Below are 57,671 nucleotides of genomic sequence, written 5' to 3'. Positions count from 1 at the left end.
ATCCAGCATATAAGAAGCGTCGATTTTAATGCTTTGCTGGGGCTGACCGGTAAGATTTATTCTCACCTCTTCTTTTCCGTGACCCTTCTCGGAAGCTGATGATTCGATCGTCAGCAAATCCTCATCAAAATCCAGTTCTATTACATTGGAGTCGAGCCGGGCAATGGTAGAGACTCGTTTTACCGCCTGGCGGAGTCCTCTCTTGGAAACGTTAACTTCTGCTGAATAATCATCAGGCATAACCTGCTTATAATTGGGAAATTTGCCTTCTATCAATCTGGAAGTGATGATTACATCTCCGCAGGTAAATCTACAGTGATTGGAGCCCATCTCCACGTAAATCTCATCATCTTCATCATCGATCAATCTGCTGGCTTCCGAAAGAGTATTTTGGGGTATTATAGCTCTACTTTTTTCCTCTACATCTGGCAGCTCCATCTCCCTTTTGTAATACGCCATTCTAAAGGTATTTGTCGCAACCATGGTGATACTATCAGTGTCAACTGTCAGTAAAGCCCCGGTTAAACCCGGTTGAGAAGCCTTTTTTGAACAGGAAAATTTAACTTTGTCCACCATATCCTTGAATTTGTCGGCTTCCAGAGAAAAACTGGTCGTGATATCAACCTCCGGCAGTTCGGGAAATTCCTCCGGTTTAAAGCCCCGCAGCATAAACTCGGAACTTTCCGTAATAATTTCAGCAGAGTACTCCGACTGGTCGACTGAAAACTCAAGGGTTCCTTCCGGCAGTTCTCTTATGATACTGCTTAGCTCGTCACCAGGTATGACAATTTTTCCCATCTTTTCAACATCCGCTCCCAATTTCAATACTATACCAATTTCCAGGTCAGTAGCAGTTAAAACCAGGTTGCCTTCTTCATCGGCTTCTAAAAGCACTCCGGAAAGTATCGGCATTGTGTTGCTGGTAGATATAGCTCTTTTGGACTTTATCAGTGCATTGTGGAAAACTTTTTGTTGAATTTTAAATTTCATTTTGCCACCTCCACAAATAATATATCTTATCATATTCAATAGTAGTAACAGTAAGGGGTTGTGGAAATGTGGAAAAGCATGATTAAACTTGATATGATAGAGATATTAGCCTGTGGATAATATGTTAGCCGCCCGAAAAAGTTATCCACATCTAAACAGGCATATATCACCATAAAGTTGTCCACATTTGCTTCCACAGATGCTTAACAACAAATTAACAGCTTATCAACAGACCAGATATTTATTTTCTTTCCAGTTTTTGTTCCAGAGTCTGCAGGGTTTTTTTGAACTGATCATCTTCTTCCAGGCGATCGGAAATCTTATTGTGAGCATACATAACCGTGGTATGATCTCTGTCTCCGAATTCCTCTCCAATTTTAGGAAGAGATGAATCTGTCAGCTCCCGGGAAAGATACATCGCCACCTGTCGGGGGAGCACTATTTCCTGAGTTCTGCGTTTGGAATCAATCTCTTCTGTAGTTACATTGTAGTGTTCAGCTACTACCTGTTTTATGCCGGTTATATCAAGTTCGATAGCACCGGATTCTTCTTCTCTGACCAGGTCTTTGAGAGCCTCCTGGGCAAGCTCTAAATCTACATCTCTATCAACCAGATCCGAATAAGCTATAACTTTGATAAGGGCGCCTTCCAGTTCTCTTATATTTGATTGAATTTTGTTGGCTATGTATATGATAACCTCGTTGGGTATTTCCAGTTCTTCCAGATCAGCTTTTTTGCGCAAAATGGCGATTCTAGTCTCGAGATCAGGTTTTTGAATATCGGTAATCAAACCCCATTCAAATCTTGAGCGCAGCCTTTCTTCGAGAGTGGGTATCTCCTTGGGCGGTCTATCGCTGGATATTATCAGCTGTCTATTTGCCTCGTGAAGAGCATTAAAGGTATGAAAAAATTCCTCCTGGGTTCTCTCTTTTCCTGCTAAAAACTGAATATCGTCGACCAGCAGTATATCTATATTGCGATATTTATCGCGGAAATCAACAGTCCTATCGTCTTTGATGGCGTTTATCAGTTCATTCGTAAATGTTTCCGAAGAAACATATACAACTTTCTGCCTGGGATTATGATCAAGAATGAAGTGAGCGATAGCCTGCATTAGATGAGTTTTGCCCAGACCGACTTCGCCATATATGAAAAGTGGATTATAAGCTTTGGCAGGAGCTTCAGCTACAGCCAGAGAAGCAGCATGAGCAAATCTGTTGCTGTTACCAACTACAAAAGTATCGAAAGTGTATTTTTCATTCAAACCATCCTTGAGCTGATTATTATCCACCTCTTTTATGGTCTCTTCCTCATCCTGACTTTCTTTTGATGCAGGTGAGGGTTGTGAATCTGATTTTTCGAGTTCCTCGGGAGTGAGAAATTCTATATCAAGATTGCGTCCGCTTATATCGGAAATAGTTTCAGCTATAAGAGGTCGATAATGTGATGATATCCAATCTTTGACAAAATCATCCGGAACTTTGAGCTGAATGACATCATCCTGAGTTATGCCAGCTATCTCAGTATCGGAAAACCATGTTTTAAAGCTGGGATTGCTCACCTGTTCACGGATAACTTCTAAAGTTTCTTTCCAGACTTCTTCCAGTTGCTCCTGATTGTCGGTCATAAGATAAACCTCCTGTTTCTTGGCAAGTTATCCACAACTTGTGGAATAATCATCTTAAAAAAGGCAAGTTATCCACAGTAAAATATCTGCCCTTTAATTGCTTTTAGGGCAGGGAATAAGTTAAATTTGCTGAAAAAATTTTAACAGGCCCTGTTTAAAACTCGGGTTGTAATTAACAAGTTATCCACAAAAAATTGGACTTATCCCGTATTTTAGACGGGTTATCAACAAATTGTGGATAAAAACTCATGTTCTTGTGGATAACCTGCGGGCTTAAGAACGAAATATCGCCGATAACTTCTTATGTGAAAAACAAATTTTCAACAGGCATATACCTGTGTTAAAGTCCAACATTGTCAGTTTTCCACAAGAAGTATTAACATAATAACAGAATGTCAACATTTTATCAACAAGTTTTCAACAACCGGAATTTTTGTGGATAACCTATTAAAAAGAAGAGCTTTTTTCCACAACCAGCTCTCAGGATAGATCATCTCTCTTGACTAGCCAGATCAAATGACATATAATTTATATTGTATAGATTTATTGCAGGAGGTCTGGGGGGAGTCAGAAATTATAGAAAGCCTGAAAAAAGACAGTGAATTTAGAAGGGTATATGAGGAAGGAAGGTCTACTGCCAGTTCTTATCTGGTGCTCTTCTGGCTGAAAAAAGGATCTGATAATAATCGATTTGGATTTACAGTCAGCAAGAAGGTAGGTACGGCAGTAACAAGAAATAAGATAAAGAGAAGATTAAAAGAGATTGTCAGACGCTGGCTTTCTCATCTTTTAAAACCAGGCTATGATATGGTAATAATAGCGAGGCCCTGGGTAAAATCACTTAATTTCTACGAGATTAAACAGGATCTCAAAAAACTTTTTCAGGAAGCTGACTTATTTACCGATCGGTCGTAAACCGATTGTTTACAGGTGGTGAATTATATGATCAAAAGACTTTTTAGGAGAATATTTTTGCTCCTCATCGGTATCTATCAGCGTTTTATATCACCGATGCTGCCCGGGTCCTGTCGTTTTTATCCCACCTGTTCCAGCTATACCCGGCAGGCCATTGAGAAATACGGACCTTTTAAAGGTGTCTGGATGGGGATAAAAAGAATAAGCAGATGTCATCCCTTCAATCCAGGCGGAATTGATCCGGTAGAATAGGAGGAATTATTTAATGTTTGCACTGTTTGGACGCCTGATCGATTTTATGACCGAGACCATCGTTTTTTTGTATGGATTTGTTCCCAGCTACGGGCTGGCCATTATCCTTTTCACGGTATTGATAAGGCTGCTTTTACTGCCTTTGATGATCAAACAGACCAAATCTATGAAAGCCATGCAGGAACTGCAGCCCCAGATGCAGGAAATTAAAGACAAGTACGACGACAATAAAGAAAAACAGCAGGAAGAGATGATGAAACTTTATCAGGAAAATAACGTTAATCCGCTTTCAGGCTGTCTGCCTCTCGTTATTCAGATGGCAATTATTATCCCCCTTTACAGGGCGATAATGCAGATGAGTGAAACCGTTCCGGAATTTGAGGAATCAGTTTTTCTCTGGATAGGCAGGATTACCGGTGGTTCACTTGCTGAGAGAGACATAGTTCTGGTCATTTTGACAGGTCTGGTTATGCTCGGTCATTCCAAAATGACCCAGAGCCTTTCCGGGGGCGGCGGTAAAGCCGGGATGATGATGTATTTTATGCCGCTTTTTATAGTTTTTATAGGTTTTCAGCTGCCCGCAGCTGTTATGCTCTATCTCTTTACTTCAACTCTCTTTCAATTTTTCCAGCAGTATTACGTTAAAAGGGAGCCAGATGAACCGGAAACTGCCGTTGAGGAGGCCTGACGATATATGGATTGGACCGAAAGCACTGTCAGTAAAGCTGAAACGGTTGATGAAGCTGTCGAAAAGGCACTCGCTGAACTGGGAATAGGACGAACTGAAGCAGAAATAGAAATTCTGGATGAGGGTAGTTCCGGGCTTCTGGGAATTATAGGTAAAAGGGATGCCGAGGTTAAGGTCACTCATCTCAAAAAACCTGAAGACATAGGCAGAGAATTTCTCGAAAAGATTCTTGAGGCCGGGAATTTAGAAGTCGAAGTGGAGCATGTAAAGGAAAAAAGCGACGATGAACAGCTTTATTACAACTTCCATTCAGATAACGAACTCGGTCTGGTTATAGGTCACAGAGGCGAAACACTGGACGCTTTCCAGTATCTGACCTCTCTGGCCGTAAATCGTGAAACTGAAAGTTATCACCGGGTGATGCTTGATGCAGAGGGTTATAGAGAGAGACGCCGCGAAACACTGGAAAGATTGGCTGAAAAAATGAAAAGAAGGGCTATTGAAACCGGCCGCAAAGTTATGCTCGATCCCATGCCCCCGCATGAGAGAAGGGTTATTCACCTGGCTGTTAAAGATGATCCCCGGGTTAAAACTTACAGCGAAGGAGAAGAACCTTTCCGCAAGGTCTTGATTGAAACCACCATGAACGAGCAGTCTCAATCGAAATCTCATAGTACCGGGGCGGGAAATTAGTTTTAAAATATATAAGTGGCGGTAGATCACCCAGTAGGGCTGCCCTGCTGGGTTTTTTTATCGGATAATCACAGGATTTAAGGAGGAGTGTTTTAAAGATATGTCGGAGCGAAAAGATGGGGATAACCAGAGCAAAAATACACCTGAACAGGAGGAGACTATTGCCGCAATAGCCACTCCAGCAGGCAGCGGCGGGCTGGGCAAGGTGAGAATAAGCGGCTCCCGGGCTCTGAAAATTGCCGACAGCGTATTTACTTCGCCTTCCGGTAAGAGTTTATCAGAGGTCGCCAGCCATACGATACATTATGGTTTTATAAGGGATAAAGAAGAAAACAAAATAGATGAAGTGCTTGCTCTGGTATTAAAATCACCGCGTTCATTTACCTCTGAAGACACGGTAGAATTTGATTGTCACGGAGGGATGATGCCCTTAAATGGAGTTTTAGAGGCTGTGCTGCAGGCGGGGGCCAGGATGGCTGAACCGGGGGAGTTTTCCCGGCGGGCATTTCTGAACGGCCGCATAGATCTGTCTCAGGCTGAGGCTATAATAGATCTGATAAATTCCCAGACGGAAAAGAGCAGAGAGTTAGCTATGCAGCAGCTTCAGGGGAATCTTTCTTCCCGTATCAAGGATTTAAGAGATGACATGCTGGAATTGTTGAGTCAGCTGGAGGCTACCTGTGATTTCCCCGAGGATGAAATTCCCGGATTTGCCGGTGATGAGCTGGATGAAAGAATAGAAAATATGTTATCGCCTCTAAAGAAGCTTATAGCCAGCAGCAGAGAGGGCAGAATTTATCGCGAAGGACTCAAAACCGTGATTGCGGGAAAACCAAACGTGGGCAAGTCCAGTCTACTCAACACATTACTAAATGAAGAGAGGGCTATAGTTACCGAGGTTCCTGGAACCACCAGAGATGTAATTTCTGAGATAGTAAATCTCGAAGGAATTCCCCTCAGAATAACTGATACCGCTGGAATTAGAACAACCGATGACCAGGTGGAAAAAATCGGTGTGGCCCGCAGTGAAAGCTCTCTGCGCAGCGCTGATCTGGTGCTGTTTATGCTCGATGTCAGTCAGGGGCTGACAGAAGAAGATAGGGAAATATTCGCCAAAATTCAAGAAAAACCTTTAATCATACTGGTAAACAAAACGGACTTGCCTGCGGATTTAGATAGAGAAAAGATCGAGAAAAATTTCCCGGGGGCTCCTGTTTTGTTTATTTCGGTAGAAGAGCGTCGGGGTTTAAAAGAATTGAAAGAGACCATCGTTGAGCTGATTTTCAGCGACAGGGTCGTAGGAGATCATGATTATACCGTAACCCGGCTCAGACACAGACGGGCTCTGGAAAAAGCCCGCGAAAGTCTTGAGCATATGCAGCAGGCCTGCAAGCGCGGTATGCCAGAAGATATGCTCAGCATCGATCTGCGGGATGCTCTGCATGAGCTGGGCAAAATAACGGGGGAAACTGTCACCGAAGATATGGTGGAAAAAATATTTTCGGATTTTTGCGTGGGCAAATAGTCTTTAAATCGGGCTTAAATACTCAATATTTATCGAGATGTTTCACGTGAAACATTTTTAAACGATTTACAGGAGGTATATATTATGAGTGAGCGGGATGCCGGTTCCGGAAATTATACCAGCGAATCTCCCAAAAAATACGATGTCATAGTGGTGGGTGCAGGTCATGCCGGCTGTGAAGCAGCTCTGGCTCCAGCACGCATGGGCTATCGGGTGCTGGTACTCACCGTAAATCTGGATCACGTAGCTTTTATGCCCTGCAACCCTTCGCTGGGAGGGCCGGGTAAAGCTCATATCGCCAGGGAGATAGATGCTCTGGGAGGGGAGATGGCGGTAAACATGGATAAAACCATGACTCAGATTAGAATGGTTAACACCAGCAAGGGGCCGGCAGTTCAGGCACTGCGGGGTCAGGCTGATAAAGCTCGATATCACGAAAGAATGAAACAGGTTTTAGAAAATCAGCAGAATCTCGACCTCAAGCAGGATGTGGTTGTTGATCTTGTCGTAGAAGAGAAGAAGATTTCCGGAGTGGTGACCAAAACAGGCATATTATATCGAGCTGATAAAGTCATTCTGACAACCGGCACTTTCCTTCGTGCCTGTAATATCATCGGTGAGGCAAGATACAGCGCCGGTCCTAACCAGCAATATCCCGCCAACAGTCTTTCAGAATCTCTGGAGGAATTGAACTTTGATCTGTTGAGATTTATGACCACCACCCCTCCCCGGGTAAAAGGCAGCACCGTTGACTTTTCTAAAATGCGAGAGCAACCTGGAGATAAGGGTAATCTCAGTTTTTCTTTTACATCCGATTCACCTCTACAGGGAAAAAAGCAGGATTCATGCTGGTTGACACACACCACCGAAAAAACGCATGAATTGATAAGATCTCAGGTCGATAGAGCACCTTTGATCTCGGGTGAGATGGAAGGAACCGGGCCCCGTTATTGTCCTTCTATAGAAGATAAAGTTGTGGAATTTCCCGATAAAGACAGTCATCAGCTCTTCCTGGAGCCGGAAGGTAGGAGTACTGATGAATTTTATATCTCCGGTCTTTTTACCGGACTGCCGCTCGATGTCCAGCAGAGAGTTCTCGAAACTATACCCGGGCTGGAGCGGGCGGAAATTATGAGGCCGGGCTATGCTATTGAATATGACTGTGTCGCCAGCGGTCAGTTTGATCTGACCCTCGAGACAGATTCCATCGAGGGTTTGTATACCGCCGGACAGATCAACGGCACCTCCGGCTATGAAGAGGCGGGTGGACAGGGCTTGATAGCGGGAATCAATGCAGCGCTGGCTCTGGAAGGCAGAGACCCCCTTATTCTCCAGAGGTCTGAGGCGTATATTGGTGTTTTGATCGATGAACTGGTCACCAAAAACCCCCGCGAACCCTATCGGATGCTAACTTCGCGTGCTGAATACAGACTGCTTTTGCGGCAGGACAATGCCGATCAAAGGCTCACCCCTCTCGGTCGTGAAACTGGGCTGGTGAGTGATAGGAGATGGGAAATTTACAAGAACAAAAAAGAGCAGATAGAGGAGCTGGAAGATTACCTGAACAATACAAAAGTTACTCCCACCAGAGATGTAATACAGGCGCTTCAGGAACTGGACAGCGGTGGGCTTAAACAGGATGCAAATCTGGAAAAAATCCTGCGCCGGCCCGAAATTTCTTATCCGGATCTGAAAAAGATCGTGGATGATCTGCCGGAATATCCTCGAGAAGTTTTCAGGCAGGTGGAGATCTCCAATAAATATCAGGGCTATATCGACAGACAGCGCCAGCAGATTAAGGAGTTTGAAAGGATGGAAAATCGCCTTCTGCCCGAAGATATCAACTACGATGAACTTTCCAATCTTCGCCAGGAAGCTCGGGAAAAATTATCGCGCATCAGACCTCGATCTTTAGGCCAGGCCTCCAGAATTTCGGGTGTTTCGCCGGCAGATATTTCTGCCCTGATGATTTATCTGGAAAAAGAGGAAAAAGCCGATAAAGAAAAAGAGGAGTGATGATAATAGCCTTGCAGGAAGAATTTCGTTTGCTCAAAGAGGGAGCAGATCTGATCGGCATCTCGCTATCCAGACAGAATTTGGAGAATATGATATCTTTTTTAGAACTTTTACAGCGGCGGAACAGAAGAAAAAATTTAATTGGGACGAAAGGTTCACAGAAAATTATTATACGCCATTTCCTCGATTGTCTGGCCCCTCTTTCTCTGGAATCCATACCTTCTGGGGGGCCGGTGCTTGATATCGGCAGCGGGGCCGGTCTGCCAGGATTTTTGTGGAGCCTGGCCCGTCCGGATATAGATTTTTATCTGCTCGATTCTCGACAGAGCCGGATTGATTTTATCAGATCATCAGTCAACAAGCTCGATATTCATAACTGTTTTCCCATTGCAGAAAGAGCGGAAATTTTGGGGGATGATCCCGATTTTCGAGAGAAGTTTAACTTTGTCACAGCCCGAGCAGTGGCCCGGGCGGGTGTCGTGCTGGAATATGCTCTGCCGCTGGTCAGAGTTTCTGGCCAGGTGGGTTTATATAAAGGGCCAAATTACAGGGAAGAGTTAAAAACAGCTGCAGGAGTTGCTGAAAAAATGGGTGGGTCTGAAATTATTGTCCGGAAAATTGACGTTCCTTATCTGGAAGAAGAAAGGTATTTTCTCATTTCCAAAAAAGTAGAAAAAACTCCGGAAAGATTTCCCCGCAGCGTCGGAGTTCCCGAGAAGCGACCTCTTTAGGCAGGAGATAAGGCGGTTTGATAGAATTATATTTACAGGATTAGTTTAAATTTACAGGAGATCAGGGCCAGGGGCCCGGGGGAGGACAATCATGACTGATAGAAATGAAGAGAATAACAAAGCATATATAACCGCTGTGGTCAATCAAAAAGGTGGGGTAGGAAAAAGCACCACCGCCGTAAATCTGGGAGCGGCGCTGGCCAGAAAGGGAAAAAAAGTTCTCATTATTGACATTGATCCCCAGGGCAATGCCACCAGCGGACTGGGCGTGGATAAATCAGAACTCGAACACAGCATTTATGAACTTCTATTGGGCAGTCAGCAGTTCGATACACTGGTTCAGGATCTGGACGAGGATAATCTCAAACTGCTGCCTTCCAGCATCGATCTGGCCGGGGCTCAAATCGAACTGGTATCACAAATATCCAGAGAGAAGAAGCTGGCCCAGGAAATAGAAGGGAAGCTGATAGATTACGATTATGCTTTGATCGACTGTCCTCCTTCTCTGGGACTTTTGACGCTCAATGCTTTATCCGCTGCTGATGATATTATTATACCAATACAGTGTGAATATTATGCTTTAGAAGGTTTAGGACAGCTTCTGGATACAGTTGAGCTTGTCCAGAACAATTTAAATCCCTCTCTAAAAATCAGAGGTGTGCTTTTAACCATGTACGATGCCCGCACCAATCTCTCCTCTCAGGTGAGCGAGGAGGTTGAGAAGTTTTTTTCCGACAGACTTTATGAGACGGTAATACCCAGAAATGTCAGATTAAGCGAAGCTCCCAGCTTCGGTCAATCAATATTTGCCTATGATCCTTCTTCCCGGGGCGCAAAAGCTTACAGTCAGCTGGCAGAGGAGGTGCTCGAGAATGAATGAAGAAAAAAAGAGTCGACTGGGCCGGGGACTCGATGCTCTGCTGGGAAGCAAAGGGGAGCATGATCAGGAGTTGAAGGATATAAATCTCGAGAGAATTGAGCCCAATCCCTATCAGCCCAGAGATAATGCGGCTGCTGAAGAAGAGCTGGAAGAACTCGCTGAATCAGTCCGGGAAAACGGGATTCTGCAGCCTGTTATTCTCACCACCTCCGGGGAAGGATATTATCTTGTGGCCGGGGAAAGACGCTGGAGGGCTGCCAGAAAAGCCGGCCTGGAAAGGATTCCGGCTCTGGTTAGAGATCTGGATCAAGATAAAATGATGGAACTTGCTCTGATAGAGAATATTCATCGGAAAGATCTCAATCCGCTGGAAGAGGCTCGCGCTTATAAACAGCTTCTTGAAGAGCTTGATCTCACCCAGGCTGAATTATCCTCGCGCCTGGGCAGAAGTCGTTCAAGTATCAGCAATTCACTCAGATTGCTCAAACTCCCTCTCGAGGTACAGGAATATGTTTCACGTGAAACATTATCAGCCGGACAGGCCAGAACTCTGGCCGGTATTGACAGCAAAGATCAGCAGATAAAAGCAGCTGAAAAGATCATGGAAGAGAAGATGAGTGTGAGAGAAACCGAGAAGTATGTTTCCAGGCTCAAAAAAAGCGCCGAAGAGTCAGGGGAGCGGAAAGATAAAGAGTTATTGAATATTGACAGGCTGTCCCAAAAAGTCAAAACTGAAACCTCTGAACCAGGAGAACAGCTGGATGAAGATGAGATCGATGTAAGGCATTCAGATGGAGGGGTAGAAGACAAAAGCAGGCAGGTCCGCCGCAGCAGCCTGGAAAAACAGCTGTCCAGAATGCTGCCTCTGGAGATAAAAATAAAAGAGGATGAGGAGAGCTGGCAGCTGCATATAAAAGCTGATAGCCTGGATCAGCTGGAAAATCTGCTCCAAAAGTTTGAAGAATAAGATTTCAGATCCGATCCTGATTTTTTGATCGTCCTGACAGCAGGCTTAAGTTAAACCATCTGATTCTTCTATAGAACAGTTGGTGAAATAGCCATATATACTCGGTTATCAGGAAAAATTTCACTGTGAACAGAGCCTTGTAACTTCCAAAAATAAGGAATATGAATATGCCCAAAACTATATTCTATCCTTATATGGAGAAGATCCAACCATCTTAATTGATAGGGGTGTTATAATTCATGAATATAATAATTGTCGGGGGCGGCAAAATGGGCAGATATTTAATCAATGATCTGAATAGAGACGAGCATGACATCATTCTGGTTGAGATGGATGAAAATAAATGTCAGCGGCTCCAGGACCGCTTTGATATCGAAACTGTTCAGGGAGATGGAGCTGATGCCGATGTGCTGGAAAAAGCGGGCGCAGAAAAAGCTGATGTGGTTTTAGCGGTTACCAAAGATGATCAGGATAATCTTGTTATATGTCAAATCGCCGAAAGAACATTTGGGGTCGATCGAACCTTCACCACCGTCAATACCCCCGGCAATGAAAAGCTTTTCGACTGGCTGGGAGTAAATGTCGCCGTAAGCAGCGCCTCTATACTTTCTGCGCTGGTAGATCAGGAAGTCAAAGTTAAGGATATGAAAGAGCTCCTTTACCATGATCTTGACGGTCTCAATCTTTTCAGGCTCACGGTGGCTGAGAACTCACCTGTCGAAGGTAAGAAATTAAAAGAAATCGATATGCCGCAGGAAGTGGTTTTTGCCTCTGTTCTGCGGGGCGATTCCCCGCTGGTTCCCCGGGGGAATACCAGGTTATTCAAAGATGATTTGATAATTTGTCTGGCCCGCAATGAGGTAAAGGAGGATGTAGAAAACCTTTTCAATCCCGAATAACAGCAAAATTGTCGGAGATAATTATTAATTCATTTATTTATAATATATAAAAAATCTGAATTTATAGGAAGGAATTCTGCTGTTTAAAAAGAATATATATAATGAGTCAGAGAAAGTATTCTGGGAGCAAGCGATTTTTACGGAAGTAAATCAATATACCATTTTTGAAAATATCATATACAGACCTATACCTGCTGACATATCAACACAATATGTCGATTCCGGTTGAAGTTCAGGAGAGAGTCCCTATTTGGGCGCCGAAGGTGCAAGGTTCCTGCGGGAACCGAAACTCTCAGGCTTAAGAATCCTGGATGGACGGATCTCTGGACAGGTTAACTGGACAGGGGAGGCTATATTAATTTATAGCCTCCCCTATTTTGATTCTCTGGAGGAAAATATTTGATGGAGGTGGTTAAAAATTAAAAGAACCCCGCTTTATCATCGGCATGAAGAGCTGGAAGCCAGCATGACGGATTTTGGCGGCTGGGAGATGCCCGTTGAGTACGAAGGAATTATCAAAGAACACCGCAATGTTAGAAAGAACTGCGGTCTCTTTGACGTATCTCATATGGGTGAGATTTTTCTGACCGGCGAGAGAGCAGCAGAGTGCGCTGATTACCTGCTGACAAACAGTATAGCTGATATGTCAGCTGGATCTGTGGTTTATTCACCCATGTGCTATGAGCATGGGGGAGTCGTCGATGATCTGATGATATATCGGATGGCCGAAGATGAATTACTCCTGGTTGTCAATGCAGCCAATCGAGAAAAAGATTTTGAATGGATAAAAGAAAAAAGTTTTACTGATGTCGAGGTCGATGATAGAACCGAAGAATATGCTCTGCTCGCCCTGCAGGGGCCTGCTGCAGAAGAAGTATTAAACTCTCAGGCGGATTGTGAGCTCGGTGAAATCGACCCATTTCAGTTCAGCCAGGGGAAAATAGCCGGAGTGGATACCATAATTTCTCGAACCGGATATACGGGCGAAGACGGTTTTGAACTTTATTTTGCCGCCAAAGAGGCTGATAATGTCTGGCAGCGGATAATGGAATCCGGGAAAAGCCATGATATTCAGCCGACAGGACTGGGGGCACGTGACACTCTCAGGCTGGAAAAAACGCTCTGTCTTTATGGCCACGAGCTTTCAGAGGAAATTCACCCGCTGATGGCCAATTTGAGCTGGACGGTTGATTTTGACGGAGGCGATTTTATTGGCCGGGAAGCCCTGGTGGAGATCAGAGAAGAAGGATATGATAAAGAGCTGGCCGGTTTTATAGTTCGGGAAAGAGGCATAGCCCGCAATGGTTATGCAGTTCTCAGCGGTGATAAAGAGATTGGAGAGGTTACCAGCGGTTCTTATTCTCCCAGTCTGGAGGAGAATATTGGCCTTGCTTATATAGATAAGGAATATTCTGAAGTGGGCAGAGAGATTGAGATTGAAGTAAGAGGGCGTTCTCTGGCTGCCGAAATTGTGAAGACACCTTTTATATAACCTGCAAAATGGTTTAATAAATATGGCTCTTCTCCGAAACAGCTGGTTAAAATTTCAAAGTTCGTGTCAGCTTCCAGTAATAAGCAGTATGAATATGACTAAGATATATTAAACCAGCTGATATGGAGAAGATTCATATATATATGAAATTTTAGCATCAGATGATTTATAAAAGGATCTTCTTGTTATCAGTTGATAGATATCGTATAAGACCGCTATCATGACAATAGTGGCTGGAAGATATAAAGCAAAGTGATACTCGAAATTTTTCGAAACTCAGGTTGAGTCCACGGCCAAAAAATAGTGTCCCCGGCTCAGGATGTGCCGGGCTGAGCGGGAGCTCAAGGACGAGCTTTCGCGAAGGGAGCGCAATTTTTTGGCCGACAACTAAACTTAAACCGGGGAAAAATTTCATTGTGAACGAAGCTTTATATCTTACAGCACAATTAAAATGAGGTTTTACACACCTATTATCCAACTGAATACAAGAAGATCCTTATAAAAAATCACAACAGGAGGCGGATAATATGGAAGTACCGGAAGATTACTGCTATACGGAAGATCATGAATGGATAGCCGTGGAGGATGGCTCTGGCAAAGTTGGTTTAACGGATCATGCTCAGGAAGAGCTGGGAGATATTGTTTTTGTTGAGATGCCTCAGGAAGGCGACGAATTCGACAAACATGAAAACTTTGGTGTTATCGAGTCTGTCAAGGCTGTTTCCGATGTTTACACACCGGTCAGCGGTACGGTCGTGGAGGTCAATGAAGATCTGCTCGACAGCCCTGAGCTTATCAATGATGAACCCTATGAAGGAGGGTGGATTGTTAAAATTGAGCTCAGCGATGAATCCGAACTTGATGAGCTCATGGATGCTGAAGAATATCAGGATTATCTGGAGGAGGAAGCCTAAATGAGTAATATTTCTTATATCTCCAACACCGACCGGGAACGGGAGGAAATGCTTTCTGCCATAGGCGCGGAAGATGTAGAAGAATTATTTTCTGCCATACCTGAGGAGGTCATGCTGGATCGTCCCTTTGAAATTCCCGAAGGAATGTCGGAAATGGAGCTGGTCGAGCTGGCTCAGGAAAAGGCCGAGCGCAACTTGAGCCTGGGGGAAATAGATAGTTATCTGGGAGCCGGTTCCTATGATCATTATCTGCCGGCTATTATCGATCATCTGGTACTGCGCCAGGAATTTTACACCTCTTATACCCCTTATCAGGCCGAACTCAGCCAGGGAACTCTGCAGACAATTTATGAATATCAGAGCATGATATGTGAACTGACCGGGATGGGGATCTCTAATGCTTCGCTGCTCGATGGAGGTTCTGCTGTCGGAGAAGCGGTGTTAATGGCAGCGCGATTTACCCGCAGCGATAAAGTTGTTCTTTCGAGCACTGTTCATCCGGCCTATCGTCGAGTGGCCCGCACCTACGGATATCCTCAGGATATAGATTTTAATGAGATAGAGATGCACGAGGAGGAACCTGTAGTTAAAGTCGATGAAATTATCGATGCTGTTGATGCGGAAACTGCTGCAGTCGTAGTTCAATATCCTAACTTTTTTGGAGCAATAGAAGATATCGAGAAGTTAAACGATGCTCTGGAGGACAGCGACACTCAGCTTATCGTTGTTGCCAATCCCATAGCTTTAGGTATGCTGACTCCGCCGGGAGAGCTCGGTGCTGATATCGCAGTGGGAGAAGCTCAACCTCTGGGCAATGTGGTTAATTACGGCGGCCCCTACCTGGGATACCTGGCCATAAGAGATGATAGAAGGCTGCTGCGAAAAATGCCGGGACGTCTTTCTGGCCGCACCACTGATGATGAAGGCAACGAGGGCTTTGTAATGACCATGCAGACCCGGGAGCAGCATATCCGTAGAGAGAGGGCAACATCAAATATTTGCACCAACGAAAATCTGAACGTCGTCATGGCCGCAATTTATATGGGAGCGATGGGCAAACAGGGACTTCAGGATGTGGCCGATCACTGCTATCAGAAGACTCGCTATCTCAAGGATCAGCTGGCTGAATTGGAAGGTGTTGAGATAGTCAACGGCGACAATCACTTCCATGAGTTCTGGATGAAGACCGATAAATCTGCAGCCGAAATTGAAAAGGGAATGATAGAAAGAGGGATCCTGCCCGGGGTCGATCTTTCGCAGTTCGGAGAGGTCGAAGGACTATTGGTTAATGTGACGGAGAAAAAATATAAAGAGGATCTGGATAATTACGTTTCCACCCTGGAGGTGGTGCTGCAATGAAGGAACCTTTATTGAAGGATTACAGCACACCGGGCAGAACGGGTTATTCGCTGCCAGAGATAGAAGTGCCCGAAGTCGATCCCGGCGAAAACCTGCCCGGATGGGCTCTTCGTGATGAGGCGCCCGGGCTGCCGGAGGTCAGCGAGGTTGATGTTGTCAGACATTTCACGAGTCTCTCAGAACTCAACTATGGTGTCGATTCCGGCATATACCCGCTGGGTTCCTGCACCATGAAGTACAACCCCAAGGTTAATGAGGATATTGCCAGAATACCCGGGCTTACCATGCTTCATCCCTATCAACCGGAAAGACATGTTCAGGGCTCACTTTCGCTTCTCTACGAACTAAAACAATATCTGGCCGAAATCAGCGGTATGGATGAGGTCAGTCTCCAGCCAGCCTCCGGAGCACACGGGGAATACGTTGGCCTGCAGATTATATTGAATTATCTCGAAGATAACGGAGAAGGCGATCGAAATAAGGTAATAGTACCTGATTCAGCTCATGGAACCAATCCGGCTACTGCCACCATGTGCGGTATGGAAGTGGTTGAGATTGAATCAAACGACAGAGGAATGATCGATCTCGATGAGCTGGAAGAAGCAGCTGATGAAGATGTGGCCGCGCTCATGCTCACCAACCCCAACACGCTGGGAATCTTTGAAAAGGATATCAGGGAAATAGCCGAGATTGTTCATGAAGCCGGGGGTCTTCTCTATTATGATGGAGCTAACATGAATGCTGTAATGGGCTATGCGCGCCCCGGAGATATGAATTTTGATGTGATTCATTACAATCTGCATAAGACCTTTTCCACCCCTCATGGAGGCGGCGGTCCCGGATCCGGCCCGGTAGCTGTAAAGGAGGAATTAAAACCCTATATTCCTGCTCCTGTGCTTTCTAAAGAAGATGATGAGTATTACTGGGACAGCGACAGGCCCAAATCGCTGGGCAAAGTCCATGCTTTTAACGGCAACTATGCAGTCATGTTGAAGGCATATGCCTACATTCGCGGCCAGGGAGCCGGAGGTCTTAAAAGGGTATCGGAAAACGCTGTACTCAATGCTAATTACCTCAAGCAGCAGCTCATCGATGAATTTGATCTGCCCTTTGCAGCTGACAGCTTTCACGAGTTCGTTATATCGGGACGCAAGCAAAAGAAAGAACACGGAGTTACAACCCAGAATATCGCCAAACGTCTGCTGGATTACAATCAGTACGCTCCCACCATATACTTCCCGCTGGTCGTCGAAGAAGCTATGATGACGGAGCCGACGGAGACTGAGAACAAAGAATCGCTGGATAACTTTGCTGATATCATGAAAACTATAGCCAGAGAAGCAGAAGAAGACCCTGAGATGGTTAAAAATGCTCCTCATGAGGCCCCGGTCGGGCATCTTGATGAGGCTGAAGCGGCCAGAAACCCCGATCTCTGCTGGGGATAATGAGACTGAAGTTGATAATTGAATGATCACATCACAAAACAGGGCGCTCCTGCCCCGGTTTTGCCCGGGCATGGAGCGCCTTTTTATCCTGCGGCGGCTGTGATATAATGCTATAAATGCAGACGGCGGCTGCTGGAGGTGCTTTTTGGCATGCGCAAAGAAGAACATATCGATAAAACCTCCGAAGAGATAGCGAAGGATTACAGGCGGGCGGAGGAGATGATTAAAAGGGGAAAGACTTCAAAAGCCGAGCAAATTCTCGATAAAATTCTGGCAGAAGATGAAAAATTTGTTCCGGCTTTAAACAAGCTGGCAGTGATACAGATCAGAGCCGGCAGAACAGATGAAGGAGAAAATCTGCTGGAGCGCGCTTTGAATCAGGACCCGGATTATCCTCCTGCACTCAGCAATCTGGGCAATCTTGCCAAAGAGGCAGGGGAGCTGGACAGAGCTGAAAAGCTTTACCGGCAGGCTTTAGAGATCAATCCCGAGTACGGACCCGCCTACAATAATCTAGGTGTTATTAAGCGTGAGGGCGGAGAATATAAAGATTCAATCAAATTTTTAAAGAAGGCTCAAAAGCGGGGAACTTTCTCACTCAAAACCGACAGCAGGCCTTTTTACCGCGATCCTGGCTGTCTTCTGCCGATGATTTTGGCCGGTCTTATCGGCATAGTGGTCATAATATGGATTGTTTGATTTTGTTATTTTTTAAAATCAGATACAAAGACCAGGTCGTAAAAGGGGTGAAACATCATGAACTCTGCTGATGTTAAACCAGAAGATATAGTTAAAATGAAAAAACCTCATCCTTGTGGTGCCAATCGCTGGCGGGTCATTCGGGTGGGCATGGATTTTAAACTGCGCTGCTGTGAGTGTGATCGGTTTGTTAGAATGAAGCGAAAAAAATTTGAAAAATCATTTGCAGAAATTCTGGAAAAGGCTGAAGAATAGATCAGTTTTGGAGGTAAAAAATGGAACTCGGTATAGTAGGACTTCCCAATGCAGGCAAATCAACCCTGTTCAATTCTCTTACTGAAGCAGGTGTGCCGGCAGATAGCTATCCTTTCTGTACGGTCGATCCCAATGTGGGAGTGGTAGAAATTGAAGATCGGCGGCTGGACAAATTAAAAGAACACTATCAACCCGAAACCTGCCGGGGTGCACCCCTGAAGTTTGTGGATATAGCCGGTCTGGTGGCAGGTGCGAGCCGAGGTGAGGGATTGGGCAACGAATTTCTCTCTCATATCAGAGAAGTAGATGCTATTGTGCATGTGGTCAGGCTTTTTGCCGGAGGCGAAGTTGCCCATGTTGAGGGTGCTATTGATCCTCTGCGCGATGTAGAAATACTGGAATCGGAATTGATCATAAAAGATTTGGAAACCATATCGCGCCGGCGTGAGAAAACGGAAAGGATGCTGAAGACGGGGGAAAATAAATACAGAGAAGAGGTCTCCTATCTCGATCATCTTCAAGAGGAGCTGGAATCGGGCAGACCGGTGCGGCTTATGGATCTGAACGAAGCTGAAGAAGAGCTGGTTGCAGAGTTATTTCTGCTCACGGCCAAACCCACCCTTTTTGTTGCCAATCTGAGCGAAAACAAACTCGAAAATCGCGAAAATAATGAAAGCATTCTCGAGATGCGCCAGCTTGCTGAGGAGCGAGGCGAGGAACTTGTGGAGTTATCTGCTACCTTCGAGGAGGAGCTGGTGGAACTTGATCCCGAAGAGCAGGAGCTTTTTCTCGAGGAGATGGGGCTGGAAAGCCGGGGGCTGGAAAGATTAAAAAGGGCCGGGTATGATCTTTTGAATTTGATCACTTTTTATACGGTTGTCGGAGATGAAGTAAGGGCCACTCCGGTGCCGGCCGGTTCCACCGCGCCGGAAGCAGCTGGCAAAATTCATTCCGACATGCTGGAAAATTTTATCAGGGCTGAGGTAATAAACTTTTCCACCTGGGCTGAAGTAGAAAATATGGAGGCCGCGCGATCTGAGGGCCTGGTTAGAACTGAGGGTCAGGATTATGTAATTCAGGACGGTGATATATGCTATTTTAAGTTTTAATAAAACGATTTAAGCTGCTTGCAAGTAAAGCGGCTGGGTGCTATAATAAATAAGGTATCTTTAATGAAGGATATCTTCCATGCTTCTGCCAGAAGCGTAGAAGCCATAAGTCCAAATGGAGGAGGTGTATTAATTGCCAGAAACAATGCGCAAATACGAAACTACCTTTGTCTTAAACCCCGATCAATCCGAGGAAGCGCGCGAGCGCACTCTCGAGCGGGTCAAAGAGGTCATTGAATCCTCTGACGCTGAAATCGAAGAGATCGATGAGTGGGGGGAAAAGCGGCTCGCTTACGAAATCGATAACCAGCGTACAGGATATTATGTAGTTATTGAGTTTGAAGGCTCCCCTGAAGTTACCGATGCCCTGAAAAGGGAATTCGGACTGATAGGCGATGTCATGCGTCATCTGGTCGTACGCAGAGATAAGTAATATTAAATCGGTGGTGTTGTAAAATGTTGAATAAAGTAGTGTTAATAGGCAGGCTTACCCAGGATCCTGAATTGAGATATACGAGCAGCGGGACTCCCGTGAGCAATTTTACTCTAGCTGTGGAGAGAAATTACAAGAACAGAGACGGGGAAAGAGATGTAGATTTTATTCCGATTGTAACCTGGCGGGGCCTGGCTGAAACCTGCGCTCAGCATCTGGGCAAAGGAAGAATGGTGGCTGTGTCGGGCAGGCTTCAGATCCGCAAACGTCAGGGAGAGGATAGAACTTTTGTCAACCCTGAAATAGTGGCCAACGATGTTACTTTCCTGGACTGGCCCGGTGATGGAGAACAGCGTTCGGAATCTCCCTCCCAAAATCAGAGCAGCAGTCAGGAAGATCAGTCAGCCGCCGATCAGGAACCTTCACCAGCTGCTGATATGCTCGATGATGATGAATTCGACGTACCTTTTTAAAAGAATAAATTTGAGTTTCTGTCACAAAGGAGGTAAAACTTATGGCCAGAGGCACCAATCAATCCTGTTATTTCTGCGCCAATGATCAGGAAGTTGATTATAAAGATTCCGGTACTCTGAACAGGTTTATCAACGATAGAGGGAAGATAATTCCCCGGCGGATAACCGGTAACTGTGCGGTACATCAGCGCAAACTGACCACAGCCATAAAAAGATCGCGTCAGCTGGCAATTTTGCCATACGTCAAAGATTAAGATAAAGTTGAGACTGCCGGGCAGGGGATTAACTCTCCCCTGCCTTTTTATGAATTATCGGGCGATTAAATGTTTTGAGCAGGCTCTATAATATAGGAGGGGCTGTATTCTTGGCTGAGCAGGAAGAAAAATCCGACAGAAGGTTACAATTTATCATTTCACTTCTGGCTGTGGTGTTTTTAACATTTTTGAATTTCACCTTCCCGATATTTACCATAGCTGTAGTGATCATCTGGCCTCTTCCCGTGGTTTATCTGTCCCTGAAGCAGGGACAGAGGCGAGCTGGAATGATGATAATAGGGTCTGCTATCATCAACGGCCTGCTGTTCTCACCTTTGATGAGCATGGTGACGGTGGTGGGCTTTGGTTTTATCGGTTTTGTCATGGCCGGAGCTTTGAGGGAAGATCTCTCAGCCAGAAAGGTTCTGATCTTGACTGTTGTGGCAGCCTCGCTTTCAAATCTGATTTTGGCTGCATTTTTGCTGTTTAGTCTGGATATGGGTATACAGCAGGGACTTACGGAGATGGTTCAGGAACTGGCCGATCCGGTGATGGGAGAAGAGGAGCTGAGTCCGATGCTGGAGATGCAGCTCAGGCTTCTGACCAGGCTTTTACCCGCTTTCCTGATAATATCTGGCTCCCTGACCGGTATTCTCAATTACTACTTCGTTCACTGGTTTCTGCAGGTTAAAAACTTCTCGGTCGAGACCTACAGTTCAATAGCTAGCTGGCGGTTTCCCTCGGTGCCGGTTTCTCTGGCCGTGGTTTTTGGACTGCTGTTTCGCGAGCAGGCGATAATGTTCAATATTGCCGCCCTGGCCTTTTTTGTGGTTTTTTTGCAGGGGTTTGGAGTGGGATTATACTCCGTTGGCAGCTGGACAAAAGCTTCGCTTTTTCGCTGGCTGTACATTCTGGCTGTGCTGATAATTCCGGTGTTGCCGATGGTAATGCTGGGCATCGGACTTATAGATTTGTGGATTGATCTGCGGCAGCTGATAAGCTGACCGAAAAAATTTAGATCCGATAAATTCATGTTTAATTTACTCAGAGAGGAGGATTCATCTTGAAAATTATACTGAAAGAAGAGGTAGAAAATCTGGGAGAAGCCGGAGAAATAGTTGAAGTGGCCGATGGTTACGGACGCAATTATCTAATACCTCAGGGTCTGGCCGAGATGGCTACAGAAGGAAAGATTCAGCAGATAAGGGAAAAGCAGCGGGCCCGCGAGCGCCGCAAAGAAGAGCGACGTCAAAAAGCTCAGAAAACAGCCGACGAGCTTTCTGATGAAACTTTCGAGATAGCTGTAAAAGCTGGAGAACAGGATAGATTGTTCGGATCGGTAACCACTCAGGATATAGAAGAAGTTGTGGCTGAAGCCGGCTACAATATTGATCGGCGTGATATAGAGATGGAAGAAAACATCAAAGAACTGGGTGAACATACATTGATCGTCAAATTATTTGAAGATGTCACAGCCGAAATCAATCTCGAAGTGGTACCCCGTGAAAAAGATGAGGAGCAGGAGTAATATACCTTTTTTCGAAGACCGGTCAACATCTTCAACTTGTGGAGAGCAGGTAAAACCAAAAGAAGCCTTCCCGTCCTCCCCGGGCCAATCGGGATCGGGAAGGTTCTAATTATATCAATGGCAGTTATTCCCGGCATATGTAAAGAAAGGGGACAAAAAGTGAGTATATATATTCTGGCAGGCGGAAACAGCACCAGAATGGAGAACGGGGATAAGCCCCATGTACTTTTGACGGAAGATAAAACGATGCTGGAATTCATACTGTCTCGTTTTCGGCGAGAATTTAAAAGTCATGAGATAAAAATAGTGGCTAAAGATAGCAAAAATTTTGAAAACTATAATGCCGATGTGATTGAGGATATCGATGAAGCCGGACCGCTGGGAGGTATTATGACCGCCCTCGAGGATACGCGATCAGAGAAAAATTTTTTTCTCGCCTGTGATATGCCTTTTTTTAGCCCGGAAGCAGCCCATTTGATGCTGGATATGTGCAGCAGTGAGGGGCTGGTTCCCGAAAATGAGGACGGCTATCTCGAACCGCTGGCTGCGGTTTACAGAAGAAGCTGCCTGCCTTCGGTGGAAAAGATGGTTGAGGCCGGGGAAAAAAAGATAATAACCTTTTATTCCCGGGTTGAGATTGAAAAATTCGATAAAGAATTTATTTACAATAAACTCGATTTTAAATACCTTTTTTATAACATCAACACCCGGGAAGAGCTTAAAAAAGCCCGTGAGAATATCCTGCCCCGATATTTTGAGGTTTTCGGCCGTTGAAATGAACTCCAATATGAACTGAGTTTTGATATGCCGGATTTTAATACATTTACAGGAGGCAAAAATTATGACAGCAGCCAGGAAAGTTCCGATAGTTTCGGTAGTGGGTAAGAGTGGGAGCGGCAAGACTTTGTTTCTGGAAAAACTAATACCGCGCCTGGAGGAGATGGGCTGCAAAGTGGGCACAATCAAACACGATGTGCACGGTTTTGATATAGATCGGCCTGGCAAGGATACCTGGCGACACAAGCAGGCCGGTGCTGAACTGGTGTTGATATCCTCCCCCTGGAAACTGGCTCTGATAAAAGATGTCGAGGAGGAAAGAGAACTGGACGAGCTGCGGGATAAATATCTGGAGGGAATAGATATAGCTCTGACGGAGGGATACAAATCCGGCGATAAACCCAAGGTCGAAATATACAGACCGGCCGAACATGATGGCCCGCTCTGCAGCGAAGAGGAGGATGATCTGCTTACAACAGTTATAAATGAAGAGTGTGATGACTGCGATGAAAACGAGATTTTCTCCGAAGAAGAGGTGACCAGGGTGGCCGAGCTGCTGGTAAAAGAGTTTTTGCCGGCTTAGATCATTTTTGCTTTCAGATCAGCTGTCGGCGCCGCTGGCTTCAGCTCTTTTCCTGTCCTGTCGGCTTTGAAGAATGTAATATATGGAGCCCGAAATTAGCACGAGCACTGTCAAAAGCAGCCAGCTGTAGCGGTAATGGTCGAAATAATCTCCCAGCAGACCGAAGATAGCAGGCCCGATGACAACGCCCAGGCGCAGAAATACCAGCGCCATGCCGGAGGCCATGCCTGTCTGTTCGGCTGTGGCTCTTTCGCTGACCACGGTAAAAAATAGTCCGCTCCACCCCAGGGCGGAAACTCCCAGCATAAATGATAAGAGCATCATCAAAAGCAGACTCGAGCCCAGCAGGCTGCCTGCAAAAGCGCTGGTGAGATTTAATATAACGATTGTTATCATGATGACGAGGAAGGTATTTTTGCGGTCGCCTTTAAAGGGAATATCGCTCAACCATCCCCAGAAAATGCGACCCACGACTCCTCCGATCTGCACAACTCCGAGTGCGAGTCCGGCGGCGGCCTCGGAAAAGTTTAAATCCATGGTTAAATACAGTGTATAATGAGCCGGAATTGCACCGACTGCCAGGCCGAAAACTACTCCCAGCCCCGAGGCCAGCATTAACTGGCGGTTGCTGAGAACGCGATAGAGCTGGCGGGAAAAACTTTTTCCGGAAGAATTTTCCTCATCTTTTTCTTCGAGACTGGAGACCTGTAAATAACGCTGAACTATCAGACCGATAAGTAAACTGATGATGCCCGCCAGAATAATCGATAGACGCCACCCTATGAAGCCAGCCAGGGCGGGCAGAATAGCTGCACCCACAAAGCCTCCGACTCCGCTGCCCGAATGCATAATACCCATAGAGACAGCTCTATGGGATGGTTCTACTTCGATCATCACCGCCTTATTTACAGCCGGTGTAATAATGCTGAATCCCAGACCGGTCAATAATCCCAGCACCAGCAGCAGACCGTAAACGGGAGCGGCCCCCTGAAATATAAACAGCCCGCCCATGCTGTAAAGCCCGATAAGAAGACCGGTCCGGGAGCCGATTTTATCGACGATGTTTCCGCTGAAAAGTGCGACAGCGGTGGCCGATATAAAAAATACGGTCGAGTAGAGGCCGGCCTGGGTGCGAGAGATGGCAAATTCTCTGCGGATAAATGGCATGAGAGCCTGAATGCCCTGCACACTGACAAAGGAAGCTATGTAACCGCCGGCCAGAAGTCCCAGAAATTTCAGCTTGAGAGGCTGGAGTTTTTCCTTGAGGCCGTTGATAAAAAAGTTGAACATGTTTTGGCATCTCCTTTCCGGACTGCTAAAAAACTCATCCTGCAGCAATTCTATTTACCAGTATATTCGGATGATGTTTGCAGAATTCTCTTGTTATGATAGAATACCATCAGAACACATTATAACTGATTAATATTGTTTTGTCAGCCCCTTATTTCTAACAGAGGGTAAACTGTGTTATAATCTAAACCACGAAGATAAGAATGCGAATATAAATTCAGAGAAGGGGGGGAGTTCCTCCGGGAGCAAAGACCATGATGAGAGAGGAAAGATCGCTGGTTTATATGGTTAGAGATGGCCGCATTGAACTGGAAAAGGTACTGGAACAGCTGGATATGGAACAGGATGATCTTTATTTTCAGCTGGAAGAGATAGTCAATCTTCTCAACGATATCGAACGCGAGCTGGAGGAGAGAGAAGAAGGAGCTGACCTTGATGATAACGAAGAGGAGGTCGCGGGGGCCAGAGAGGAAAGTTTTAGAGAGGGAGAAATTCAGGACTTTGTAGAGGATGACTATTTTGATCACACCTAAAAAGTAAAAAATTCCCGCCCGGGGAGGGCGGGACAGCAGTAGGGGAGTTTATCCGGTTATAACCGGCTGCAGTTTTGAATTATGCCTGAAAACAGGAAAATTTACAGTAATCCATTTTACAATTTTCCTGTAATTTTACCTGGCGGGATGTATCCGCTGGGTTAAAAGAGGAGTTTATACCTGAGTCTTTAAACAAATATTAGAGAGGCAAACATGATTATATAGATGACCAGGCGAATTTTATATCTCAGGTGCCATCAGCTAAGGCTGAGGGAGAATAGGGAATCAGGTGAAAAACCTGAACGGGCCCGCCGCTGTAACCGTTGGGTCGGGTTTTATGTCTGCCACCCGGTTGGTGTATTCAGGGGAAGGTTTGACCCGGCTGTAAAACGGAAGTCAGAAGACCTGCCTGAGAAAAAGATGTAACCAACCTACTGACCTTCGCCGGCAGGAGATGTAGGCTGTTTTTTTCTGCATTTAGCCCCGCGTCCATCCTGTGGAGAAGGGGGCGCTTTTTTATTTGTGCGCGGAACTGCCGCGGAGGGATGAAGCTGAATTTCATTTCGACAATTTGAGAGGAGGCTATTGTAAAAATGAGTGAGACCGGAATAATTGTGCTGGGACACGGAAGCAGAGCTGATAAGTCAAATAAAATGTTTTATAATCTGATCGATAAGCTCGACAGGCGGCTGGAAGATCAGCGCGTAGAAGGAGCTGCTATGGAGTTAACCAACCCCACTTTAGAAGAAAGGGTGGCAGAATTAGCCGGAGATGGAATCGAAAAGATAGTAATTTTACCTCTCTTCTTATTTCCGGGGATTCACGTCCAGGAGGATATACCCGCTCAGGTCGATGAGCTGGCCGAAAAATATCCCGGAATAGAGTTCAGTATCGGGGATATAATAGGGGATGACAGCAGGCTGGTCGATATTATAGTTGATAGATGGAAAGGGGTAAATGAGTGGAACTGATAACTGATCCCGAAAAAATTCAAAATAAAAGCTTTGAGATCATAGAAGAAGTTCTTCAGGGCCGAGAGCTGCCAGAAAAGGAGCGCGAAATAGTCTATCGAATAGTTCATGCCACAGCTGATTTTGACATCAGCGAGGTCACAGTCTTCTCGGAAAATGCTGTGGAGGAAGGCAGAAAGGCCCTGGAGAAAGGAGCCCGCATCATCACAGATGTCAATATGCTCAGGTCAGGAGTCAGCACCCGACTCAGCGATGATCTGGGTTATAGTGTGGAATGTTTTATAGCCGACGAAGATGTACGCAATAAAGCTGAAGATGCCGGCATCACCCGCTCCATGATGGCCATGAGAAAGGCGGCCGAAAAGACCGGAGAGAGCATATACGTTATCGGTAACGCGCCCACAGCTTTGATTGAATTGATAAATTTGGTGAGGGCAGGCAAGGCTGATCCTGCTCTGATAATCGGCACTCCGGTGGGATTGGTCGGAGCTGCTGAAGCCAAAAATGAACTGGAGAAGCTTGCTGCACCGCATATCACCATCAGAGGCAAGAAGGGAGGCACAGCTGCTGCCGCAGCTGCTATTAACGCTCTCATTTACCTGTAAAATGGCAGGCTGAAGTCTGAAAATCTGGGGTGAGTGTGCATGGATCGGGAGAGAAAAACCAATTTGGCCGAAGAAAATAGAGATCGGGATCTTAAAAAAGGTTTCACTACCGGCAGTGCCGCCGCAGCCGCTGCTCGGGCTGCAGCTTTAATGATCAGAGATCAGCAGAGATATGATAGGGTTGAGATAGATACTCCCGCCGGGATCAGGCTGGAATTGGAGCTGGCCGACGCCGATTTTTCGGCCGAAACAGCCCGGGCTTCGATAATCAAAGATGCAGGCGATGATCCCGATATCACCGACGGGCTTGAGATAGCTGTTCGGTTAGAGCTATGTTCCGACAATGAGATAACAGCGATCGAAGCAGGTTCAGGTGTGGGGACGGTGACCGAGCCGGGACTTCCTGTTGATCCGGGAGAGCCGGCCATAAACCCGGTGCCCAGGCAGATGATTACAGAACAGGTTGAGAATATTCTGGGCCAAACCGGCTGCCGGGTTATAGTTTCTGCTCCGGGAGGAGAGGAGTTGACCCGTCAGACTTTCAATCCCCGGCTGGGTATTGAAGGGGGTATTTCGATTCTGGGAACTTCCGGCCTGGTCGAACCGATGTCAGATAAAGCCTATCGAGAATCGCTGGCTCTTGAGTTGAGCCAGGCCGCCGCCCGGGGCAGGAAAAAAGTGGTGCTGGTTTTCGGCAATTACAGCCGGGATAAAGCTCTGGATCTGGGATTTGCCGAAGATATCATTATCAGAATGAGTAATTTTGTGGGTTTTATGCTGGAAAAGAGCTGTGAGGAGGATTTAGAGGAAATTTTGCTCATAGGCCAGCTGGGCAAGCTGGTAAAAGTTGCAGCGGGGGTTTTCAACACCCACAGCAGCACCGCCGATGCCCGCCTGGAGACTCTGGCCGCTTACAGCGCTTCGCTGGGATTGGGCTCACAAAATGTGCGCGAAATTCTCAGCTGCGGCACCAGCGAGGAGGCAGCCGAAATTATCGAACGCGAAGATCTGCAGGAGGTTTATCCGCTGCTGGCCGAAAAGATAGTGGAAAGAGCCGGACAGCGCTGCGGATGCGATCTGAAGATCGGAGCTGTTATTTTTTCTATGCGAACCGGTCTGCTGGGCAGCGCTGGCGGTATTTCGCTGCTCGACAATTTAGAGGGGGCGAGGGAGCTAGCCGATGAATAACGAGAGAAGTATAGTCATAGCCGGTGTGGGACCGGGAAGCAGGGAATATCTGCTGCCTGTAACCAGAAGAAAGGCCAGGGAGGCCGATATTCTGGTCGGAAGTTCCCGGGCTCTAAAACTCTTTGCCGGTCTGGAAGCAGAAAAACACGAACTGAGCTCTAACCTGGAAGCCACCAAAAATTTGATCGACCGCAGCCGCAGGCAGAAAAAGGTGATGGTCCTTGTTACCGGAGATCCGGGTCTTTACAGTCTGGCCGGTTATCTCAAAAAGCATTTTTCCGGAGAGAACCTGGAAATAATACCCGGCATCAGCGCCATGCAGCTGGGGCTGGCCCGGGCCGGCCTTGGCTGGCAGGATGTTCGTTTTGTCAGCCTGCATGGCCGCGATAATCTGGAAGAGCTGCTGGAGCTGGTAAAAAGCCGGGCTAAGATCGGAATTTTTACTGACGAGGAGTATTCGCCTGCCCGGATAGGCAGCTATCTCATCGAAAAGGGAGTTGACCCGGAACTTCAGATTTTTGTGGCAGAAAATCTCTCCTATCCGGAGGAGAGGACTGCCTGGTATAAACTCTCTCAACTCGAAGACAATGATTTTTCTCATTTAAATGTGATGGTGATAGCTGATGAATAAATCCTCGGAGGGATGGCCCTACCGGACGCCGGGAATACCGGATGATAAATTTATTCGGGGAGAAATTCCCATGACCAAACGCGAAATCAGAGCCGTGACCCTTTCTTCGCTCAGACTGGCTGCCGGCCATATCGTCTGGGATGTAGGAGCTGGCAGCGGATCGCTGACCGTCGAAGCTGCCCTGATGGTTGAGGAGGATGGAAAAGTTATCGCGATAGAACGCCAGGACGAAGGCCTTGAACTGATAAGGAAAAACTCCGAAAAGTTCGGGGCGAAAAATATCGAGATCGTTTCTGGTGAGGCTCCGGAAGTTTTAGAAGGTCTGGCCGCGCCAGACAGGGTATTTATCGGCGGCAGCGGAGGCAATCTGGCGGGGATAATAGAGGCTGCTGATGAGAGGCTCAAACCCGGAGGTTGTCTGGTGATAAATGCTGTTACAATAGATACTCTCTGTAATGCCCGCAGGGAACTAAAATCAAGGGGATACAGGCTGGAAATAAGCCAGGTTCAGTGCGCCCGGGCCAACCCCCTGGGCAGTTATCATATGTTCGAGGGGCTCAATCCCGTCCATGTTATCTGCGGCCTGCGCGGAGAAAAATCTGAAGCTGAAGGAGAATCGCATAAATTATGAAGGGAAAACTTTACGGAGTTGGAGTGGGGCCGGGAGATCCCGATCAGCTGACTCTTGCGGCCTGTAAAATTTTGAGAAGCGCCGGGATCATCTGCCCCGCCACTTCCTCATCAGAAAAGGAAAGCCTGGCACTGCAGATAGCCCGGCAGGCTGTGGATATAAGCGGTAAGATCGAGCCGCTGGAATTTCCCATGACCGATGATGAAGAAAAACTAAAATCTGCCTGGCATAAAGCAGGCCTTCAGGTCCGCCGGCATCTGAAATCCGGTCTGGATGTGGCCTTTATCACCCTGGGAGATCCTCTGCTTTACAGCACCTATATCTATCTCCTGGAGGAACTTCAGAGCTGCGAAGAAAATTTCGAAGTGGAGACTGTTCCCGGAGTGACAGCAGTTACAGGCTGCAGCAGCTGTCTTAACCTGCCTCTGGTGCGGGGAGATGAAAAGCTGGCTGTTGTTCCGAGCGGCAGAGATGGACCTGCCGGCTCTGATGAGCTGGAAAAGATAGTCAAAAACTTCGAAACTATCGTGCTGCTGAAAGTTTCCCAAAGTTTTGCTGATATCAAGAAAAAGCTTGCAAAAATGGAGCTGCAGGATAGAGCGGTTTTCGTCAGCCGTTATGGCCAGAAAGGAGAGAGGATTGTAACCGATCTGGAAAAGGTAAAAGCGGATGAAGTGGACTATCTCTCCTCGATAATAATCAATAAAAACAACTCACATCTGCTGGAGAAAGGAGCAGGATAATCCGATGGAAACGGTTTATTTTGTGGGGGCCGGCCCGGGGGATCCCGAGCTTTTGACTGTGCGGGGCAAAAATCTGCTGGCCGAAGCCGATCTCATTCTTTATGCCGGCTCGCTTGTCAATGATGAGCTGCTTATTTATGCTGATGAGTCCGCTCAGACTGAGAGCAGCGCCGGTATGGATTTAGAAGAGATACTATCAATGATCGAAAAGACTGTCGAAGAAGGTGGCATGGTTGTGCGTCTGCATACCGGCGATCCTGGACTTTATGGGGCTTTACAGGAGCAGATTGATGCCCTTGAAGAACGGGGAATAAAATGGGAGATAGTTCCTGGAGTCAGTTCATTTCAGGCCGCTGGAGCAGCTGTGGGCAGGGAGTTTACTCAGCCGGAAGTTTCTCAGACGCTGATACTCACCCGCATGGAGGGCAGGACTTCCGTGCCTGACCGGGAAAGGCTGGAACTTCTGGCAGCCCATAAGACCTCCATGGTAATATTTTTAAGCGTGCACATGATAAATGAAGTGGTTGAAGAGCTTAAAAAAGAATATCCTGCTGATACTCCAGCCGCTGTAGTCAAAAAAGCCTCCTGGCCGGGAGAGGAGGAGAGCATCAAAGGAACGCTGGATAATATAGCCGCCCGGACTGAAGAGGCTGGAATCGAAAAAACTGCACTTATAATGGTCGGTGATTTTCTGGCGGGAGATTATGAGCCCTCCAAACTCTACGATAAAAGTTTCAGCCATGGTTTTCGCGAGGGGGATTCCGGTTGAAGCTGGCTGCGGTGGTAGTGACCCGAAAAGGGTTCGAGCTGGCCCGGCAGCTGGCGGATGATTTCCCCGGTCTCGATATTCTGGCCGCCGGCAGTTTTACTGAAGATTTTCCGGAATCAGTTCAGCCTCTGCCGGGGTCTTTGAGCGAAATGGCTGGAGAGATGATGGATGAGTACGACGGCCTCATATTTATTATGGCTCTGGGTATCGTTGTCAGGGTTATAGCTCCCTGGCTTGAAGATAAAAGGGAGGATCCGGCGGTCGTGACCGTCGATGAGGCCGGCAGCTGGGTCATAAGCACGCTTTCCGGCCATCTGGGCGGGGCCAACGAGCTGGCTGAAAAAACAGCTGATATTCTGCAGACAGAAGCTATTATCACTACTGCAACCGATGTGCGCAGCAGGCCAGCCCTGGACCTGCTGGCTGAGGAGATTGGAGGAGAGCTGGTCCCCTTTGAAAATTTAAAACGTGCCGGTTCTCACATGCTGGCCGGTGGAAAGCTGGAGATAATTTGTGCTGAAAGTTATTATAAAAACATCATAGAGGAGAGTTCTGCTTTAAATTCTACCGACCGGGAATTCTGTAAAAATAAAATAGAGTTTTCCTGTTTCGGGAGCTCAGGCAGCAGTCCTGCAGAGGCTGTCGCTGCTGCCGATGGTTTTCCGCTTTTAGTATCTGCCCGCGATCATGATCACAACCGTTTTGAATTGCTTTTGGGTAACGAGTATATTCAGCTTATTCCCCGGGAAATTGTAATTGGAGTCGGGGCTAGAAAGGGTATAGAAAGCCAGGCTGTTATCGGGGCGGTAATGGATGATCTTAAGGAACTCGGCTTTCATTCGAAAAGCCTCAAAGCCCTGGCTACGGCGGATATCAAGCAGGAAGAACCGGGGATTAAAAAAGCGGCAGCCCGGCTCGATGTGCCTCTTGAAATCGTCTCCCGGGAAGAGATAGCCGCTGAAATGAAAGCCCCCTCTTTGTCTGACCAGAATTACAGTTTTTCGAAATTTGTAAAAGATAAAATAGGAGTTGGTGGTGTATGCGAACCGGCAGCAGTTTTACAGGCGAAACCGGGAAAATTGATCAGAAGCAAAAAGAATCACGGAGATCTTACGACGGCAGTGGCCCGGACAAACTTTATGTGATCGGCATAGGTCCGGGAGATATCGAATATTTAAGTCTTAAAGCTTATAAACTTCTGCAGCAGGTTGAGGTGGTGGTCGGCTATACCACTTACATCGAATTGATCGACGAGCTTCTGTCTCCGGACCAGCAGATCATATCCACAGGTATGGGCGGCGAAAAGGAAAGGGCGGAGAAAGCTATTGCCAGAGCTGCCGGCGGTCAATCCGTGGCGGTGATCAGCAGCGGTGATCCGGGCATCTACGGGATGGCAGGGCTGATTCTTGAGATTTTGAAGCGCAGAAAAGAAAAAAAGTCAGCCGCTGACTCGATCGAAGTGGAGATCGTCCCGGGAATCACAGCCAGCACTGCCTCGGCAGCAGCTCTGGGAGCACCTCTCATGCACGATCACGCCGTCATAAGTCTGAGCGATCTGCTGACCCCCTGGGACAAGATAAAAAAACGCATTAAAGCAGCTGCTTCATCAGACATGATAACAGCGCTTTACAATCCCCGCAGCAGTCAGCGCACAGAACAGATAAAAATAGCCCGGGATATTTTTCTCGACCATTGTTCTCCTGAGACTCCGGCAGGAATAGTTCGTTCGGCCCGGCGCGGAGAAGACGAAGAGGTCGTAATAACCTGCCTGAAAAACATGCTGGATCACCGGATTGATATGCTTTCAACGGTAATTATCGGAAATTCCAGCACCTATGTCGATGAGGGCATGATGCTGGCTGAAGATGGAGCTATGATTACCCCCCGGGGATATGAACTGTGATTTTGCTGCTGGGCGGGACCGGAGAAGCCAGAAAAATAGCTGACCGGCTTGAAAAAAGGCATGTGAATGTGATAATTTCAGTTACAACCGGGTATGGTGCCGATCTTCTTGTCGACCTGGATGTGGAAGTCCGGCAGCAGAAGCTGGAGCGCGGGTCGCTGAAGGCCCTGATAGGCGAAAGGGATATCAAAACTGTTATCGATGCGACCCATCCGTTTGCCCGCAGAATAACCGATCTGGCGCTTGCAGTTTGTCGGGAGATGGGGGTGGATTATTACCGCCTGGAAAGGCCAGAAGCAGAAAGGCCTCAGGCTGGCGAGCTTATTTCGGTTTCTGATTTTCGTGAAGCGGCGGAAAAGGCTGAGGGATACAGCAGAATATTTTTGACCACCGGCAGCGGGAATCTGGAAAAGTTTGTGGAAGCTGTTGGCGATCCTGGTGCTCTTTATCCCCGACTTTTGCCGCTGAAAAAATTTGTCGGCAGAGCAGATAAAGCCGGCATCCCCCCCGAAAATATAATCGCCATGCGCGGTCCTTTCAGCAGAGAGTTCAATCGAGCGCTGATAGAAGAATACGACTTTCAGCTGCTGATCACCAAGGCCAGCGGCCGAACCGGCGGTGTCCGCGAGAAGTTAAAAGCAGCTGCGGAGAAAAATATACCGGTCATAATGGTTGAAAGGCCTGATTTTGACTATCCGCAGAAGGCGGATTCTGTGGATGAACTGCTGGAAATTTTGGAAATTAACTGATAAAACTAAGATCCGGGTGCAGATGAGATTGAAATGAGCAGGAGACAGTAAAGATTTATAGAATATCATAAATCAGAGTGATTAAATAATTTTTTGACTCAAAATTTTTGCATGCTCACTCCGGAGGTAGCGACTTTATGAATGAACTGATATGTACAGGTCTCAACCATAATACCGCTCCTCTCGATGTCAGAGAGATGGTGGCACTGACATCGAAGGGAAAGATCGAAGCGGCTCAAAAATTTAAAGATTATGAGGAAATATCCGGCTGTGCAGTGCTGGGAACCTGCAATCGTCTTGAGATATACATGAGTTCTGACGATCCGGAAACAAGTCTTGAGCGGGCCGAAGATTTTTTGCACTCGGAAGCCAGCCGGGCTGATTATCTTCAGGATGCCCTTTACCGGTGTCGGGGAGAGAAGGCAGCCGAGCATATTTTCAGAGTTGCCTGTGGAGGAGATTCGATGATCAAGGGCGAGCCGCAGATTCTCAATCAGGTGAAAGAAGCTTATAATACCGCAGAAGAACATGGGTGCTGTGATACCCATCTTCACGAAGTCTTCAATAGAGCTTTGAGGACCGGAAAACGGGCTCGCACAGAAACAGAAATTTCCGAAAATGCTGCCTCAGTGGGATATGCTGCCGTGGAAATAGCCCGTCAGGAGCTGAAGGCGCTGGAAAAAAGCAGCATGCTTATCGTGGGGGCAGGCGAGATGGGACGAGCTGTCATGAAAAATATGCTGGAAAGAGGAGTTCAATCTCCAACCATAGCCAATCGCAGCTATGAGCGCTCGGCCAAACTGGCCGATAGGGTGGGAGGAAAAGCTATAGAAATCGATGAACTCCCCCGGATGCTTGATCACTTTGATATCGTCATCGGGTGTACAGCTGCACCTCATTACGTTATCTGGCGGGACAAACATGGTGAGATTATAGACGAAAGGGATAAATCCCAGCTGATGATAGATCTGGCTGTACCGAGGGATATAGATCCTGAACTGGAAGAATTGTCCCATGTCAGCTTATATATGATAGATGATCTGGAAGAAGTTGTCGATTCCGGTCTTGAAGAGAGATCGAGAGCTTTAGCTCAGGTGGAGGAGATAATAGCTGAAGAAAAGGAGAATTATATCTGCTGGCGCAGAGAGCGTCAGGCAGTCCCACTGATCAAAGCGATGCAGGAAAAAGGTGAGGAGATAAGGCTCGAGGAACTGGAGCGGGCCATAGAGAGAATTGAGGAGGTAAGAGGAGAGATCTCGCGCTGCGAAAGACAGGTGCTGGAAGATTTGACCAGTCAGATCGTAAAAAAGCTTCTGCACCATCCCATGATCCAGACCAAAAAGATGATCGAGCAGAACGGTTCCTGTGAGACTTCCGGAGATCTATTCGAGACCGTCTCCCGTCTGTTTGCTCTGGAAGTTCAGGAGGATTCCTGGCAATGAAGGACTATCCTGTCTTTTTAAGGCCTGAATATATGGACTGTCTTGTAGTGGGGGGCGGCAGCGTGGCTGCTCGAAAAATTGCCGGGCTTCTGGAAGTCGGAGCTAAAATCACCGTCATCAGCCCCGAACTGACAGCAGAAACAGAAGAGCTTCTGGCAGGAGAAAAAATAACCCATCATAAGCGTTCTTTTCAAACCGGCGATCTGGCCGGTTTTAATTTCGTAATAGCCGCTACCTCCAGCAGCGACACCAACCGAAAAATTGCCCGCCTGGCTCATGACCGGGACGTGCTGGTAAATGTGATCGATAATAAAGAACTTTCGAGCTTCATCGTTCCAGCTGTCTGCCGCAGGGGACCGCTGCAGGTAGCCATCTGCAGCGGAGGAGCCAGTCCGGCCCTGGCAGCCGAGGTTAAGCGAAAAATTTCCGGGGATTTCGGGGAGGTATTCGCTCACTATCTGGAGATACTGGCGGAGATGAGACCTCTAATCAAAAGCTCAGTTGACCCGGAAAGACGCCGGAAGCTTCTGCAAAAAGCGGGAGGAGAGACACCGGTCGAATATCTCCGCCGGGGAGAGATTAAGGCAGCTCTCGATTTTCTGAGGGGACTGCTGCCCTCCTCTCTGAAAGTTGAACTCGATAAAATCATTGATGAGAAAAATTTTTGATCTGAAAAGCAATGAACAGGCAAAGGATGTGAGCACAAATGAAGAGAAAAAAAATAGTGATAGGCACCCGGGCCAGCGAGCTGGCTCTCACCCAGGCTGAGGAGATAGCTGAAACTCTGGAGGATAACCTCGCTGACCGGGATATCGAGATTGAAATAGAGAAAATTGTGACTACCGGCGACAGAGTCATCGACCAGCCGCTGGCTAAAATCGAAGGTAAAGGGATCTTTCTCAAAGAAATTGAAAAGGCCCTTTTGAACGGTGAGATAGATCTGGCCGTGCACAGTCTCAAAGATGTTCCCACCGAGCTGCCTGACGGTTTAAAACTGGGATCGCTGCCTATTCGTGAGGATCCCCGCGATGTTCTTATAGCTCCCGGCTTTTCAGGGCTGGAAGATCTGCCCCGGGGGGCTGTCGTAGGCACGGGCAGCCTGCGCCGGCAGACCCAGCTTCTGCAGAGGCGCTCCGATCTGCAGGTTCGCGGGATAAGGGGCAATGTCGATACCCGGCTGCAGAAGCTCCAGGATGAGGATTATGACGCTCTGGTCCTGGCAGCTGCCGGACTTAAACGTCTGGACAGGAGTGGAGAGGTCACAGCATATTTCCCACCCGATGAATTTTTGCCGGCTGCCGGCCAGGGAGGGCTGGCTCTGGAAATCAGAGAAGATAGCTCCTGGTCGGAAAAAATACTGCAGAGCATAGAAGATCAGAAGGTAGCCCGTTGTCTGACTGCTGAAAGGAAGTTTCTGGCCGCACTGGGCGGCGGCTGTCATGTGCCTATAGGCTCTTATGCCCGCGTAAAGCAGGACAGGATTGAGATCTCTGGTATGGTGGGCGGTGAAAGAGGAGAGGAGTATTATCACAGGAGCAGACAGGGCCCTTTCGAAAAAGGAGAAGAACTGGCCGTCGAGCTGGCTGAAGAACTGCTCGCCCGGGGAGCAGCCGGGCTGCTCGATAAGGAGGTATAAATGATGAATGATGAAATTCACGGTGAGGTTTATCTGGTCGGCGGCGGTCCTGGTGATCCCGGTCTTTTAACCTGTCGGGGACGTCAGCTGCTGGAGGAGGCAGATATTATTATTTACGATCGGCTGATCGAAACCTCCCTGCTCAATCATGCCGGAGAAGAATGCGAATTGATTTACGCCGGAAAAAAACCGGGAGCTCACAGTTTGACTCAGGAAGAGATTAATCAGCTGATGGTGGATAAAGCTTCCGCCGGCAAAAAAGTAGTCCGTCTGAAGGGGGGCGATCCTTTTCTTTTCGGCAGAGGCGGAGAAGAAGCTGCCTATCTTGAGGTGCGCGGAATTGCATTTCAGGTTGTACCCGGTATAACTTCAGCTTTATCCGTGCCGGCCTATGCCGGCATACCTGCCACCATGCGCAAAAAAGCTTCCTCTGCTGCGGTGATCACCGGCCACGAAGATCCCGACAAAGAGGAGAGCAGCCACAGCTGGCGCCATCTGGCCCGGGGGCCTGATACGCTAATCTTTCTGATGGGAGTTGGCAACCTGCCTCGCATCAAAAAACGCCTTATAAAAGAAGGGCTCGAGCCCGAGACGCCGGCTGCTATCATAGAACGCGGAACCCGGCCGGGACAAAAAACGATCTATTCCCGGCTCAAAGAGGTCGACAGCTATGTTGAGGATGATAAGGTATCGCCTCCTGCCGTCATAGTGATCGGCGAGGTGGCCGGAGAAGGAGAAAAGCTCTCCTGGTTTAAGCGGCGTCCGCTGCGGGGCCTGAGAATATTAAATACCAGGCCGGCTCATCAGGCCCGTCGGCTGACCCGCAGGTTGCAAAAGGCCGGTGCTGTAGTCCGCGAAGCTCCGGCGATAAGCATCGTTCCACCCCGGGATTTTTCTGAACTCGATGACTCTCTTGCCGATATAGATGATTACGATTGGATAGTTTTTACCAGTCAGAATGGAGTGGCCAGCTTTTTCCGCAGGCTTCAGAAGCTGGGAATTGACATCAGGCAGCTGGCCGGAGTGAAACTGGCCGCCATCGGCAGCCGAACCGCCGATAAACTCGAAGAAAAAAAACTGACCGTGGACTTCACTCCGGAGGAATTTGTGGCCGAGGAAGTTCTGAGCGGTCTCAGGAAAAGAACGAATCCGGACGATAAATTGCTTTTGCCCCGCACGCCCAGGGCCAGATCGCTGCTGGTAGAAGGTCTTAGAGAGGATGGTCTGTGGGTCGATGAAGTAACAGCCTACCGAACTGAAGCTGCTGAACTGCCTGAAGATGTGATCGAAGATATAGATGACGGCAGTTACGATCTGGTAACCTTCACGAGTTCTTCGACCGTCACCTGTCTCTGTCATCAGCTGGAAAGTGAAGGAGCTGAATTTGCCAGCCAGGGCGCCGCTATCGGACCTATAACTGCTGAAACGGCCCGGGACAAAGGACTTGAGGTAGCAGTAACTGCCGAAGAGTACACCTGCAGGGGATTATATCAGGCGGTGCTGGCAGAATTCGGAAGAGGGGTGAGCGCCAATGCTTAATCTGTCAAGATTGCTGGCAGAAAGCGGCAGTGACAGTATGGATGACAGCCTGCGTTACAGCAGAGAGAGCAGGCACAGCTCCTCCGGCACCGGGAGAAATAGAGGTCCGGTGGTGGTCTGGAATATAACCAGAGCCTGTAATTTATCCTGCCGGCACTGTTATGCCGGCGAAAAATCCTCTCCTCACCCGGAAGAAATCAGCACCGGAGAGGCTTTAAAGGTCATTGAGGATCTGGCCCAATTGAATGTGCCGGTCCTGCTCTTTTCCGGAGGAGAGCCCCTGATGAGGGATGATCTGGAAAAGTTGATAGAGCGGGCGCGGAGACTGGGAATCAGAGTCGCTCTATCCAGCAACGGCACCCTGCTGACCGAGCAGCGGGCCCGCAGGCTTGAATGTCTGGACCTCAGCTATATCGGTATCAGCATCGATGGAGGTCCTGAACTTCATAATGATTTTCGCAGAGATAATTCCGCCTTTGAAAGATCGATAGAGGGGCTTCGCCGCTGTCGGGAGATAGGTCAAAAGGTGGGGCTGCGCTTTACCATGGTGGAAGAAAATCGCCGGGCTCTCTCTGACATTTTCCGGCTCATGGAAAGAGAGGATATTCCCCGACTCTGCCTTTATCATCTGGTTCCTCAGGGACGGGGGATCAATTTCAGGGACAGGATGATGGCCGCTGAAGAAAAAAGGGTTCTTCTGGATGAAATTATAGAGCGGGCAGATGATCTGGCTGACCGCTCTGATAGATGGCAGATATTGACCGTGGCCAATCAGGCAGATGGAGTTTATCTTTATTTGAAATTAAAAGAGTCGGGTGATCCCCGGGCGGAAAAAATTTACCGCTATCTGGCCCGAAGCGGTGGAAACAGATCCGGTCAGGCCATCGCCTGCATAGACTGGCAGGGCAAAGTTCATCCGGATCAGTTCAGTTTTTCCCATAACGTCGGTGATCTCAAAAAGCGCTCTTTTATCGATATCTGGCGCGATTCGCCAGTTGAACTGCTGCAGAAGTTGAGAAAGCGCGAGGAGTATATAAAGGGCCGCTGCAGCCGCTGTCGATGGTTTGAAATTTGTGGTGGCAGCATGAGATCGAGAGCAGAAGCTTTGACCGGCAGCTACTGGGCGGCTGATCCGGGCTGTTATCTTAAAGAAAAGGAGATAACAGCTGATTCAGCTGAGAAGATAGGGAGGCGATCAATATGATGAGGAATAGGACCAGAAGACTTCGGTATGACAGCAATCTGCGCGATCTCATAAGCGAAAATAGAGTTGTTGTCGATGATCTGATCTATCCTCTTTTTGTTAAAAGCGGCAGCGATATCAGGGAGGAAATTCCCACACTGCCGGGAAATTTTCGCGTTTCTCCCGATGATAAATTGAGAAATGAGGCGGAGAGAATACTGGAATCCGGACTTAAAGCTATCCTTCTTTTTGGCATTCCCGAAGATGAAAGAAGGGATGAAACTGGCAGCCAGGCGCGGGCGGAGGATGGTCCGGTTCAAAAGGCCTGTCGGCTCCTGGATGAGGAATATCCCGAGCTTTTTGTGATAACCGATGTCTGCCTCTGTGCCTATACATCTCACGGCCAGTGCGGGATTTACCGCGACGGTAAAATTATCAATGATGGAACTCTGCCCTATCTGGCCGAGACAGCTCTTTCACATGTTCGCAGTGGAGCGGATATGGTGGCTCCTTCTGATATGATGGACGGCCGGATAAAAGCCATAAGGGATAAGCTGGATGAGAAGGGTTACAGCCGCATTCCGATCATGTCCTATTCGGCTAAATACAGCTCGGCTTTTTATGGCCCTTTCCGTGCGGCTGCTGATTCCGCTCCGGCCGAGGGAGGTCGAGCCACCCATCAGATGGATCCGGCCAATTCCCGGGAAGCGCTCAAGGTCGTGCGCCGTGATGTAAAAGAGGGGGCCGATATAGTCATGGTCAAGCCGGCCCTCGCCTATCTCGATATTATTCACCGTGTTCGACACGAGACCGAGGTTCCTCTGGCCGCCTATAATGTCAGCGGAGAATTTGCCCTGGCCTGTCAGGGCGATCAGGCCGATCTGGTTGAAAAAAAGGCCATTCTGAATGAGATTCTGACTTCGATACGTCGGGCGGGAGCTGATTTGATTATAACCTATCATGCTCTCGATTTTGCGGAAGAGGGTCGTTAAGATGAAAATGATTTCCTGGAATATAACCCGCCGCTGCAATCTTAAATGTCAGCACTGCTATCGCGATTCTGGTCCCGATTCTGGCAGTGTGGAGGCAGAGCTGACCACGATCGAGGGACTTCAGCTTTTAAATGAAATAGCAGAAGAGGGCTTTTCTCTGGTTATTTTCAGCGGCGGTGAGCCCCTTATACGCTCAGATCTGGAGGAGCTGGTTGCCGAGGCCAGCTCGCTGGGCATGCATCCCGTTCTGGGCACGAATGCCGTGAGCTTAACCGAAGAGAGGCTTTCGAGTTTAAAAGAAGCCGGCCTGCAGGGGATGGGCATCAGCCTCGACAGCTATCAGCCGGATCAGCACGATGAATTTCGCGGGGTGGAAGGTGCCTGGCAGAAAGCTGTCAGAGCAGCTAAGATGTGCGCGGAAAAAGGGATGCCCGTTCAGATAAACGCCACCATTTCCCGGGATAACTGCGGAGAGCTGACAGAAATGATCGAACTCTCCGAGGAAATTGGCGCCCGCTCTTTTCACCCCTTCTTTCTTGTTCCCACCGGGAGAGGGAAAGAGATAGAAGAGGCAGCTCTACGTCCGGAAGAGCATCAGGAAGTGCTCAAACGAGTTTTACGGCTTGCTGGAGAAGCTGATGTGAAGATAAAACCCACCTGTGCGCCGCAGTTCATGGCTCTGGCCGAGGAAATGGGAATTTCTCTTCCCTACAGCCGGGGTTGTCTGGCCGGCGTCTCCTACTGCTGTATTCTTCCGGAGGGAGATGTTCATATCTGCCCTTATCTGCCCGTGGCAGCAGGCCATGTGAGGGAAAAATCTTTTTCACAGATCTGGCAGGAAAGTGAAATTTTTGAGCGGTTGAGAGACTTTTCGCAGTATCGGGGCAGTTGTGGATCCTGTTCCTTTATCGATGTCTGCGGGGGCTGCCGGGCCCGGGCTTATTATTATTCCGATGGCAGTTCAAAAGATAACGTACTGGCCGGTGATCCCTGGTGTCGGGTCACAGCTGCCGGTCGCGAAAGTGAGGAGGGTTGATGAGATGGAAAAGCTTTCCGAGCTTGATCGCAGGCTGCTGACCGAAGCTCAAAAAGGGCTTGAGCTCTCTTCAAAGCCCTTCGCCGAGCTGGCTGAAAGAGTCGGCCGTGATAGAGAGGAAGTTATCGATCGGTTAAAGAGCCTGCGAAAAGAAGGCTTCATCCGCAGACTGGGAGGCATATTTAACTCCCGTAAACTGGGCTGGCAGAGTCTTCTGCTGGCAGCTGAAGTTCCCGGCGATAAATTTTATGAAACTGTCGAATTGATCAACTCGCATCCGGGAGTGACCCATAACTACCGGCGCAATCATCGTTATAATGTGTGGTTCACCCTGTCGGTGCCGCCTGATGATGATCTGGATGAGGAAATTAAAAGGCTGGAGGAGAAAACAGGCATAGAATTTTTGCGCCTTCCCCGACTGAAACAATATAAACTGGGCGTTAAACTGGATTTTGAATCGGAGAAAGGTGGCTGATCTTATGGGACAGGACAGCGAAAAGGAGAAAAAGCTGCCCTCTTTTCTGGATGAACTCGACTGTAAAATTATTTCCGAACTCCAGTCAAATTTACCGCTGGTTGAGCGTCCTTTTGCCCGCCTGGCCGAAGATCTGGGAGTCTCCGAAGAAAAAGTTATCGACCGGTTAAAAAGGCTTTCGAGAGAGGGAATTTTAAAGCGAATTGCCCCCATAGTCTCGCAGGAGAAGACAGGATTTAGAAATAATGCCATGGTGGTCTGGCAGGTTCCCGAAGAAAAATGCGATAAAGTTGGCAGCCAGCTGGCCGAATTTGATTTTGTCAGCCATTGTTATCGCCGGCCGACAGCTGAGGGCTGGCCCTATCAGCTTTTTACCGTCGTTCATGCCACTTCCGGGCAGGATCGCAAGAATAAATTCGAGAAATTGGAATCGGCTGCCCGAGAAGCAGCAGGTGAAACCGGAGAAGTAAAGTTCAAAGTTTTAAAGACGCAGGAAAAACTCAAAAAGCAGAGCCTCAGTTATTTTTGATCGACTGATTGACTATTATCAATTTTATCCAAATTTAATTTAACAGGAGGGGATGATGATGTTTGAACGCTCTCGTGAGGAATATGAAAGGGCCTGTCAGTATCTTCCGGGCGGCGTCAACAGCCCGGCTCGTTCCTTCTCGTCTGTGCGGGAGGAGCCGGTTTTCATCGAGAGAGCTGAAGGTTCTAAAGTTTATGATATCGATGGTAACGAGTACATAGACTTCGTCAGCTCCTGGGGGCCCATGCTCTTTGGGCACTGTCAGGAAGATGTAATTGAGGCAGTTTCCGAACAGCTGGACAAAGGAACCAGCTTTGGAGCCCCGACCATAGTGGAAACTGAGATGGCGGAAGAAATAGCCGATCTAATTCCCACCGTTGATAGAGTGAGAATGGTGAATTCTGGAACAGAAGCGACGATGAGTGCAGTGCGTCTGGCCCGGGGTTATACCGGTCGGGATAAGATAATCAAGTTTACCGGCAATTATCATGGTCACGGCGACAGCTTTTTGATCAAGGCCGGCTCTGGTCCTGCCACCCTCGGTCTGCCCGACAGTCCCGGAGTTCCAGAGGATCTGGCCAGCCTGACCATCTCAGTGCCTTACAACGATGAGGAAGCCATACAAAAAGTTTTTGAAAAAGAAGGAGACGATATTGCCGCTGTAATCCTGGAACCGGTGGCTGCAAATATGGGAGTCGTACCGCCACAGCCGGGCTTTCTGGAATTTCTCCGCCGGATCACTTCGGAAGAGGGAGCTGTTTTGATCTTCGATGAGGTCATGACCGGCTTCCGGGTAGCTGCCGGAGGAGCTCAGGAATACTATGAGGTCGAGCCTGATCTCACCTGTCTGGGTAAGATTATCGGTGCCGGCTTTCCCGTGGGAGCCTTCGGAGGTAAAGCCGAAATAATGGATGAAGTAGCTCCCAAAGGGCCTGTTTACCAGGCGGGAACTCTTTCCGGCAATCCTCTGGCCATGACAGCCGGTCTGGAGATGATGAAGCTAATTCAGCAGGAAGGAGTTTATGAAGAATTGAAGAATAAGTCCGACTATCTGCGTGAGGGCATGGAGGAGCTCAAACGGGAAATAGATCTGCCGCTCTCTATCAATCAGGTCGGATCTTTATTGAGCCTTTTCTTCACGGATGAGAGGGTGGTCGATTATGAAACTGCTACTTCTTCCGACACCGAACTTTATGCGGAATATTTTCAGAATATGCTGCGGGGAGGCATTTATATAGCCCCTTCCCAGTTTGAGGCTATGTTTGTTTCAGCAGCTCACAGCCGAGAAGAGCTTGATGAGACTCTGGAAGTAATGGAAGCTTCTCTGAAAGAACTGGAATAAACTTTTTTCTAAATCATAAATTAAAACGCGATCAAAAACTCCCCCGGTTCCGATCTGGCCGGGGGTTTTTCATTTTTCTGTGGTCTCGCGCAGAAAGCACTATTTTTTGGCCGAAAACTAAACCAAAACACAGCATTAAATATTTAGCTGTTCGATTTCTACAACAACTGATTCTCCTGGTTTGAAAGATACATCCGGACAGATCAGCCGCGCTCCCAATCGATCTGTCAGCGAAGCGAATAAAGATAGGCCGGCAATGGGTTTTTTACTGGCAAAAACTTTTATCGGCTTCCACTTTATAAGACTGCCCTGCAGCGTACCCACTTCTGTTCCCAGAAGCTCGATCGATCGGTCTTCCTGGGCGAATGAACCCCCACTGCTAAAATGCGGCAATCCACCATCCAGCGGTATATTCCCGCTGTCATCTGCTATGCCAGCGAAGAATTCTCCCGGGGCGGGATGCACCGGCAGATCAAGCAGTGCAAAAGTTTTTCCAGCCTCCCTGACTTTCCCTCGACCTTCCCAGGGGACAGGATTCACATCGACCTCTATCTCCAGGGGTAAAGAGCCCGATGCTCTCAAATGATTTGCATCCCGGGTTCTGAATCCAGCATGCAGATGATTTTCTACCCAGGGTGCAAAAAAGCCGCTCCGCACAGTTTTACCCAGCGTATCCCCGGCTTCTATCTTCTCCCCCACCGATACAGCAGGCTCAACATGCATTATCCGGGCTATAGTCGGCTCTCCATTTCCTGTGTTATAATCCAGGTCTCCTTTTTTAGTATCGATAATTATCAGATAATCCTCTTTTTCAGCATATGGTTTTGAAGGTGTCTGCACGGTCTGAATGTCAATTATTTCCCCGGCAGCTGGAGAGGGGGCTGTGTCATCAGGGGGATATAGGTCGATCGCACATCCTCGCTCATGAGAGGTATAGGGAGAGTTATAGCGAGAAAATTGTTCGTACTGATAAAGAACTTTTGCTGGAATAGTTATGGTATTTTCCGCTTTGTGTTTTTTCCTTTTTTCGGAAAGCGGCATAAATCTGGCACTCCTTAAATATTCTTGACATTATTGGATTCCACTGATAACCAGATTGAATGAAACATCGGAGTGTCCTTTTCAAAATAGAATAAAGGAAAAGCTGGTCATTTTTGGGAGTGGTCCTCTATTATTTTGTCCGCTCCTGAGTCTGTTCTCTCCGGATGCGGTATCGGCCCCGGTTCATAATCAGGGAAGATCTCCTGCAGTTTATTCTTCAATTTATCTTCCTCAAATTTTTCAATATTGTCCAGCAGTTCCTGAATCTCTGAAAACTGCTCCGGACTTATCTCATTTTTCTCCTGGAGCTGTGAGTAATTATTATAGAAAACATAAAAAATTTTCAGTCCCAGGCCTTTCTCATCCTTCATCAGGCATGCTCCCTTCTATCGACATGTTTTCCGGATCGAGAAAGCGTATATGGTCATCATCAAAAATAAGCTTGAGCGATCCGGTCTGGCCGGTCCTCTGTTTTGCCACTATTATATCTGTTTCTCCTACTGTTCCCTCCATCTCCGCCTGTTCGCGGGCGGCGGCACTTGTCTGTTCGTGCCGGTAAAGGAAAACTACGCTGTCAGCTATCTCCTCGATATTGCCCGAATCGCGCAGGTCGGAGAGCACCGGTCTTTGATCCGAGCGATTTTTGTAGCTTCGGCTTATCTGTGATATCAAAATCAGGGGTAGATCCAGTTCCGAAGCCAGATTTCTGAGCTGCAGCACGATATCTCCAATAGCCCGGGCTGTATTTTGCGGGGAATCGTCGGAGAGCTGAATCATCTGCAGATAATCGATAATGACCAGTCCCAGCTCATCGAGCCTGGCCTTAAATTTGCGCAGCCTGGCTCTGATCTGAGCCACATTAAGACCTCTTTCATCGGAGATCATAAGGGGGTATTCGTGCATATCATTCAAAGCCCGGGAAATTCTCTGATCTTCCTCCTCATTGGTGTGTCCCTGGCTGTATTTCCAGGCATTAACTTCGGCTTCCTGAATTATAAGTCTATCAACTATTTCCGGGGCAGCCATCTCCAGGCTAATGATACCGACGGGCACATCTCGCTCCAAAACATTTTTGGCTATGTTGAGGGCGAAGGCAGTCTTTCCCATCGAGGTGGAAGCGGCGATTACCGTCAGATGCCCTTTCTGAAAACCACCGATAACTCTATCCAGCGTCATAAAACCGCTCTGTACTCCCACGTCGGCCCGGTCATGCCGGCGGTCTACATAAGACTCATAGGAGTTGAGCAGCGCTTCCTCCATGGAAAAGATATGCTTTTCGACGTCTGAAGTCTCGCTGGTAGCTTCGAATATCAATTCCTGAGCTCGTGACTGGTATTCATCTATGGTGAGATCGGAGCGGTCAGCCAGATTTTCCAGGCTTTCAGCTGTGCGGCGCAGCAGATGACGCTGATAATGCTGCTTGACCAGGTCTATAGTGGGTTGAAGTTCATCCCGGGTGTTAAAGCCGGAGGTTAAACGTTCAATTAATTGCTCCGGATTCTCTACAAAATCCTCCTCCTGGAGTTTGATCATGAGTTTTGTGCGGGAAATCGAACCGTTCTGCTGAAACTGCTCGAGCAGATTTTCGTAAATTGCCCTGGCCTGAGGATGGGATATGTGTTTTGGCTGAATTTCGTCTGCCGCCTGATCTATTTCTTCGGGAAACTGCAGAAGAATTCCCAGAAATTGAAATTCCCGCTCACTTCTGCCCGGTTCCCGCAGTTCGGAGGCGGTCTGATCCTGTTGAACCATAATTATGCGGCCCCGATTTTGAGGCCTGCACCTCCCTGCTAGACTGATTTTATGCTGTTATTAATGCATTTTCATTTTAACAAGATATTGATTCAATTTCAGCCGCTTTTCCAGATTTGGATCTTAAGTCAAGTATTTACTTCTGCCAGAGCATATCCTTCCAGGTTTGCCCGGAAGCAGAAGTTGATCCTGAATTTTGCTCTCTCCGGGTCTCGCGATCGGTTCGGGTTTTTTTTATGTGCTGATTGCTGCGATCATTCAGCACTTTTTGGGCCTTTTCTCTGGTGCGGGCCCCCGCTTCTTTGAGGGGTTTTATGTAATTTCTCTCGATATAATCAAGAGAAGGCCGCCCATCGCTTTTTTGTTTTACAGCTTTCTCCACTGCCAGGAGAGCAGCTTCCAGAGATAAAGCCTGTGAACCGCTCAGCCAGCCCTGCAGGGTTTCCAGCTGGATAGGATTTAACTCATGGTAGCTGTTAAAGCCGTACATCATGGCCAGTTCTCTTGTTTCGCGATAAAGGCGGTCATATTCCTGCAGATCTTCCAGGGTGAATATCTCCTTTTCATACCAGTCTTCCACAATTGCTCTCAGATAATAATGAGCTCGATGAGAGGGATTGCCCGGATTGTCGGTCCATTTTTCGACCCGGTTTAAAAGCTCCTTGAGCAGTTCAGATGGGAAGTCCTGCTGCCATTTTTCTACCTCGCTCACCAGCTCTGGCTCGGGTTCTGTCCTGACATCTTCCGGCTGATCGATGGTCCCGCTCAGATATCCCAAAAGACGCTCAAAAATTTTATCTTCTGATGATGATCTGCTGCCTTTATCTCTTTTCGGGTTAGTGCTGGCTGTTTCTGCCGGCATCAGTTTTTCAGGGTAGAGCTTAAGTTCCAGCAGCGTACCGCGGGGATGAGATTTCTCTTCAGCAGAGATTGCCCCCAGCTCTTCCAGCTTCTCAATTCCCGAATCGAGATCGCTCACATCACCCGGCAGCAGGTTGCAGAGTTTTTCTCTGCGGATTGTGCAGGGATTTTTATGGGCACCCGCAGCCGCTAAATACATGAATATGCTGAGACTGTTCTCGGAAAACCGGGCGAGAAAACCGGCTTTAATAGCTTCTTCTCCTATTTTATAGGTGTCTGAGCCAGTTTCCAGGCTCAAAAGAGCGCTGTTCCCCTTCTGGTTTTGAGTTTTAGACATAGTATTTCCCCCAGCTCGTTCATTAAAATTTTGTCTGCTGTGGATCATTATATATATTGGCAATTAATAACAGAGGTAAAGAGATAATCGAACGGAAAAGTCTGCTATGTAAAAGAGGTGGTTTGCGGACCAGTATTATCGGCGGCAGGTATGATCGACAAAAAGTGATCAGATGTTAAATCGGAAAGGTTAAAATCTTATCGCGTAATTCTATATTTCTTTATACAGATTAAAATTCCTGCTGAAAGTGCGTTCAGTTTTGCTTCCATTTCTTTTCCCTCTCTTTTCTCTGCTCTCTCTCTCTGAGTTTTTTGACTGCCGGCATCTTATTTGCTAATATTAACTTGTGTTAAAATCTCTAATGGCAAAATTTTCTTTTGTTATGTAGAAACTGGCTGCTTATTGAGAAAAGCTAACTGGAAAGGCGGGTAATTTTATGAGCAGTAGAGTAATAGTAGGAGCACAATGGGGAGATGAAGGCAAAGGCAAGATAACCGACTGGCTGGCGCAGTCTTCTGATGTGATTGTGCGCTATGCGGGAGGCAGCAACGCCGGTCATACTGTAGTTGTGGGCGATGAAAAATACGAGCTTCATTTGATTCCATCGGGAATCATACATGAAGAAACTGAATGCATAATCGGGAGCGGAGTTGTGGTAGACCCGGCCGTGTTGATGGAAGAGATGGATAAATTGATCGATAGGGGTATAGACTTCGATAATTTATACATAAGCAAAAGAGCACATCTGGTGCTGCCTGGCCACCGCCGGCTTGATAATCTGGAGGAAGATCGCAAAGGAGAGGATAAAATTGGCACCACCGGACGCGGGATCGGTCCGGCGTATGCTGACAAGGTCGGCCGCCGCGGCCTCAGGGCTATCGATGTGCTTTCAGAGGCTAGATTGGAGGAGAGATTGAAACCGCTGGTCAATTATCACAACCGACTCCTTGTCGATATTTATGAAGAAACACCTCTTGATTATGAGGAAGTAAAAGAGGAGCTGCTGCGATTTGGCCGCCGGCTGGAATCAAGGATAATCGATGCGGTGATTAAGCTTGAGAATCTTCGCCGCCAGGATAGCGAGATTCTTTTCGAAGGAGCGCAGGGGGCTTTGCTCGATCTTGACTTTGGCACCTATCCCTATGTGACCTCCTCCAATCCCGGCAGCGGCGGCGTCTCTACCGGAGCCGGCTTTGGCCCCACACGTCTGGATGAGGTGCTGGGAGTCTGCAAAGCCTACATCACCAGGGTGGGAGAGGGACCAATGCCCACCGAGTTAGAGGGAGAGATGGGCGAGACTCTCCGTCAAAAGGGAGGAGAATTTGGAGTCACCACCGGGCGCCCCCGCCGCTGTGGCTGGCTGGACCTCCCGGCCCTTCGGCATGCGGTCAATTTTAACGGTCTCACTTCGCTGGTGCTTTCAAAGATAGATGTGCTGAGCGGCCTCGATGAGATAAAAGTTTGTACTTCTTACCGGAAAAATGGAGAACTATATGAGTTTATGCCGGCCGAAATCAGCGCAAAGGTGTCCAGCAGCAATTTTACTCCTGAGTACGAAACTCTTTCCGGCTGGGATGAGGACATAGAAGGCTGTCAGAATTATTCGAAGCTACCGGATTCTGCTCAACGACTCGTCGAGCTTATAGAAAAAGAAACTCAGACACCGATCAGTCTGATCAGCACCGGCCCCGAAAGAGAGGCTATCATCGACAGGGCAGGAATTCTGAATAACTGAGATTCTCTGAAATTTCTTTTCGGATATCTGCAGCTGAAAACTGAAAGCAGGGGGAAACTTATATGAAGGTTTTGCTATTGATGGCCCAGAATATAAAATGTCATGCTTTCGCCTGGAAATTGGCCCGCGAAAAAGAAGTGGCCGAAATTTTTGCCGCGGGAAAGACAGCCCGTCAGCCGGGTGTTCGAGAACTGGTCAGATCGGCGGCAGTTACGCCGGACTCTTCTGCAGAAGAGATCGGCAAAATTGTCAAAAAAAATAACATCGATCTTTTGTTGATGGGGCCAGAGTTTATGAAGGCCGGCAGCTCCGATTTTGATTTAGAAGCTCTGGCAGCAAACTGTCCGAAGACAGGGGTGCTGGCACCTTCCCGGGAGCTGTTAAAGTTAACAGGATCTTCAGCGGCCTCCACCCGGTTTTTTCAGGAAGATGATATACCGGTTATCGATCGCGGAGTTTTTTCCAGCCGCGAAAGCGCTCAAAAATTTCTACAGGAAGCTGACTATCCCCTGCAGCTGCGGCGAGAATCCGATGAAAGCTCCTCAGTAGAAGAACGGTTAATTTTGACCGCCGATAATATTTCCGGTGCCAGGGAAAAGCTCGACCAGCTCGGTTTCAGGTCAGCTTCTTCCGGGGAAGAAAGAATAATCATTGATGAGATTCCAGCAGGCGATCGCATGGCAGTTTTTGCCTTGAGCGATGGCGAAACACTCCTGCCTTTTTCCTCAGCCCGGATCTGCCGTCGGGTATTTTCCGGAGGAGAAGGCCCCTTAACTCCCGGCATGGGAGGTTATTCCCCTCTGCCGGCGATTTCTCTGGCAGAAGATCAAAAGATATACCGGCAGATTATGATGCCGATATTCGAGGGGTTGAAAAAGAGAGGTATAAATCCGCGTGGACTTCTGGAAGTCGAACTGATAATGGGTGAGGCCGGCCCCAGGGCTGCGTCTTTAAAGCCGGGCCTCTCTTCTGCAGCAGCTCCGCTGATTTTGCCCAGATTAAAAGAGCCTCTGGCTCAAAAGCTGTTGCAGACGGCCGAGGGTGAAATTAAGGGCAGAAAGATGGACTGGCAGGATCGAAGCTCGGTAAATATAATGCTGACCTCCGGAGGTTATCCTCTGGCCTGTGAGCAGGGATTTGAGATATTCGGGCTGGAGGAGGCCGGGGAGCGGGAAGGCGTTCATATATTTTACCATGGGATGGAAGAACAAGACGGCCGGTTTATGACCGCAGGCGGCCGGGTGCTGGGAATAACAGCGCTGGCTGGCGATCATTTTACGGCTGTCGATAGGGTCAATCGAGCTGTAGAGATGATAGGTTTTCAGGACAAACACTATCGTCAGGATATCGGATCGGGGGCAGTTTTGGATCTTTCATCCCCGGCCGCCCGAAATGAACCTCCGGAAGCCAGGCCAGAAAGAGATGAAAAAGGCCAGAGAAGATTTCAGGATAGAGATTTAGGTCCCCGTCAGGATGATTTTTGAGATGTTATGAACCGAATATTTCCATTGAGAGATAACGCTCGCCATAATCAGGTGCCACAGTCAGAATAGTACTGTTATCCGGGGCGTTTTTGGCCACCTTCAAAGCTGCAGCCAGAGCCGCTCCCGAGGATATCCCGGTCAGCAAACCCTCCTGGCGGGCGAGTTCGCGGGTTTTTTCTTCAGCTTCAGCGTCGCCCACCGTGACTATACTGTCGATCAAATCCTGCTCGATTATATTCGGCACAAAACCGGCTCCAATGCCCTGAATTCCGTGAGAACCAGCCTCTCCCCCTGAGAGTACCGGTGAGTCTTCCGGTTCCACTGCCACAATTTTTGTATTCGGGCTTTCTTTTTCGAGAACCTGCCCCACTCCGGTTATGGTGCCTCCTGTTCCCACTCCTGCCACGAAATAATCGAGTTCCTCTCCGAAGTCATCGAGGATTTCTTGGGCGGTCGTTTCCCTGTGAGCTCCGGGATTGGCCGGATTGTTGAACTGATCCGGCATAAAATAATCTTCATTTTCCTCCGCCAGCTGTTCAGCCCTGGAGATAGCACCGTTCATGCCATCCTCGCCTTCGGTTAAAATCAGCTCGGCTCCGAAAGCCCGCAGCAGATCGCGCCTCTCCTGACTCATGCTGTCGGGCATTGTCAGAATAACTTTATAGCCGCGGGCGGCCCCGATCATGGCCAGGCCGATACCTGTATTGCCGCTGGTAGGTTCGACGATCACTCCATCCTCTGAAAGCTCTCCTTTTTTCTCTGCTTCTCTGATCATTCCGAAAGCAACCCTATCTTTAACGCTGGATCCCGGATTATAGGCTTCTAACTTTAGATATATTTCGCTGTTTTTTTCTTTACCCAGATTTTGCAGGTGATAATGCGGGGTATTTCCAATTAGTTCCGAAACTCCCTGTTGAATTTTCATGATTTTACCTCCTGTGAATTATCCAGCTTCTGCCAGATGTACTTAATCTTTAGTATTTTACTTATCATTAAATCATTATAACTTATCACAGCCTGATGTCAAGTTTTACAGAGGGGATAAACAGTTCAGCTATATAGAAAATTTAAAACTTCAAATAAAAAGACTTAATGATTTAACATAATGGATTAAAATATGGGAAAGTAAACATAAAAAAAGCAGAGGAAAAAACTCTTCTGCTTCTGGCTTTGCTGTTTTGCGGGGGGGGGAGTTATTCCTTTAAGCGGACTGCTTGTGCTCAACCAGGTAATCGTCTTTTTCCTGGGCCAGTTTTTTGGCCAGAAAGATCAGCGCGATTAAGTTGGGGGCTGCCATCAGACCGTTGAGAGTATCAGCCAAAAGCCAGATGGGTTCCAGAGCGCCGACAGCACCGATAAAGAGGAATATCAAAAAGATAAATCTATAGGGCATAACTGCTTTTTTACCAAAGATGTAACGCCAGCTTTCTTCGCCATAAAAAGACCAGGTCAGCATGGTGGTGTAGGCAAAGACTATGATGCTGATATTGATGATGTAGCCTCCTGGCCCCGGAAGACCTCTGGTGAAACCTTCAGTAGCCAGAACGACTCCGGTTTCTCCGGTGGGAATGGAATCGGTAACCAGCACCACCAGAGCAGTCATAGTGCCAACTATGATGGTATCTATAAAGACCTCCCAGATTCCCCACATTCCCTGGCGGGTTGGCTTATTTTTGGCCTGAGCGTGAACTATCGAAGCAGCTCCCAGCCCGGCTTCGTTCGAGAAGATTCCGCGGGCTACACCGAACTGGAGAGTCATTCTGACTGTTGCACCGGCAAATCCGCCCGCAGCTGGAGCTGGACTGAAGGCAAGCCGGAAGATATCGGCAAAGGCAGCGGGGATTTCCGTGATATTGAGTATTAGAATTATTATTGCGCCTATAATATAAAAGACAGCCATTATGGGTACCAGACGTTCGGCCACCCGACCGATTCGTTTGATTCCGCCCAGAATAACCAGAGCCACGAAGAATACTACCACGACTCCCGTGATGTATTCGGGGACGGCAAAACCATCGCGAGCGGCTTCGGCCAGAGTGTTAGACTGAACCATATTGCCGATGCCCAGGGCAGCTACACCGGCCAAAAATGCATACAGCAGGGCCAGCCAGTTCCACTTTTCTCCCATTCCGTTTTTGATGTAATACATGACTCCGCCAGAAAAGCCATCTCCAACTTTTTCCCTGTATTTAATTCCCAGGGCGGCTTCTCCGAACTTGGTGGCCATTCCGACCAGAGCTGAAATCCACATCCAGAATACAGCTCCCGGACCACCGAGGGCCAACGCCGTGCTGACCCCTGCTATGTTTCCCACACCAAGAGTGGCCGCCATAGCAGAGCTGATGGCCTGAAAGGAGGATAAGACCCCGCCTTCTTTTTCTTCAGCTCTGCTGAAATATCGCCCAAAGCTTTCCCTCCAGGACAGGCCAAAGTGTGTGAATTGGAAAAAATCTAATCTTATGGTCAGATAAAGTCCTGTGCCCAAAAGAAAGATGATAAAGGGAGGGCCCCAGACAATTTCATTGATAACATCATTAATGTTAAGTATGAAATCAAGCACCCTAAATCACCTCAAGATTATGATTTTTTTGGATTCTGCAGAGATTCTTTAATAAAAATTATCCCCCCTAAAACAGCAAAAACCCCAGGATCGGAAAAAACAGCCGGTTTCATTCAAACCGGAAAGCTTTGCCCTTACTTTCTAATCTGTAAATATTATAATGCATTTTATCTGTTTTTTTCAAATTTTCAAAATTAAACAACCATTAAGAAGGTTAAATTACTCCATATGGCCTAATTAAGCGGTTCTTCTTGTTATCAGTTGATAGATATCGTATAAGATCACTATCATGACAATGATAGCTGGAAAATATAAAGTAAAGTGATACTCAAAATTTTTCGAAGAAATATGATGATATTGATTATAAACATTCCAGCTTATTAATAATTTATGAAGTCACTTTCGGCCAATTCCACAAATATTTCACCGTAGTAAGAGACTATGTCACCATCAGAGTGATCTGGGTTGGTCAGAGCAGAAGATTTAATACAATAAACGATTTTTTCTCCAGTATTTATCTTTGTAAACCATTTTGCTTTTCTATTGTTAAGATAATGTGTTATAATTTATTATGGCAGGTCTGAATTGCTTGTATTTTTAAAGAAGTGCGGAGAGAAATATTTTTGTTTGAGAAGAAAAGAGATTATTGAAATATTACAGGACTGAACCAGAATAACGTCAAATTGATCAAATAGGAGATAAATTGACAAAAGCAATCTGCAAGGGGGTTTTTATTATGAAATTATTTATCGATACTGCCAACATTGAGGAGATAGAAGAGGCGGTTGAGATGGGGGTAATAGACGGAGTTACGACCAACCCCTCGCTGGTTGCCAGCGAAGGAGGAGATTTTGAAAATAGGGTTAAAGAGATCTGCTCTATAGTAGATGGGCCGGTCAGCGCCGAAGTTATCAGTCTGGAAGCGAGCGAGATGGTAGAAGAGGCTAGAGAACTGGCCGGCTGGGCGGATAATGTAGTGGTTAAAATTCCCATGACGGAGGATGGGCTGAAAGCGGTCAAAGCTTTAACCGAGGAAGGAATTGATACCAATGTCACTCTGGTGTTTTCACCCTCACAGGCGCTTCTGGCTGCCAAGGCGGGAGCCACCTTCGTAAGTCCTTTTGTGGGCCGGCTGGATGATCGTTCCAAGGACGGGATGAGATTGATCGAGCGGATATGTAAGGTCTATGATAATTACGATTTTGAGACCCAGGTTTTGACCGCCAGCGTGCGCAGTCCCCGTCATGTGATGAGAGCAGCCGAGCTCGGTTCCGACGTTGCAACATTGCCCTATGAGATACTGAAAAAACTGACCGACCATCCGCTGACCGATATAGGTATAGAGAGATTCCTTTCGGATTGGGAAGATGCTCAAGAATAAAGGGGGAATGGAAATGAAGATGCTACAAAAGACAGCAAATACAGTCAAAGGACTTGCAGTTGATGCAGTAGAAAAGGCTGGCTCTGGACATCCCGGTATGCCGGTGGGATGTGCAGAGCTGGGAACTTTTTTGTTTGCCGAAGTGATGTCTCATTATCCGGAGGAGCCAGAATGGCCCGACCGGGACAGATTCGTACTTTCAGCCGGTCACGGTTCGATGCTGCTTTATTCGCTTTTGCATTTAAGCGGATATGATCTTTCCCTCGAGGATTTAAAAAATTTCCGTCAGCTGGATTCTCCTACCCCGGGTCATCCCGAGGCCAATGAGACAGAGGGAGTTGAAACCACCACCGGCCCGCTCGGTCAGGGCTTGAGCAACGCTGTGGGGATGGCTGTTGCCGAGAGAATGCTGGCCGAACGTTATAATACGGAGGAACATAAAATAGTGGATCATCACACCTATGTCCTGGCCAGCGATGGTGATTTGATGGAAGGAATCAGCTCTGAAGTCGGTTCGCTGGCCGGACATCTGGGCCTGGGCAGGTTGATAGTCTTTTATGATTCCAATCAGATTTCTATCGAGGGAAGCACAGATCTGACTTTCACGGAAGATGTGCCCGCTCGTTTCGATGCTTTTGGCTGGCAGACGATCGAGTCGGTCAGCGGTTATGACTACGATGAACTCAGAGAGGCTGTAAAAGTAGCTCAAAAAGAAAAAAATAAGCCCACCCTTATCGAGGTAAATACTCAAATCGCTAAGGGCGCGCCCACCATGGAAGGGGACGCAGGTTCACATGGGGCTCCGCTGGGAGAAGAAGAGATAAAGGGGCTGAAAGAAAACATCGGATTCCCTCCTGAGAAAAAGTTTTATGTACCTGATGAGGTGCGGGAATTCTGGCGGGACAGAAGGGCTGAGCTCAACGACGAATATCTCTCCTGGCAGAATGAGTTCGAAAGCTGGCAGCAGTCTAATCCCGATCTGCATGAGAGCTGGCAGAGTGCCCACGATCTGGAAATTCCCGAAAGTCTGTATGGCAGCCTGGAGGAGCTCGATCTCGAACTTGACACCGCCACCAGAAAATCCGCCGGCAAAGTATTGAGCACCGTTATGGAGGAGATTGATTATCTTGTAGGAGGCTCTGCTGATCTGGCGCCCTCGAACAAAACCTACCAGGAAAATATGGGCGAGATTCAGGAGGATGATTTTGCCGGTCGTAATTTCCGTTTCGGTGTGCGCGAGCACGGCATGGGCGGAGTCGTCAACGGAATTTCGCTCCATGAGGGCATACGACCTTTTGCAGCCACTTTTCTGGTGTTTTCTGATTACATGAGGCCTGCTATAAGACTGGCAGCTTTGATGGGGCTGCCCAATATTTATGTATTCACTCACGACTCGATTTTTATAGGGGAGGACGGCCCGACTCATCAGCCGGTTGAGCATCTGGAATCGCTGCGCCTGATTCCCAACCTGCAGGTTCTTCGGCCGGCCGACAGCGAAGAAGCCTGTCAGGCCTGGCAGCAGGCGCTGGAATACAGAGAAGGCCCTACCGCACTTATACTTACGCGTCAGACGCTGCCCTATCTGGAAAAGGACAGCGAGCCGGAAATTTCCCGCGGGGGTTATGTGCTCAAAGAAGCTGCAGATCCGGAAGTAATTATGATGGCCAGCGGGAGTGAGGTTTCACTGGCCGTGGAAACCGCCCGCAGGCTGGAGGAAAAAGACGTAAAAGCCCGGGTTATATCCGTGCCTGATAGAGAGAAATTTTTCCGCTCTCTCCAGGAGGATGAAGAGATGCTGAGTCCGACTTCCTCTCTGAGAGTTGTGTTAGAAGCGGGAGTGGGTCAGGGCTGGTACCAGTTTATAGGTTCGGATGATATGATATTGTCCATGGAAGAATTTGGCCGAAGCGCTCCCGGGGAAGAGGTGGGCAAATACTTCGGCTTTGATGCCGATCAGTTCTGCAGATCCATTCTGGAGAATCTACAGGGATAAATTATAAAAAAGATTTAAATAACCCGCTTTCGATTTTAATCGGGCACCGGCTCATTATTCGAGGATTCCTGCCTGACGGCAGTTTTAATCGGACAATTGGGCCGGTGCCTGTAAATTTTTATCTGGATTCAGGCTATCGAATCATATTCATATTTACACTGCTTATTATTGGAAGCTATGATGCTCTGTTCACAATGAAATTTTCCAGTATCACTTCGCTATGTTTCGGATAAAAACCAAAAATAATGGTTTTTTCCGGGGCGATCTTCTGCTATAATAATGTGTATGAATACATAAAAGGACATTTTTCTTTTGTGTTAATTGCTGGTCCTTTTCATTCCCTGGAATAATATTGACTTCAGCTCCTGCAGCAATTAATCTGGAGGTGGATAAATTTTGCCGGATAACTTTAGCTTATTAACATATTAGCAAAGCAGATTTAATTTTATTGTCCTATCAATTAGTTCATCGGCTGCTACAAGTCGACTCAAAACGTCCAAAAATCGGGGAGTAACAGCAATCAATCTTTCGAGCAAAATAAAATTAAAAATAGGAGTGTTAATATGTTCGCAGGCAAAAAAGCGCTGTTCATAAGTCTTTTGGTTATCTCCGCAGTTTTAATAAGCGGTGGTATAACAGAAGCTGTCATGCCGCATACAGGCATGGATTCTGTTGATGTAGATCTGGAGGGGCTTGACCCCATCGAGATCACAGCCGCCCATCCCAGTCCGCCCGATGATTATCTGCAGGACCATGCTTCGATGATGGCCTTCAAGGAATACGTGGAAGAAGCCTCAGAGGGCAAGATAAGCGTCAACGTATCGCCGGGAGGAGAG

General features: G+C 47.7%; 58 protein-coding genes, 1 pseudogene and 2 riboswitches (1 of these 61 running past the window's edge). Of the genes and pseudogenes, 50 read left to right on the top strand and 9 right to left on the bottom strand.

Annotated elements, in window-relative coordinates:
• Positions 1-990, bottom strand: partial view of a DNA polymerase III subunit beta gene (gene dnaN, locus BLT15_RS08770; RefSeq protein ID WP_159429882.1) — the 5' portion only. It extends 135 nt beyond the left edge of the window; only the first 990 of its 1,125 coding nucleotides appear in the window; its start codon is at positions 988-990; its stop codon lies off the left edge, out of view.
• A gap of 241 nt (positions 991-1,231) precedes the next feature.
• Positions 1,232-2,617: a chromosomal replication initiator protein DnaA gene (gene dnaA / locus BLT15_RS08765; protein WP_089760787.1), complete on the bottom strand. Its 1,386-nt coding sequence runs from the start codon at positions 2,615-2,617 to the stop codon at positions 1,232-1,234.
• A 516-nt stretch (positions 2,618-3,133) separates the two neighbouring features.
• Between dnaA and rnpA the strand changes: the two genes are divergently transcribed.
• The 24 genes from rnpA (at position 3,134) to mobB (ending at position 23,504) form a co-directional block, all read left to right on the top strand.
• Entirely contained in the window at positions 3,134-3,532 is a 399-nt protein-coding gene (gene rnpA / locus BLT15_RS08760; protein WP_234985571.1) for a ribonuclease P protein component, read from the top strand.
• Positions 3,533-3,559: 27 nt separating this feature from the next.
• Positions 3,560-3,784: a membrane protein insertion efficiency factor YidD gene (gene yidD, locus BLT15_RS08755; RefSeq protein WP_089760786.1), complete on the top strand. Its 225-nt coding sequence runs from the start codon at positions 3,560-3,562 to the stop codon at positions 3,782-3,784.
• 13 nt (positions 3,785-3,797) lie between these two features.
• Positions 3,798-4,472 carry a YidC/Oxa1 family membrane protein insertase gene (locus tag BLT15_RS08750; protein WP_234985570.1) on the top strand — a complete coding sequence of 225 codons (675 nt, stop codon included), beginning with the start codon at positions 3,798-3,800 and terminating at the stop codon, positions 4,470-4,472.
• Between the two features lie 6 nt (positions 4,473-4,478).
• Positions 4,479-5,165: an RNA-binding cell elongation regulator Jag/EloR gene (gene jag / locus BLT15_RS08745; RefSeq protein ID WP_089760784.1), complete on the top strand. Its 687-nt coding sequence runs from the start codon at positions 4,479-4,481 to the stop codon at positions 5,163-5,165.
• A 100-nt stretch (positions 5,166-5,265) separates the two neighbouring features.
• Entirely contained in the window at positions 5,266-6,690 is a 1,425-nt protein-coding gene (gene mnmE / locus BLT15_RS08740; RefSeq protein ID WP_089760782.1) for a tRNA uridine-5-carboxymethylaminomethyl(34) synthesis GTPase MnmE, read from the top strand.
• Between the two features lie 84 nt (positions 6,691-6,774).
• Positions 6,775-8,706, top strand: coding sequence for a tRNA uridine-5-carboxymethylaminomethyl(34) synthesis enzyme MnmG (gene mnmG / locus BLT15_RS08735; protein WP_089760779.1), 1,932 nt, complete (start codon positions 6,775-6,777; stop codon positions 8,704-8,706).
• A gap of 11 nt (positions 8,707-8,717) precedes the next feature.
• Positions 8,718-9,437, top strand: a complete 720-nt coding sequence (gene rsmG / locus BLT15_RS08730; RefSeq protein ID WP_234985569.1) for a 16S rRNA (guanine(527)-N(7))-methyltransferase RsmG — start codon at positions 8,718-8,720, stop codon at positions 9,435-9,437.
• Between the two features lie 91 nt (positions 9,438-9,528).
• Positions 9,529-10,317 carry a ParA family protein gene (locus tag BLT15_RS08725; RefSeq protein WP_089760775.1) on the top strand — a complete coding sequence of 263 codons (789 nt, stop codon included), beginning with the start codon at positions 9,529-9,531 and terminating at the stop codon, positions 10,315-10,317.
• Positions 10,310-11,284, top strand: a complete 975-nt coding sequence (locus BLT15_RS08720; protein ID WP_159429880.1) for a ParB/RepB/Spo0J family partition protein — start codon at positions 10,310-10,312, stop codon at positions 11,282-11,284. The genes BLT15_RS08725 and BLT15_RS08720 overlap by 8 nt, the downstream gene beginning before the upstream one ends.
• Before the next feature lie 239 nt (positions 11,285-11,523).
• Complete coding sequence (locus BLT15_RS08715) at positions 11,524-12,183, top strand: potassium channel family protein (RefSeq protein ID WP_089760771.1); 660 nt, start codon at positions 11,524-11,526, stop codon at positions 12,181-12,183.
• A 225-nt stretch (positions 12,184-12,408) separates the two neighbouring features.
• A riboswitch (glycine riboswitch) is annotated at positions 12,409-12,501 on the top strand.
• Positions 12,502-12,601: 100 nt separating this feature from the next.
• Positions 12,602-13,675: a glycine cleavage system aminomethyltransferase GcvT gene (gcvT, locus tag BLT15_RS08710; protein WP_089760769.1), complete on the top strand. Its 1,074-nt coding sequence runs from the start codon at positions 12,602-12,604 to the stop codon at positions 13,673-13,675.
• A 527-nt stretch (positions 13,676-14,202) separates the two neighbouring features.
• A complete protein-coding gene (gene gcvH, locus BLT15_RS08705) occupies positions 14,203-14,589 on the top strand; it encodes a glycine cleavage system protein GcvH (RefSeq protein ID WP_089760767.1) in 387 nt (128 codons plus the stop codon).
• Positions 14,590-15,948 (top strand): aminomethyl-transferring glycine dehydrogenase subunit GcvPA, encoded by a 1,359-nt coding sequence (gene gcvPA / locus BLT15_RS08700; protein ID WP_234985567.1) that lies wholly within the window; start codon positions 14,590-14,592, stop codon positions 15,946-15,948.
• Positions 15,945-17,393 (top strand): aminomethyl-transferring glycine dehydrogenase subunit GcvPB, encoded by a 1,449-nt coding sequence (gene gcvPB, locus BLT15_RS08695; RefSeq protein WP_089760765.1) that lies wholly within the window; start codon positions 15,945-15,947, stop codon positions 17,391-17,393. Before gcvPA ends, gcvPB begins: the two co-directional genes overlap by 4 nt.
• 150 nt (positions 17,394-17,543) lie before the next feature.
• Positions 17,544-18,092 carry a tetratricopeptide repeat protein gene (locus tag BLT15_RS08690; RefSeq protein WP_089760763.1) on the top strand — a complete coding sequence of 183 codons (549 nt, stop codon included), beginning with the start codon at positions 17,544-17,546 and terminating at the stop codon, positions 18,090-18,092.
• 57 nt (positions 18,093-18,149) lie between these two features.
• Positions 18,150-18,347 (top strand): DUF951 domain-containing protein, encoded by a 198-nt coding sequence (locus BLT15_RS08685; RefSeq protein WP_089760761.1) that lies wholly within the window; start codon positions 18,150-18,152, stop codon positions 18,345-18,347.
• Positions 18,348-18,367: 20 nt separating this feature from the next.
• Positions 18,368-19,456: a redox-regulated ATPase YchF gene (ychF, locus tag BLT15_RS08680; RefSeq protein WP_089760759.1), complete on the top strand. Its 1,089-nt coding sequence runs from the start codon at positions 18,368-18,370 to the stop codon at positions 19,454-19,456.
• A gap of 133 nt (positions 19,457-19,589) precedes the next feature.
• Positions 19,590-19,889, top strand: coding sequence for a 30S ribosomal protein S6 (gene rpsF, locus BLT15_RS08675; RefSeq protein ID WP_234985566.1), 300 nt, complete (start codon positions 19,590-19,592; stop codon positions 19,887-19,889).
• A gap of 23 nt (positions 19,890-19,912) precedes the next feature.
• Positions 19,913-20,362: a single-stranded DNA-binding protein gene (locus BLT15_RS08670; protein WP_089760758.1), complete on the top strand. Its 450-nt coding sequence runs from the start codon at positions 19,913-19,915 to the stop codon at positions 20,360-20,362.
• 41 nt (positions 20,363-20,403) lie between these two features.
• Entirely contained in the window at positions 20,404-20,616 is a 213-nt protein-coding gene (rpsR, locus tag BLT15_RS08665; RefSeq protein WP_089760756.1) for a 30S ribosomal protein S18, read from the top strand.
• Positions 20,617-20,726: 110 nt separating this feature from the next.
• Positions 20,727-21,620, top strand: a complete 894-nt coding sequence (locus tag BLT15_RS08660; protein ID WP_159429879.1) for a DUF2232 domain-containing protein — start codon at positions 20,727-20,729, stop codon at positions 21,618-21,620.
• 59 nt (positions 21,621-21,679) lie between these two features.
• Positions 21,680-22,144 carry a 50S ribosomal protein L9 gene (rplI, locus tag BLT15_RS08655; RefSeq protein ID WP_089760753.1) on the top strand — a complete coding sequence of 155 codons (465 nt, stop codon included), beginning with the start codon at positions 21,680-21,682 and terminating at the stop codon, positions 22,142-22,144.
• 159 nt (positions 22,145-22,303) lie between these two features.
• Positions 22,304-22,918 carry a molybdenum cofactor guanylyltransferase gene (gene mobA / locus BLT15_RS08650; RefSeq protein ID WP_159429878.1) on the top strand — a complete coding sequence of 205 codons (615 nt, stop codon included), beginning with the start codon at positions 22,304-22,306 and terminating at the stop codon, positions 22,916-22,918.
• A 67-nt stretch (positions 22,919-22,985) separates the two neighbouring features.
• Positions 22,986-23,504, top strand: a complete 519-nt coding sequence (mobB, locus tag BLT15_RS08645; protein ID WP_089760750.1) for a molybdopterin-guanine dinucleotide biosynthesis protein B — start codon at positions 22,986-22,988, stop codon at positions 23,502-23,504.
• Between the two features lie 18 nt (positions 23,505-23,522).
• Here the strand turns inward: mobB and BLT15_RS08640 are convergent, their stop codons facing one another.
• Entirely contained in the window at positions 23,523-24,794 is a 1,272-nt protein-coding gene (locus BLT15_RS08640; RefSeq protein WP_089760748.1) for an MFS transporter, read from the bottom strand.
• Positions 24,795-25,048: 254 nt separating this feature from the next.
• On the opposite strand from BLT15_RS08640, the gene BLT15_RS08635 reads away from it, so the two are divergent.
• From BLT15_RS08635 to hemL, 21 genes are all read left to right on the top strand, one after another.
• Positions 25,049-25,327, top strand: a complete 279-nt coding sequence (locus BLT15_RS08635) for a hypothetical protein (RefSeq protein WP_089760747.1) — start codon at positions 25,049-25,051, stop codon at positions 25,325-25,327.
• Positions 25,328-25,559: 232 nt separating this feature from the next.
• Positions 25,560-25,754: riboswitch (cobalamin riboswitch) on the top strand.
• Positions 25,755-25,920: 166 nt separating this feature from the next.
• On the top strand, positions 25,921-26,298 hold the full coding sequence (locus tag BLT15_RS08630) for a sirohydrochlorin chelatase (RefSeq protein WP_089760745.1): 378 nt from the start codon (positions 25,921-25,923) through the stop codon (positions 26,296-26,298).
• The gene (locus BLT15_RS08625) at positions 26,289-26,903 is read left to right on the top strand and encodes a precorrin-8X methylmutase (RefSeq protein WP_089760744.1); all 615 of its coding nucleotides are present in this window, start codon (positions 26,289-26,291) and stop codon (positions 26,901-26,903) included. Before BLT15_RS08630 ends, BLT15_RS08625 begins: the two co-directional genes overlap by 10 nt.
• A gap of 39 nt (positions 26,904-26,942) precedes the next feature.
• Complete coding sequence (gene cbiD / locus BLT15_RS08620; RefSeq protein ID WP_089760742.1) at positions 26,943-28,091, top strand: cobalt-precorrin-5B (C(1))-methyltransferase CbiD; 1,149 nt, start codon at positions 26,943-26,945, stop codon at positions 28,089-28,091.
• On the top strand, positions 28,084-28,722 hold the full coding sequence (gene cbiE / locus BLT15_RS08615) for a precorrin-6y C5,15-methyltransferase (decarboxylating) subunit CbiE (RefSeq protein WP_089760741.1): 639 nt from the start codon (positions 28,084-28,086) through the stop codon (positions 28,720-28,722). Before cbiD ends, cbiE begins: the two co-directional genes overlap by 8 nt.
• Positions 28,715-29,353, top strand: coding sequence for a precorrin-6Y C5,15-methyltransferase (decarboxylating) subunit CbiT (cbiT, locus tag BLT15_RS08610; protein WP_089760739.1), 639 nt, complete (start codon positions 28,715-28,717; stop codon positions 29,351-29,353). Before cbiE ends, cbiT begins: the two co-directional genes overlap by 8 nt.
• Positions 29,350-30,096, top strand: a complete 747-nt coding sequence (gene cobI / locus BLT15_RS08605) for a precorrin-2 C(20)-methyltransferase (protein WP_089760738.1) — start codon at positions 29,350-29,352, stop codon at positions 30,094-30,096. The genes cbiT and cobI overlap by 4 nt, the downstream gene beginning before the upstream one ends.
• A 4-nt stretch (positions 30,097-30,100) precedes the next feature.
• Entirely contained in the window at positions 30,101-30,865 is a 765-nt protein-coding gene (cobM, locus tag BLT15_RS08600; RefSeq protein WP_089760736.1) for a precorrin-4 C(11)-methyltransferase, read from the top strand.
• Positions 30,862-32,010: a cobalt-precorrin 5A hydrolase gene (locus BLT15_RS08595; protein ID WP_089760734.1), complete on the top strand. Its 1,149-nt coding sequence runs from the start codon at positions 30,862-30,864 to the stop codon at positions 32,008-32,010. Before cobM ends, BLT15_RS08595 begins: the two co-directional genes overlap by 4 nt.
• Complete coding sequence (cobJ, locus tag BLT15_RS08590) at positions 31,905-32,768, top strand: precorrin-3B C(17)-methyltransferase (RefSeq protein ID WP_089760733.1); 864 nt, start codon at positions 31,905-31,907, stop codon at positions 32,766-32,768. Before BLT15_RS08595 ends, cobJ begins: the two co-directional genes overlap by 106 nt.
• On the top strand, positions 32,765-33,517 hold the full coding sequence (cobK, locus tag BLT15_RS08585) for a precorrin-6A reductase (protein WP_089760731.1): 753 nt from the start codon (positions 32,765-32,767) through the stop codon (positions 33,515-33,517). Before cobJ ends, cobK begins: the two co-directional genes overlap by 4 nt.
• 137 nt (positions 33,518-33,654) lie before the next feature.
• Entirely contained in the window at positions 33,655-34,959 is a 1,305-nt protein-coding gene (gene hemA / locus BLT15_RS08580; protein WP_089760729.1) for a glutamyl-tRNA reductase, read from the top strand.
• Positions 34,956-35,627 (top strand): precorrin-2 dehydrogenase/sirohydrochlorin ferrochelatase family protein, encoded by a 672-nt coding sequence (locus BLT15_RS08575; protein ID WP_089760727.1) that lies wholly within the window; start codon positions 34,956-34,958, stop codon positions 35,625-35,627. The genes hemA and BLT15_RS08575 overlap by 4 nt, the downstream gene beginning before the upstream one ends.
• Positions 35,628-35,665: 38 nt before the next feature.
• Positions 35,666-36,595 (top strand): hydroxymethylbilane synthase, encoded by a 930-nt coding sequence (hemC, locus tag BLT15_RS08570; RefSeq protein WP_089760726.1) that lies wholly within the window; start codon positions 35,666-35,668, stop codon positions 36,593-36,595.
• Positions 36,596-36,598: 3 nt separating this feature from the next.
• Entirely contained in the window at positions 36,599-38,134 is a 1,536-nt protein-coding gene (gene cobA / locus BLT15_RS08565) for a uroporphyrinogen-III C-methyltransferase (protein WP_200769728.1), read from the top strand.
• Entirely contained in the window at positions 38,127-39,338 is a 1,212-nt protein-coding gene (locus tag BLT15_RS08560) for a radical SAM/SPASM domain-containing protein (RefSeq protein WP_089760723.1), read from the top strand. Before cobA ends, BLT15_RS08560 begins: the two co-directional genes overlap by 8 nt.
• Positions 39,335-40,309: a porphobilinogen synthase gene (gene hemB / locus BLT15_RS08555; protein WP_200769727.1), complete on the top strand. Its 975-nt coding sequence runs from the start codon at positions 39,335-39,337 to the stop codon at positions 40,307-40,309. Before BLT15_RS08560 ends, hemB begins: the two co-directional genes overlap by 4 nt.
• A gap of 1 nt (position 40,310) precedes the next feature.
• Positions 40,311-41,345, top strand: a complete 1,035-nt coding sequence (locus tag BLT15_RS08550; RefSeq protein WP_089760721.1) for a radical SAM/SPASM domain-containing protein — start codon at positions 40,311-40,313, stop codon at positions 41,343-41,345.
• A gap of 4 nt (positions 41,346-41,349) precedes the next feature.
• Positions 41,350-41,820 (top strand): siroheme decarboxylase subunit alpha, encoded by a 471-nt coding sequence (gene ahbA / locus BLT15_RS08545; protein ID WP_089760720.1) that lies wholly within the window; start codon positions 41,350-41,352, stop codon positions 41,818-41,820.
• 4 nt (positions 41,821-41,824) lie between these two features.
• Positions 41,825-42,349: a siroheme decarboxylase subunit beta gene (ahbB, locus tag BLT15_RS08540; protein ID WP_089760718.1), complete on the top strand. Its 525-nt coding sequence runs from the start codon at positions 41,825-41,827 to the stop codon at positions 42,347-42,349.
• Between the two features lie 52 nt (positions 42,350-42,401).
• Positions 42,402-43,691, top strand: a complete 1,290-nt coding sequence (hemL, locus tag BLT15_RS08535) for a glutamate-1-semialdehyde 2,1-aminomutase (protein WP_089760716.1) — start codon at positions 42,402-42,404, stop codon at positions 43,689-43,691.
• Positions 43,692-43,826: 135 nt separating this feature from the next.
• Here the strand turns inward: hemL and BLT15_RS08530 are convergent, their stop codons facing one another.
• From BLT15_RS08530 to BLT15_RS08515, 4 genes are all read right to left on the bottom strand, one after another.
• Positions 43,827-44,732 (bottom strand): DUF8155 domain-containing protein, encoded by a 906-nt coding sequence (locus BLT15_RS08530; RefSeq protein WP_089760714.1) that lies wholly within the window; start codon positions 44,730-44,732, stop codon positions 43,827-43,829.
• A gap of 107 nt (positions 44,733-44,839) precedes the next feature.
• Complete coding sequence (locus tag BLT15_RS08525; protein ID WP_089760712.1) at positions 44,840-45,103, bottom strand: hypothetical protein; 264 nt, start codon at positions 45,101-45,103, stop codon at positions 44,840-44,842.
• On the bottom strand, positions 45,093-46,484 hold the full coding sequence (locus BLT15_RS08520) for a replicative DNA helicase (RefSeq protein ID WP_089760710.1): 1,392 nt from the start codon (positions 46,482-46,484) through the stop codon (positions 45,093-45,095). Before BLT15_RS08520 ends, BLT15_RS08525 begins: the two co-directional genes overlap by 11 nt.
• 136 nt (positions 46,485-46,620) lie before the next feature.
• Positions 46,621-47,682: a DnaD domain protein gene (locus BLT15_RS08515; protein WP_159429876.1), complete on the bottom strand. Its 1,062-nt coding sequence runs from the start codon at positions 47,680-47,682 to the stop codon at positions 46,621-46,623.
• Between the two features lie 436 nt (positions 47,683-48,118).
• Between BLT15_RS08515 and BLT15_RS08510 the strand changes: the two genes are divergently transcribed.
• Both BLT15_RS08510 and BLT15_RS08505 read left to right on the top strand, forming a co-directional pair.
• Positions 48,119-49,417, top strand: a complete 1,299-nt coding sequence (locus BLT15_RS08510; protein WP_089760706.1) for an adenylosuccinate synthase — start codon at positions 48,119-48,121, stop codon at positions 49,415-49,417.
• Between the two features lie 62 nt (positions 49,418-49,479).
• Positions 49,480-50,901, top strand: a complete 1,422-nt coding sequence (locus tag BLT15_RS08505) for a phosphoribosylglycinamide synthetase C domain-containing protein (RefSeq protein WP_089760704.1) — start codon at positions 49,480-49,482, stop codon at positions 50,899-50,901.
• Between the two features lie 4 nt (positions 50,902-50,905).
• On the opposite strand, the gene cysK is transcribed toward BLT15_RS08505, so the two are convergent.
• Both cysK and BLT15_RS08495 read right to left on the bottom strand, forming a co-directional pair.
• On the bottom strand, positions 50,906-51,826 hold the full coding sequence (cysK, locus tag BLT15_RS08500; RefSeq protein WP_089760702.1) for a cysteine synthase A: 921 nt from the start codon (positions 51,824-51,826) through the stop codon (positions 50,906-50,908).
• A 276-nt stretch (positions 51,827-52,102) separates the two neighbouring features.
• Positions 52,103-53,461 (bottom strand): alanine/glycine:cation symporter family protein, encoded by a 1,359-nt coding sequence (locus BLT15_RS08495; RefSeq protein WP_089760700.1) that lies wholly within the window; start codon positions 53,459-53,461, stop codon positions 52,103-52,105.
• Between the two features lie 736 nt (positions 53,462-54,197).
• Here BLT15_RS08495 and fsa point away from each other — a divergent pair.
• The 3 genes and pseudogenes from fsa to BLT15_RS08480 all read left to right on the top strand — a co-directional run.
• Positions 54,198-54,842 carry a fructose-6-phosphate aldolase gene (gene fsa / locus BLT15_RS08490; protein ID WP_089760698.1) on the top strand — a complete coding sequence of 215 codons (645 nt, stop codon included), beginning with the start codon at positions 54,198-54,200 and terminating at the stop codon, positions 54,840-54,842.
• Positions 54,843-54,855: 13 nt separating this feature from the next.
• Complete coding sequence (gene tkt, locus BLT15_RS08485) at positions 54,856-56,835, top strand: transketolase (protein WP_345788693.1); 1,980 nt, start codon at positions 54,856-54,858, stop codon at positions 56,833-56,835.
• A 563-nt stretch (positions 56,836-57,398) separates the two neighbouring features.
• A pseudogene (locus BLT15_RS08480) lies at positions 57,399-57,671 on the top strand (hypothetical protein); the annotation flags it as partial.

It is taken from the genome of Halarsenatibacter silvermanii (assembly GCF_900103135.1).
In the GTDB taxonomy this organism is placed as follows: domain Bacteria; phylum Bacillota; class Halanaerobiia; order Halanaerobiales; family Halarsenatibacteraceae; genus Halarsenatibacter; species Halarsenatibacter silvermanii.
The sequence above is the reverse complement of the archived record's forward strand: the minus strand, read 5'-3'. Positions and strand labels throughout refer to the sequence as shown.

Bases quoted from the DNA above. Each gene is read 5' to 3' on its own strand.
- BLT15_RS08640 (WP_089760748.1), bottom strand. From the start codon at position 24,794: ATGTTCAACTTTTTTATCAACGGCCTCAAGGAAAAACTCCAGCCTCTC.
- BLT15_RS08725 (WP_089760775.1), top strand. From the start codon at position 9,529: ATGACTGATAGAAATGAAGAGAATAACAAAGCATATATAACCGCTGTG.
- cysK (WP_089760702.1), bottom strand. From the start codon at position 51,826: ATGAAAATTCAACAGGGAGTTTCGGAACTAATTGGAAATACCCCGCAT.
- ychF (WP_089760759.1), top strand. From the start codon at position 18,368: ATGGAACTCGGTATAGTAGGACTTCCCAATGCAGGCAAATCAACCCTG.
- hemA (WP_089760729.1), top strand. From the start codon at position 33,655: ATGAATGAACTGATATGTACAGGTCTCAACCATAATACCGCTCCTCTC.
- BLT15_RS08630 (WP_089760745.1), top strand. From the start codon at position 25,921: ATGAGTGAGACCGGAATAATTGTGCTGGGACACGGAAGCAGAGCTGAT.
- BLT15_RS08690 (WP_089760763.1), top strand. From the start codon at position 17,544: ATGCGCAAAGAAGAACATATCGATAAAACCTCCGAAGAGATAGCGAAG.
- rnpA (WP_234985571.1), top strand. From the start codon at position 3,134: ATGACATATAATTTATATTGTATAGATTTATTGCAGGAGGTCTGGGGG.
- gcvH (WP_089760767.1), top strand. From the start codon at position 14,203: ATGGAAGTACCGGAAGATTACTGCTATACGGAAGATCATGAATGGATA.
- BLT15_RS08525 (WP_089760712.1), bottom strand. From the start codon at position 45,103: ATGAAGGATGAGAAAGGCCTGGGACTGAAAATTTTTTATGTTTTCTAT.
- mobB (WP_089760750.1), top strand. From the start codon at position 22,986: ATGACAGCAGCCAGGAAAGTTCCGATAGTTTCGGTAGTGGGTAAGAGT.
- cobJ (WP_089760733.1), top strand. From the start codon at position 31,905: ATGCGAACCGGCAGCAGTTTTACAGGCGAAACCGGGAAAATTGATCAG.
- BLT15_RS08550 (WP_089760721.1), top strand. From the start codon at position 40,311: ATGAAAATGATTTCCTGGAATATAACCCGCCGCTGCAATCTTAAATGT.
- cobM (WP_089760736.1), top strand. From the start codon at position 30,101: ATGGAAACGGTTTATTTTGTGGGGGCCGGCCCGGGGGATCCCGAGCTT.
- mnmG (WP_089760779.1), top strand. From the start codon at position 6,775: ATGAGTGAGCGGGATGCCGGTTCCGGAAATTATACCAGCGAATCTCCC.
- fsa (WP_089760698.1), top strand. From the start codon at position 54,198: ATGAAATTATTTATCGATACTGCCAACATTGAGGAGATAGAAGAGGCG.
- yidD (WP_089760786.1), top strand. From the start codon at position 3,560: ATGATCAAAAGACTTTTTAGGAGAATATTTTTGCTCCTCATCGGTATC.
- BLT15_RS08575 (WP_089760727.1), top strand. From the start codon at position 34,956: ATGAAGGACTATCCTGTCTTTTTAAGGCCTGAATATATGGACTGTCTT.
- rpsR (WP_089760756.1), top strand. From the start codon at position 20,404: ATGGCCAGAGGCACCAATCAATCCTGTTATTTCTGCGCCAATGATCAG.
- hemC (WP_089760726.1), top strand. From the start codon at position 35,666: ATGAAGAGAAAAAAAATAGTGATAGGCACCCGGGCCAGCGAGCTGGCT.
- BLT15_RS08750 (WP_234985570.1), top strand. From the start codon at position 3,798: ATGTTTGCACTGTTTGGACGCCTGATCGATTTTATGACCGAGACCATC.
- hemB (WP_200769727.1), top strand. From the start codon at position 39,335: ATGATGAGGAATAGGACCAGAAGACTTCGGTATGACAGCAATCTGCGC.
- BLT15_RS08520 (WP_089760710.1), bottom strand. From the start codon at position 46,484: ATGGTTCAACAGGATCAGACCGCCTCCGAACTGCGGGAACCGGGCAGA.
- gcvPB (WP_089760765.1), top strand. From the start codon at position 15,945: ATGAAGGAACCTTTATTGAAGGATTACAGCACACCGGGCAGAACGGGT.
- BLT15_RS08505 (WP_089760704.1), top strand. From the start codon at position 49,480: ATGAAGGTTTTGCTATTGATGGCCCAGAATATAAAATGTCATGCTTTC.
- BLT15_RS08715 (WP_089760771.1), top strand. From the start codon at position 11,524: ATGAATATAATAATTGTCGGGGGCGGCAAAATGGGCAGATATTTAATC.
- cbiE (WP_089760741.1), top strand. From the start codon at position 28,084: ATGAATAACGAGAGAAGTATAGTCATAGCCGGTGTGGGACCGGGAAGC.
- BLT15_RS08720 (WP_159429880.1), top strand. From the start codon at position 10,310: ATGAATGAAGAAAAAAAGAGTCGACTGGGCCGGGGACTCGATGCTCTG.
- cobI (WP_089760738.1), top strand. From the start codon at position 29,350: ATGAAGGGAAAACTTTACGGAGTTGGAGTGGGGCCGGGAGATCCCGAT.
- mnmE (WP_089760782.1), top strand. From the start codon at position 5,266: ATGTCGGAGCGAAAAGATGGGGATAACCAGAGCAAAAATACACCTGAA.
- hemL (WP_089760716.1), top strand. From the start codon at position 42,402: ATGATGATGTTTGAACGCTCTCGTGAGGAATATGAAAGGGCCTGTCAG.
- tkt (WP_345788693.1), top strand. From the start codon at position 54,856: ATGAAGATGCTACAAAAGACAGCAAATACAGTCAAAGGACTTGCAGTT.
- cbiT (WP_089760739.1), top strand. From the start codon at position 28,715: ATGAATAAATCCTCGGAGGGATGGCCCTACCGGACGCCGGGAATACCG.
- BLT15_RS08530 (WP_089760714.1), bottom strand. From the start codon at position 44,732: ATGCCGCTTTCCGAAAAAAGGAAAAAACACAAAGCGGAAAATACCATA.
- jag (WP_089760784.1), top strand. From the start codon at position 4,479: ATGGATTGGACCGAAAGCACTGTCAGTAAAGCTGAAACGGTTGATGAA.
- ahbB (WP_089760718.1), top strand. From the start codon at position 41,825: ATGGGACAGGACAGCGAAAAGGAGAAAAAGCTGCCCTCTTTTCTGGAT.
- gcvPA (WP_234985567.1), top strand. From the start codon at position 14,590: ATGAGTAATATTTCTTATATCTCCAACACCGACCGGGAACGGGAGGAA.
- cobA (WP_200769728.1), top strand. From the start codon at position 36,599: ATGAATGATGAAATTCACGGTGAGGTTTATCTGGTCGGCGGCGGTCCT.
- ahbA (WP_089760720.1), top strand. From the start codon at position 41,350: ATGGAAAAGCTTTCCGAGCTTGATCGCAGGCTGCTGACCGAAGCTCAA.
- dnaA (WP_089760787.1), bottom strand. From the start codon at position 2,617: ATGACCGACAATCAGGAGCAACTGGAAGAAGTCTGGAAAGAAACTTTA.
- BLT15_RS08635 (WP_089760747.1), top strand. From the start codon at position 25,049: ATGATGAGAGAGGAAAGATCGCTGGTTTATATGGTTAGAGATGGCCGC.
- BLT15_RS08515 (WP_159429876.1), bottom strand. From the start codon at position 47,682: ATGTCTAAAACTCAAAACCAGAAGGGGAACAGCGCTCTTTTGAGCCTG.
- BLT15_RS08560 (WP_089760723.1), top strand. From the start codon at position 38,127: ATGCTTAATCTGTCAAGATTGCTGGCAGAAAGCGGCAGTGACAGTATG.
- BLT15_RS08670 (WP_089760758.1), top strand. From the start codon at position 19,913: ATGTTGAATAAAGTAGTGTTAATAGGCAGGCTTACCCAGGATCCTGAA.
- BLT15_RS08510 (WP_089760706.1), top strand. From the start codon at position 48,119: ATGAGCAGTAGAGTAATAGTAGGAGCACAATGGGGAGATGAAGGCAAA.
- cbiD (WP_089760742.1), top strand. From the start codon at position 26,943: ATGGATCGGGAGAGAAAAACCAATTTGGCCGAAGAAAATAGAGATCGG.
- BLT15_RS08685 (WP_089760761.1), top strand. From the start codon at position 18,150: ATGAACTCTGCTGATGTTAAACCAGAAGATATAGTTAAAATGAAAAAA.